Genomic DNA, 57,671 nt, shown 5'->3' with positions numbered 1-57,671 from the left:
ACTTCGCCCGTGCCGAGTCCCTGCAGTGCGGCAAGCCGCTGAAGCTGACCCGCGAGTTCGACGTCCCGGGCACCGTGGACAACATCGCCTTCTTCGCCGGTGCCGCCCGTCATCTCCAGGGCCAGTCCGCCGGTGAGTACTCCGGCGACCACACCTCCTACGTCCGCCGTGAACCCATCGGCGTCGTCGGCTCCATCGCCCCCTGGAACTACCCCCTCCAGATGGCCGCCTGGAAGATCCTCCCGGCGGTCGCCGCGGGCAACACCATCGTGCTCAAGCCCGCCGAACTCACCCCCCTCACCTCACTCCTCTTCGCCCAGGCCGCCACCGACGCCGGGATCCCGGACGGTGTCATCAACATCGTCACCGGGACCGGGAAGGAGGCCGGGGAGCATCTCGTCGGCCATCCCGACGTGGCCATGACCTCCTTCACCGGCTCCACGGCCGTCGGCAGGCGGGTCGCCGAGATCGCCACCGCCACCGTCAAGCGGATCCATCTGGAACTCGGTGGCAAGGCTCCCTTCGTCGTCTTCGACGACGCCGATCTCGAAGCCGCCGCCAACGGCGCCGTAGCGGGCGCGCTCATCAACACCGGGCAGGACTGCACGGCCGCCACGCGCGCGTATGTGCAGCGATCGCTCTATGAGGCGTTCGTGGAGCGGACCGCCGCCCTCATGGACGGCGTCCGGCTGGGCGACCCCTTCGCCCCGGGGACCGACCTGGGCCCGCTGATCTCCCATGTCCAGCGCGACCGGGTCGCCGGGTTCGTCGAGCGTGCGCGTGCCTACGCGCGCGTGGTGGCCGGCGGCGAGGTGCCGCAGGGAGAGCTGAAGAACGGCGCCTACTATCGCCCCACCCTGGTCGCGGACGCCGCCCAGGACAGCGAGATCGTCCAGTCGGAGATCTTCGGTCCGGTCCTGGTCGTACTGCCGTTCGACAGTGACGACGAGGGGATCCGGCTGGCCAACGACACCCCGTACGGGCTCGCCGCCTCCGCCTGGAGCCGTGACGTCTACCGGGCGAACCGGGCCACCCGCGAGATCAAGGCGGGCTGTGTGTGGGTCAACGACCACATCCCGATCATCAGCGAGATGCCGCACGGCGGCTACAAGGCATCCGGCTTCGGCAAGGACATGTCAACGTACTCCTTCGAGGAGTACACCCAGATCAAGCACGTCATGTTCGACAACACCGCGGTCGCCAGGAAGGACTGGCACCGCACCGTCTTCGGGGACCGCTAGCCGGACCAGAAACCGGATCAGAAAGGGGCGGCCGACCGCCCGACCAGCGACCGGCCTCCTCTCCCTCCCGATCTCCCGAAAGGGCACCAAGCGCATGGAGCAGTACGAGCCCGACCCTCTTTCCCCGGCCCAGGTGGCCGCCATGCGGCGCAGCCTGCGCAACGGCCGGGCCGCCATGACCCGCCGTTCCCTGCTGCGCGCCTCCACCGGCGGGGCGCTGGCACTGGGCGGACTGGGGACGCTCAGTGCCTGCGGGATTCCCGCGGCCGGCAAGACCGAGGGCGGCGCGTCCGCCGAGGACCACTCGGCCGAGGAGAAGCAGGTCAGCTTCTCCAACTGGACCGAGTACATGGACGTGGACGACAGCGAGAAGCACCACCCCACGCTCGACCGGTTCACCGAGCGGACCGGCATCAAGGTCAAGTACACCGAGGACATCAACGACAACGTCGAGTTCTTCGGAAAGATCAAGCCGCAGCTGGCGGCAGGCCAGGACACCGGCCGCGACATCATCGTCCTCACCGACTGGCTTGCGGCTCGCCTGATCCGCCTCGGCTGGGTCCAGAAACTGGACCCGTCGAACCTCCCGCATGCCTTCGCCAACCTGTCGGCGCAGTTCCGCGACCCCGACTGGGACCCGGGCCGCGCCCATTCGTACGTCTTCCAGGGCATCTCGACCGTCATCGCCTACAACAAGAAGGCACTCGACGGTGTCGAGGTGAAGTCGGTCTCCGACCTGCTCGACAACCCCAAGCTCAAGGGGCGTGTCGGATTCCTGTCGGAGATGCGCGACAGCATCGGCATGACGCTGCTCGACCTGGGCAAGGACCCGGCGAACTTCACCGCGGACGACTACGACGCGGCCGTCGCCCGCCTCCAGAAAGCCGTCGACAAGGGCCAGATCCGCCGCTTCACCGGCAACGACTACACCTCCGACCTGACCAGTGGCGACTTCGCGGCCTGTATCGCCTGGGCCGGTGACGTCGTACAGCTGAAGGCCGACAGTCCGGACATCGACTTCCTGATCCCGGACAGTGGGTACATCACGTCGACGGACAACTTCCTGATCCCCAACAAGGCACGTCACAAGGCGAACGCCGAGCGGCTCATCGACTACTACTACGAGCCGAAGCCGGCCGCCGAACTCGCCGCGTACATCAACTACGTGACCCCCGTCGACGGCGTGAAGGCGGAGCTGGAGAAGATCGACAAGGATGCGGCGAACAACCCGCTGATCATCCCCGACAAGGCCATGGCCGCGAAGTCCCACGCCTTCCGCTCGCTGAGTTCGAAGGAAGAGACGGCCTTTGAAGAGAAGTTCGCGAAGCTGACTGGGGCGTGATCACCGTGAAGAAGAACAACACAGACCATGGCGGCGACGTCCGCCTCTCGGGCGTCAGCAAGACGTACGACAACGGCTTCACCGCCGTGCACCCGCTCGACCTGACCGTGCCCCAGGGATCCTTCTTCGCCCTGCTCGGCGCTTCCGGCTGCGGCAAGACCACCACGCTGCGCATGATCGCGGGTCTGGAGGAACCTTCCGGCGGCACCGTCCACCTCGGCGAGCAGGACGTGACCGCGCTCCCGCCGTACAAGCGGCCGGTGAACACGGTCTTCCAGTCGTACGCCCTCTTCCCGCACCTCGACATCTTCGAGAACGTCGCCTTCGGCCTGCGCCGGCGCGGCATCAAGAGCGTGAAGAAGCAGGTCGAGGAGATGCTCGACCTCGTCCAGCTCGGCGAGCAGGCCCGCAAGAAGCCGCACCAGCTCTCCGGCGGCCAGCAGCAGCGCGTCGCCGTCGCCAGAGCGCTGATCAATCACCCCAAGGTGCTCCTCCTCGACGAGCCCCTCGGCGCCCTCGACCTGAAGCTGCGCCGCCAGATGCAGCTGGAGCTCAAGCGCATCCAGACCGAGGTCGGCATCACCTTCGTCCATGTCACGCACGACCAGGAGGAGGCCATGACGATGGCCGACACGGTCGCCGTGATGAACGCGGGCCGCGTCGAGCAGCTCGGCTCCCCGACCGACCTGTACGAGAACCCGCGCACGACGTTCGTCGCCAACTTCCTCGGCACCTCCAACTTCATCGAGGCCGAGGTCGACTCCAAGAGCGGCGACGACATCGTGCTGAAGGCGGGCGGCGGCAAGCTGGTCCTCCCCGAGGCGCGGTGCGGCGCGCCGGCTTCGGTCGGCGGCAAGGTGCTGGCCGGCGTACGCCCCGAGAAGATCTCCCTCACGCACGCGGACGAGGCCGGCGAGATACCCGAGGGCCGCAATCGCATCACCGGCAGGATCGCGGACTCCTCGTTCATCGGCGTCTCCACCCAGTACGTCGTGGACAGCCCCGTCTGCCCCGAGTTCGAGGTCTACGCCCAGAACATCGACCGCGACCCCCGGCTCGTGCCCGGCGCCGAGGTCGTCCTGCACTGGAACCCGGCGCACACCTTCGGCCTGGACGCGGCCCAGGACATCGACGCGGGCATCCAGGAAGAGGCGGCGGTCTGATGGCGACCCTCACCGAGGCGCCACCGCCTCTGGCCCCGACGGCTCCCGAGAAGAAGCCGCCCCGCAAGCGCGGCCGCCTGGTGCCGTACTGGCTCCTGCTCCCCGGCATCCTCTGGCTGGTCGTCTTCTTCGCGCTGCCGATGATCTACCAGGCCTCCACGTCCGTGCAGACGGGCTCCCTGGAGGAGGGCTACCAGGTCACCTGGCACTTCGCGACCTACTGGGACGCCCTGTCCGAGTACTACCCGCAGTTCCTGCGCTCGGTGCTCTACGCCGGCTCGGCGACCGTCCTGTGTCTGATCCTCGGCTACCCGCTCGCGTATCTGATCGCCTTCCGCGCGGGCCGCTGGAAGAACCTGATCATGATCCTGGTGATCGCGCCGTTCTTCACCAGCTTCCTGATCCGCACCCTCGCCTGGAAGACGATCCTCGCGGACGGCGGCCCGGTCGTCGGCGCCCTCAACACGCTGCACGTCCTGGACGTCACCAGCTGGCTCGGCATGACCCAGGGCGACCGCGTGCTGGCCACGCCGCTCGCGGTGGTCTGCGGTCTGACGTACAACTTCCTGCCGTTCATGGTCCTGCCGCTCTACACCTCGCTGGAGCGCATCGACCCGCGGCTGCACGAGGCGGCGAACGACCTGTACGCCAAGCCGGTCACCACCTTCCGGAAGGTCACCTTCCCGCTGTCGATGCCGGGCGTAGTCTCCGGCACGCTGCTGACCTTCATCCCGGCGGCCGGTGACTATGTCAACGCGGACCTGCTGGGCTCCACCGACACCCGCATGGTCGGAAACGTCATCCAGACGCAGTTCCTGCGGATCCTGGACTATCCGACGGCCGCGGCGCTGTCCTTCATTCTCATGGCCGCCATCCTCGTCATGGTGACGCTCTACATCCGCAGGTCCGGCACGGAGGATCTGGTTTAAATGACCGTCGTCAACTGGCTCAAGCGCAATCTCGTCGTCATCGCGGGACTGCTGACGCTCGCTTATCTACTGCTGCCCAACGTCATTGTGACGATCTTCTCCTTCAACAAACCGAAGGGGCGTTTCAACTACCAATGGCAGGAGTTCTCCACGGCCGCCTGGCAGGACCCGTGCGGAGTCTCCGACCTGTGCGGCTCGCTGTCGGTCAGCCTCCAGATCGCGTTCTGGGCGACCCTCGGCGCCACGATCCTCGGCACGATGATCGCCTTCGCGCTGGTCCGCTACCGCTTCCGCGCACGCGGCGCCGTGAACTCGCTGATCTTCCTGCCGATGGCGATGCCCGAGGTCGTCATGGCGGCCTCGCTGCTCACCCTGTTCCTCAACATGGGAGCCCAGCTCGGCTTCTGGACGATCCTGATCGCCCACATCATGTTCTGCCTGAGCTTCGTCGTGACGGCGGTCAAGGCACGGGTGATGTCGATGGACCCGAGGCTGGAGCAGGCCGCGCAGGACCTGTACGCCGGACCGTTCCAGACGTTCGTCCGGGTCACCCTGCCGATCGCCGCCCCCGGAATCGCGGCGGGCGCGATGCTCGCCTTCGCGCTCTCCTTCGACGATTTCATCATCACCAATTTCAACGCGGGCTCCACCGTCACCTTCCCGATGTTCGTATGGGGCTCGGCCCAGCGCGGAACGCCCGTTCAGATCAATGTCATCGGTACGGCCATGTTCGTCATCGCCGTACTGTTCGTCCTGGCCTCCATGGTCATCAGTAATCGCCGCACCAAGCAAAAGGCATAAGCCAAGGGGAAATCCCCTGTAGGGAGTTGAAATCATGGCCCCAAGCGCCATGAGCCGTGGCAACAACTGGACGCGATCCCTCTCCGAAGCCCAGCCGGTCCCGTACTGGCTGGAAGACCCCGGCAAGCCCCACCCCGAGCCCGCTCTCACCACCGCCGAGACCTGCGACCTGCTCGTCGTCGGCGGCGGCTACAGCGGACTGTGGACCGCGCTCATCGCCAAGGAGCGCGATCCGCAGCGGGACGTGGTCCTGCTCGAAGGCCGCGAGGTGGGCTGGGCCGCCTCGGGCCGCAACGGCGGCTTCTGCGCCGCCTCCCTCACCCACGGTCTGCCCAACGGGCTCGCCCGCTGGCCGGACGAGATCCATGAACTGGAGAAGCTGGGCGCACGCAATCTCGACGAGATCGAGAAGGCGGTCGCCCGCTACTCCCTGGACTGCGACTTCGAGCGCACCGGCGAGATCGACGTCGCCACCGAGACCTACCAGGCACGGGAACTGCGCGACTGGTACGAGGAGCTGCGGGAGAAGGGCCTCGCCGAGGGCATCGAGTTCCTGGACGCCGACGCGGTGCGGGCACAGGTCGACTCGCCGACCTTCCAGGCCGGTCTCCACGACCGCCGGGGCGTCGCCATGCTCCACCCGGCCAAGCTGGCGTGGGGCCTGAAGCGGGCGTGCCTGGAACTCGGCGTCCGCGTCTACGAGCACACGCCCGCCCTCACCCTGAAGCCGTACGGCGCCGGCATGGCCGTAAGCACCCCGTACGGCTCGGTCCGCGCCCGCAAGGTCGCCCTCGGCACCAACATCTTCCCGAACCTGGTCAAGCGCGTCCGCTCCTACACCGTCCCGGTCTACGACTACGCCCTGATGACCGAGCCGCTCAGCGCGGAGCAACTGGCCGCGATCGGCTGGAAGAACCGCCAGGGCCTCGGCGACTCGGCGAACCAGTTCCACTACTTCCGCCTCTCCGCCGACAACCGCATCCTGTGGGGCGGCTACGACGCCGTCTACCAGTACGGCGGCCGGGTGCGCGCCGAGTACGACGACCGCCCGGAGACATACGCCAAGCTCGCCGGGCACTTCTTCACCTGCTTCCCGCAGCTGGAGGGCATCCGCTTCACACACGCGTGGGGCGGCGCCATCGACACCTGCTCGCGTTTCTCGGCCTTCTTCGGCACGGCCCATCAGGGCAAGGTGGCGTACGCGGCGGGTTTCACGGGACTCGGCGTCGGCGCGACCCGGTTCGGCGCGGACGTGATGCTGGACCTGCTGGCGGGGGAGAGCACGGAGCGGACGCGGCTGGAGATGGTCCGCCGGAAGCCGCTGCCCTTCCCGCCCGAGCCCTTCGCCTGGACCGGCATCGCGCTCACCAAGTGGTCGCTGGCCCGCGCCGACGCGCACGGTGGGCGGCGGAACCTGTGGCTGAGGGCGATGGACCGACTGGGCCTCGGCTTCGACAGCTGAAGACGCCTCAGCCGAATGTGACTCAGCTCACTTCAAACTGGTCGCCAAAACCCGCGTAATGCTGCCGACTGACCTCCCTCTCTCCCGTGACGCGACCAGCGTCCACGACAGAAAGGGAGGTCACCGTCATGACAGGGGCGAAGACGGCGGTCGAGTGGCTGGCATCCGTTGCGCCGAATCCCGAAGCCTGTCGCTGGGAGTGGGAGCGCAACCCCCTCGGGGTCGCCCTGCTCCCGGCCGGCAAGGCCTGGGACGTACTCATCCTGCCGGGCGAGCTCGGCTATCCGACCCTCGATGTCCTCACCCGCATCCTCGATCAACTCGGCCCGGTCCTGGTCGACTTCGGCGACTCCCGCATGGGCTTCTTCGTGCCGCCCGGCACGGCCGCCCGCTGGCTCGGCACCGGCATCCGTACGGCCGGGGCCGGCACCTGGATCGTCGTCCCCTACCCGGGCCGCGCCACCGGCGGCGTCCGCTGGCTGGTCCCGCCGGACGGCAGCGGCACCCTCACCGACCCGGCCCTTCTCGAACTGGCCATGCACGAGGCGGCGGCGGGCCTGGCAGCGGAGGAGGAACGCTAGTCGCGATCACGCTTGAGCTGCGAGAACTCTTGACAAGGCAGATTGGTCTGGACCAAGTTGTGGAGCGGTGCCACGGCTCCACCTCCAATTCCCCCATGCCTGGAGGCACTTGTGGAACGCTTCAGACCTCTCGCCCTCCTCACAGCCGCGGCCCTGACCCTGCCCGGCCTCACCGCACTCTCGTCGGCCGCCCGTGCGGCCGACGCGGACCTCGCCCGCAACGGCGGCTTCGAGTCAGGCCTGGACGGCTGGACCTGCACGGCGGGTGCGACCGTGAACTCACCCGTACGCAGCGGCAGTTCCGCACTTCAGGCGACCCCGGCAGGCGCCGACAACGCCCGGTGCGCGCAGACGGTGACCGTGAAACCGGACTCCCAGTACACGCTGTCCGGCTACGTCCGCGGCTCCTACGTCTACCTCGGTGCCGACGGCACCGGCACCACCGACGTCTCCACCTGGACCCAGTCGGCCCCCACCTGGCAGCAGCTCACGACGACCTTCCGCACCGGCCCCGCCACCACCCGCGTCACCCTCTACACCCACGGCTGGTACGGCACGGGCGCCTATTACGCCGACGACATCTCGCTCGTCGGACCCGGCGTGGAAACAGGCCGGCCGCCAGCGGCTCCGACCGGCCTGAAGACGGGCACGGTCACCTCGTCCAGCGTCGCCCTGTCCTGGTCACCGGTCCCCGGCGCGACGAGCTACGCCGTCTACCGCGACGGCACCAAAGCCCAGAGCCCGACCGGCACTTCGGCGACGGTCAGCGGCCTCTCGCCCTCCACCGCGTACAGCTTCCAGGTCGCCGCGGTGAACGACGCGGGCGAGTCCGCGAAGTCGGCCACGGTGACGGCCACGACCACCGCACGACCGGGCGGCGGAGGCACGGACCTCCCGGCACACGCCCTGGTCGGCTACCTCCACGCGAGCTTCGCCAACGGATCCGGCTACACCCGCATGGCCGACGTCCCCGACAGCTGGGACGTCATCGACCTGGCCTTCGGTGAACCCACCTCGGTCACCTCCGGCGACATCCGCTTCAACCGCTGCCCGGCCACCGAGTGCCCGAACGTCGAGAGCGACGCCGACTTCAAGGCCGCCATCAAGGCCAAACAGGCGGCCGGCAAGAAGGTACTGATCTCCATCGGCGGCCAGAACGGCCAGGTCCAGCTGACGACCACCGCTGCGCGGGACGCCTTCGTGACGTCCGTGTCGAAGATCATCGACCAGTACGGCCTCGACGGCCTGGACATCGACTTCGAGGGCCACTCGCTCTCCCTGAACGCCGACGACACCGACTTCAAGAACCCCAAGACCCCGGTGATCGTCAACCTGATCTCGGCCGTGAAGACCCTCAAGGCCAAGTACGGCGCCGACTTCGTGCTGACGATGGCCCCGGAGACCTTCTTCGTCCAGCTCGGCTACCAGTACTACGGCACCGGCCAGTGGGGCGGCCAGGACCCGAGGGCGGGGGCGTACCTCCCGGTCATCCACGCCCTGCGCGACGACCTCACGCTGCTGCACGTCCAGGACTACAACTCGGGCCCGATCATGGGCCTCGACAATCAGTACCACTCCATGGGCGGCGCCGACTTCCACATCGCCATGACGGACATGCTGCTGACCGGCTTCCCGGTCGCGGGCAACGCGAGCAACGTCTTCCCGCCGCTGCGCCCCGACCAGGTGGCGATCGGCATGCCCGCCTCGACCAACGCGGGCAACGGCCACGTCCCTCCGGCCGAGGTCACCAAGACCCTCGACTGCCTGACGAAGAAGACGAACTGCGGCTCGTACGCCACCCATGGCACCTGGCCCGCACTGCGCGGCCTGATGACCTGGTCGATCAACTGGGACCGGTACGGCGGCTGGGAGTTCCAGCGGACGTTCGACGGCTACTTCGGCTGAGGAACAGCCACAGCAGGCCGAGCAGCACCGCGCACAGGCACCAACTGGCCACGACGTCCAGTGGCCAGTGGTAGCCGCGCCGGACCAGACCGAAGCCGACGCCGAGGTTGAGGACGGCGCACCCGACGAGCACCGCCCGACGGGCGTACGTCGAGCTCAGCCGGGGGAGGAGCAGCAGGGTCGCGGCGCCGTAGGCGATGGCGGCCGTGGCGGTGTGGCCGGACGGGTAGTAGCCGGTGGCGGGCGGTACGGCCGGGGTGCCGGGGCGGTCGGTCAGTTCCTTGAGGGGGACGATCAGGGCTGGGACCAGCGCCATGAGGACGGCGGCCGCGGTGGCCGGCAGCCACCAGTGGTCTGTACCGGCGCCGCGGCGGGTCCGCCACGCTGCGTACACCAGGGCGACGGCCAGGACCGGCACGGCGACCTGCACATTGCCCAGGTCGGCGAGGAGTTCGGCGAAGCGGTCCGGGTGGATCAGGGCCCGGCTGGCCGCCTCGTCGAGGTCGACCAGCGGGCCGTCGGCCATCACCTGCCAGGTGATGAGCGCGAAGAGAAGGGCGGGAAGCCCGAGAAGGAGAGAGAGGGAGGTCGGCCGCCCCGGAACAGGGGGGGTGGTTCCGAGGCGGCCGTCCGGACCGGATGGTCGCGCGCCCCGGGGGGTTTGGGGCGGGCGACTGTCCGATCGGTGAGGAGATCCGGAGCCGGAGGCTCCGGTTGTGTGCGCGAGGGCACGACCAGGTCGAAGCTGGGGAGGCCTCGCCCTGATGTCACCCAGAGTCCCCTCTGGGCGGGGTGTATCTCTCATCTGGTTAGAACCTACGACAGGGCGAGGGTGTTAGACAGACGGAATCGCGTCCTGACATCCACCTCGCACACCTTCTTCACACGCTCTGACGGTAGCCGCCCCAGCCCCGGAATCACGGTAGGTGTCAGGGCCGGGGCGGATGGGGTCCCCGGGACCGGGACCCCGTCGCTCACCAGTGGTTTTGCTGTGGCCTCAGATGCGGGCGAAGGCCTGCTCGATGATGTCGAGACCCTCGTTCAGCAGGTCGTCGCCGATCACCAGCGGGGGCAGGAAGCGCAGCACGTTGCCGTAGGTGCCACAGGTCAGGACCAGCAGGCCCTCCTGGTGGCAGGCCTTGGCGAGCGCGGCGGTCGCCTCCGCGTTCGGCTCCTTCGTCGAACGGTCCTTGACCAGCTCGATCGCGATCATCGCGCCACGCCCACGGACATCGCCGATGATGTCGAACTTCTCGGCCATGGCGGTGAGGCGGGCCTTCATGGTGGCCTCGATGTTCTTCGCCCTGGCGTTGAGGTCGAGCTCCTTCATCGTCTCGATCGAGCCGAGCGCACCGGCGCAGGCGACCGGGTTGCCGCCGTAGGTGCCGCCCAGGCCGCCCGCGTGCGCGGCGTCCATGATCTCGGCGCGGCCGGTCACGGCGGCGAGCGGAAGGCCGCCGGCGATGCCCTTCGCGGTGGTGATCAGGTCGGGGACGATGCCCTCGTCCTCGCACGCGAACCACTGACCCGTACGGCAGAACCCGGACTGGATCTCGTCCGCGACGAAGACGATGCCGTTGTCGGCGGCGAACTGACGGACCGCCGGCAGGAAGCCCTTGGCCGGCTCGATGAAGCCGCCCTCGCCGAGCACCGGCTCAATGATGATCGCGGCGACGTTCTCCGCACCGACCTGCTTGCTGATCTGGTCGATGGCCTGCGCGGCGGCCTCGGGGCCCGCGTTCTCCGGACCGGTCGGCCAGCGGTAGCCGTAGGCCACCGGCACCCGGTAGACCTCCGGCGCGAACGGACCGAAGCCGTGCTTGTACGGCATGTTCTTCGCGGTCAGCGCCATCGTGAGGTTGGTGCGGCCGTGGTAGCCGTGGTCGAAGACGACGACGGCCTGGCGCTTGGTGTACGACCGGGCGATCTTGACGGCGTTCTCGACGGCCTCGGCGCCGGAGTTGAACAGCGCCGACTTCTTGGCGTGGTCACCCGGGGTGAGCTCGGCCAGCGCCTCGGCGACGGCGACGTAGCCCTCGTAGGGCGTGACCATGAAACAGGTGTGGGTGAAGTCGGCGAGCTGCGCGGTGGCGCGGCGTACGACCGCCTCGGCGGATGCGCCGACGGACGTCACGGCGATGCCCGAGCCGAAGTCGATGAGCCGGTTGCCGTCGACGTCCTCGATGATGCCGCCGCCCGCACGCGCGGTGAACACGGGCAGCACGGAGCCCACGCCCTGGGCGACCGCGGCGGTACGGCGGGCCTGCAGCTCCTGCGACTTCGGACCGGGGATGGCGGTGACGACGCGGCGCTCCTGGGGAAGTGCGCTCATAAGGGGCTCCTGGGGTGTTGCGGACGCTTGTCTTCTGTCTTCCTCTTTTCTCGCAGGCTAGGGGCGGGAGTGGGGGGTGGGCATGCTCCATGTGGGCGTTGTCAGGAGCGCCGGTTGTCCGTGGTGGACATAGCGACCCTGACCGGTCTGGCGCCGCCGGGGGCGGAGACGACGCAGGACCCCTGCGGACCGCCCGCCATCCACAGGCCGGTCGCCCGCTCGCGACGGTCGGCGGGGAGTCTCCGTCTCCTGGTCCATGGGTGCGGGGCAGGCCACGACGGTATCCGGAGCATCTCAGTCCGCTGCGTCGGCCGCGTAAGCGGTGAACTCCCCAGGAGAGGGCGTTAGATTGGCTCGCTGATGGTGGATGCCACGGATGGAACGGCTGGTCAGGGGGCAACGGCGATGGACAGCGACGGGACGCAGGACGCGCGGGGCACACACGCGACGCCTGTGCCGCGATCACGCTCCGCCGTGCCGCCGATGCCTTCGGCGCCGCCCGGCCTGGACGGATCGGCGTTTCTGGGCTGGCTGCGGGCGGCGCGGCCCGAGGCACAGCCGGGCGTGTGGCGGTTCGGGCATGTGCCCCGGCCGGACGAGGAGCCGGAGCAGATCCCGGCGCGGCAGCTGGTGAGCGGGGCGCTGATCGCCTTCCTGGTCGGGTGGCTGATCTGGTCGCTGCTGGAGAACGGCTACCTCGGCGGCTGGTGGATCCTGCCGCTGCAACTCCTCGCCCCCGATGCCTGGCTGCACAGTGAGAGCAACGTCGTCAGGGGTCTCGTCTACAACGGCTACACCCTGCTCGTCATTCTGGCGATCATGGTGGGGGTGGGCCGGCTCGGCCGCTGGGGCGAGGTGTGGCGCCGTCTCGTCACCCCCCGCTTCCGTCGCCGCGAGCCCGAACAGGCGGCTCCCACGCCTCAGGAGGACCCCGCCCAGTGGAACCAGCTGCGTGCCGCCGGGGCCCATGAAGCCGCCGAGCGGCTCGGGGCCGACGCGCGGTCCGGGCGGATGCGGGACGTCGACTACGCGCGGATCGTCCGGGCCTGGCAGGGCGTGCGCAGCGGGCGGCACGATCTCGGCACGTTCAGCGGTGCCGTGCTCAGGGACGGTGCCGCAGCCTGTCTGCATCCGTCGGGGGAGCGCGACCTGCCCGCCCGGGTCGCCCGGCACGACCTCGTCAGCGGTCAGGTGCGGCTCGGCACCACCGCCGACGACCCGCGCAACCCGTACGCCTATCGCGGCACCGGACTCGGTCTCGGACCCGATCTGCTCGGCACCTCCCTGCTGGCCGTCGGTCCCGCCGGGTCCGGGAAGACGGGAACCGTCGTGCGGCCGCTCGCCGAGTCGCTGTGCCTGCAGGCCCTCGCCGGACGGGCCGCCGTGGTGGTGGTCGGCGCGGCGGGCTCGGGGCTCGGACCGGCCGACGCGTACGACGTCGTCGTACAGATCGGGAATCCGGACTCGGTCTACGACCTGGACCTGTACGGCGGCGCCGACGACCCCGACGAGGCCGCGGCCGTGCTCGCCGAGGCGCTCGTCGGGGACCTCGCCGACCCGCACCCCGGCAGCGACAGCCGCCGCTCCACGACCGTGCTGGCCCAGCTCCTCGGACCGTTCCGGGCGGTCCACGACCGCTTCCCGTCCGTGCCGGAGCTGCGGCAGCTGCTGGACGGCGCGCCAGGGGCGCTCGACGCGCTGCGTACCGGGCTGGAGGGTTCCGGGCAGGAGTCGCTCATTCGCGAACTGGACGCCCGGGAGCGGCAGTTGGGGCACCCCGGCGATGTGTCGGCGATCCTCGCGGACCGGGTGGCGTTGCTGGACCGGCCGGTGTTCGCGGGCTTCTTCGACACCTCCGGGCAGTCGCGGCCGTTCTCGCTGAAGGCCCTCGACCACCCCGTCCGGGTCCGCATCGACCTGCCCGCGCGCGGCCACGCCGAGGCCTCGCGGATGCTGGCGCGGCTGGTGCTGGCCCAGTTCACGGCGAGTGTCGCGGTACGGGAGGACCGGTCGCTGTTCGCCTGCCTGGTGCTGGACGACGCGACCGGGGTCGTGACACCCGAGGCCGTACGCGGCATCCAGCGGCTGCGGTCGGGCAACGCGGGCGCCGTGCTCACGCTGCGCACCCTGGACGACGTACCTAGGCCGCTGCGCGGGCCGCTGCTGGGGTCCGCCGGGTGCCGGATGGCGCTGGCCGGGGTCACGCCCTGGGACGGGCAGGACTTCGCCGAGGTGTGGGGCAAGGAGTGGACCGAGGCGCGGGACGTCACCGACCGGCAGATCATCGCCGAGACCCCGGCCGGCAAGGCGCTGCACGCGGTGCGCCGGGTGATCACCGGCAAGGCGCCGACCGCGCGCGCGGTGACCGTCCGCCAGGTCGAGCGGGAACGGTGGTCGGCGTCCGAGCTGGCGCACGGGGTGCCGCCGGGGCATGCGGTGCTGTCCCTCACCAGCGTCCAGGGCGAGCACGCGCCGCCGCTGCTGGTGGATCTGCGGGGTTAGGTCAGGGCCGGACTTCAGGTGACCCCATGACCGTACGGTGAGGCAGAATCGGCACAGGCTGTTCATACGTGGCGGCCAAAAGATCATGACGATCACGCCGACCTGAAGGTCTCATGCCACTCACGCTCGCCTCGCTCGTCCACCACTCCGCGCTCAAGCTCACCGTGCGGGCGGGCGAGGACCGCCTGGACGCGCCCGTGCGCTGGGCGCATGCCAGCGAGCTCACCGATCCCGTGCCCTACATGGAGGGCGGGGAGCTGCTGCTGATCACCGCGCTCAAGCTGGACGCGGAGAACCCCGAGGCGATGCGGCGCTATGTGCGGCGCCTGGTGGGCGCGGGCGTGGTCGGGCTCGGCTTCGCGGTCGGCGTCAACTACGAGGACATCCCCGAGGCCCTGGTCGACGCGGCGACGGAGGAGGACCTGCCCCTGCTGGAGGTGCCGCGCCGCACGCCCTTCCTCGCCATCAGCAAGGCCGTGTCCGCGGCGATCGCGGCGGACCAGTACCGGGCGGTGACAGCGGGGTTCGCGGCCCAGCGGGAGCTGACGAAACAGGCGCTGACCGACGGGCCGGAGGGGCTGCTGGCCGCGCTGGCGTCCCAGGTCAACGGCTGGGCGGCGCTCTACGACGCCTCCGGTGCCGTCGTCGCGACCGCGCCCGAGTGGGCGGGGCGGCGCGCGGCGCGGCTCACCGCCGAGGTGGAGCGGCTGCGGGAGCGGCCCGCGCCGGCGTCCTCGGTGGTCGGCGGGCCGGAGCACGAGGACCGGGTCGAGCTGCACACCCTGGGCACGGGACGCCGGCCGCGGGCCGCCCTGGCCGTGGGGACGGCGGCCGCGCCGGGCACGGCCGAGCGGTACGCGGTGCACTCGGCGATCGCGCTGCTGACCCTGACGACCGAGCGGTCCCGGTCGCTGCACGCGGCCGAGCAGCGGGTCGGCACGGCGGTGCTGCGCATGCTGCTCGCCGGGGAGCCGGACCATGCGCGGGCCGTGGCGGGGGACCTGTACGGCGACCTGCTGGACGCGCCCTTCCGGGTGATCGTCGCCGAGGCGGCGCCGGTCTCGGCGGCCCGGGTGGTGGACTCCGGGGCGCGGGTGGCGCTGACCAAGGCGTCGGCCGCGGTGCTGGTCGCCGCGTCAGGGGTGAACGGCGATCCGCTGGGCGCCCTCACCGAGGTCGTGGAGTCGGCGGCGGCCCGGGCCGGGGAGGCCGTGCTCGTGGTGCCGGAGGGCGAGGGCGAGGCCGCACGGCTGGTCGTGCTCGCCGCGGACGAGGGCGCCGCGGTCGCCGCGTGCACGGAGTACGCGGCGGCACTGGAGGCGACGCGGGCAGACGCCGGGTCGGAGACGCGCGGGGGAGCCGACGAGGACGAGCTGGTCGTGGGCCTCTCGGCACCGGCCGGGCCCATCGCCGCGGCGGCGGCCTACAAGCAGGCCGAGCAGGCCCTGTCGGTGGCCCGGCGGCGGGGGCGGGTGTGCGTGGAGCACGAGCAGCTGGCCGCGGGGTCCGTGCTGCCGCTGCTCGCGGACGACGCGGTGAAGGCGTTCGCGGACGGGTTGCTGCGGGCGCTGCACGAGCATGACGCGACGGGGCGGGGGGATCTGGTCGCCTCGCTGCGGGCGTGGCTGTCGCGGCACGGTCAGTGGGACGCGGCGGCCGCGGATCTGGGGGTGCACCGGCACACGTTGCGGTACCGGATGCGGCGGGTCGAGGAGATCCTCGGGCGGTCGCTGGACGACGCGGATGTGCGCATGGAGCTGTGGCTGGCGTTGAAGGCGACGTCGGCCGAGTAGGCAGACAGGCAGCAGGCAGACAGGGAGTAGGCAAGCAGGCAGTAGGCACGCAGGACCGCCCGCAGTCCGCGTACGCCAAATCGTAGCGACCGCGACTCCCACCACTACACCCCGGACAAACACCCCTCGGCCCGCGCGCCCCTACCGTGGACCACGACACACCAGGAGCAGCACACCCCAACGCGGAAGGGCCGGTAAATCGACTATGGCTTCCACCCACGCCTTCTGGCTCGCCGGCCGCCAGGTCAGCGGCGAGGACACCTGTGACGTCACCTCCCCGTGGGACGGGCGCGTCGTCGGCAAGGTGAGCGTGCCGACGGACGCGCAGATCGAGGAGGCCGTGGCCGCCGCGTACGCCGTCCGCGACGACTTCGCCGCGACCCCGGCCCATGTGCGGGCCGCCGCGCTCGACCACGTCAGCCGGCGCCTCGTCGAGCGCACCGAGGAGATCGCCCGGCTGATCTCCGCCGAGAACGGCAAGCCCATGAAGTGGGCCCGGGGCGAGGTCGGCCGTGCCGTCTCCGTGTTCCGGTTCGCGGCCGAGGAGGCCCGGCGGTTCAACGGCGGAGAGGCCCAGCGGCTCGACACCGACCTCGGCGGCCAGGGGCGGCTCGCCTTCACCCGCCGCTTCCCCAAGGGCGTCGTCCTCGGCATCGCGCCGTTCAACTTCCCGCTGAACCTGTGCGCCCACAAGATCGCCCCGGCCATCGCCGCCGGCGCCCCGATCATCCTGAAGCCCGCCCCGGCCACCCCGCTGTCCGGCCTGATCATCGGCGACCTGCTCGCCGAGACCGAGCTCCCGGCCGGCTCCTGGAGCATCCTGCCGGTGCCGAACGACAAGATGCCCGCCCTGGTCCAGGACGAGCGCCTGCCGGTCATCTCCTTCACCGGCTCCGAGAAGGTCGGCTACGCGATCATGGACTCGGTGCCGCGCAAGCACTGCACCCTGGAGCTGGGCGGCAACGGCGCGGCGGTCGTGCTCGCCGACTTCGCCTCCGACGAGGACCTGGACTGGGCGGCCTCGCGCATCGCGACCTTCTCCAACTACCAGGGCGGCCAGTCCTGCATCTCCGTGCAGCGGGTGATCGCGGACGCCTCCGTGTACGACCGTCTGCTGCCGCGCATCGTCGCCGCCGTGGAGACCCAGGTCACCGGCGACCCGAACGACGACGCGACCGACGTCGGCCCGCTGGTCAGCGAGGACGCCGCCAAGCGCGTCGAGACCTGGGTGGACGAGGCGGTCGCCGCCGGGGCCGCCCTCCTCACCGGCGGCAAGCGCGACGGCGCCTCCTACGCGCCGACCGTCCTCACCGACGTACCGGCCGACGTCACCCTCGCCTGCGAGGAGGTCTTCGGACCCGTCCTCACCGTGCAGAAGGTGGACGGGGAGGCCGCGGCCTTCGCCGCCGTGAACGAGTCCAAGTACGGCCTCCAGGCGGGCGTGTTCACCCGCGACCTGCAGACCGCCTTCCGCGCCCACCGCGCCCTGGAGGTCGGCGGCGTCGTCATCGGCGACGTGCCCTCCTACCGCGCCGACCAGATGCCGTACGGCGGCGCCAAGCAGTCCGGTGTCGGGCGCGAGGGCGTGAAGTTCGCGATGGACGACTACACCTACGAGCGCGTCATGGTCCTCACCGGCCTCGCGCTCTGAGCGATCCCGCACCTCTGGCTAATGGGAACCATTTTCAGGTAGGCTCCCCGAAGGGGCCCGGCACCGATGCCTTCCGGTGCCGGGCCCCTTCTATGCGTCGGCCTCGTCCGGACCCTCAACCGGAGAAGCCGACGTGCGCGAGCCGCAGTGGGCCGCGCAGTCTGAGGTGGACGTCGCGGACGCCCTCGGCGATGATCCCGGCCCGCAGGGTCGAGTAGGCGTACGGGCTCGCGTCCGGCGCGTTCGACGTCAGTACGGCGAGCACCGCGCCCCCGTCGAGCGAGATCTCCACCGCGCCGTCGCCGCAGACGCTCGCCGTCACCTCCGTGACGCCGTCCGCGAAGTCGCAGTCCCGGTAGACCAGTTCACCCGACGTGCCCTGCGCCGCCGTCACCGCGTCGCCCGACGTCTTCGTGCGGTCGACGATCGCGATGCCGCTCTGCTCGTCGAAGTCGGCCGCGTCCAGGCCGCGCAGCAGGACCGGGCGCGGGGCGGACGCCTCGCCGTCCAGCAGCACGGTCGTGCGCAGCCGGACGTCCTCGCTGGAGGCACCGGCCAGCAGCTCGTACGGGCCCGGCTCGCGGCGCCATCCGCCCCGGGCCACATCCCAGAAGTCGAAGGAGCGCAAGGGGACTTCGAAGCTCAGCTCCCGCCGCTCGCCCGGTTCCAGGCGCACCCGCTCGTGTGCCGCCAGCTCGCGGCGGGGCCGCGGCACCGTCGGGTCCACGGCGCGCGTGTAGAGCTGGGCGACCTCGGCGGCCGTCACATCGCCGGTGTTGGTGACCGTGAAGGAGACCTGCAGTGAGCCGTCCGTCGTACGGGTCCGGAGATCGGCGTAGGAGAAGGTCGCGTACGACAGGCCGTGCCCGAACGGGAACAGCGGGGTCCCCTCGAAGTACAGATAGGTCTGGCGGGCGCCGATCACGTCGTAGTCGAGGAGGTCGGGCAGGTCGGCGTCGTCGGCGTACCAGGTCTGCGGGAGGCGGCCGGCGGGGGAGACGTCACCGGCCAGGACACGGGCCAGGGCGGTGCCGGCCGCCTGGCCCGCGTGGGACGTCCAGAGCAGCGCCGGGAGCGCAGCGTGGTCGACGGCGTACGGGTACGCCGAGATCAGCGCCAGCACGGTGTTCGGATTCGCCGCGCGGGCCGCGCGCAGCAGGCGTTCCTGGTGGGCGGGGAGGGCCAGCGTCGTACGGTCCTCGGTCTCGCGGCCGTTGATGTGCGGGTCGTTGCCCGCGACCACCAGGACCACGTCCGCCTGGGAGGTGATCCGCGTTACCGCGTCTTCGCCGCGTTCCACGACGACGAGTTCGAAGATTTCCGGATTCGCTTCGGCAACCCGGACGCCGTCGGCGGCGACTGAGACATGGCGACCTGTACCGATGTGCCGAAGGAGGAATCCGTTCTCATGCGGTTCCAGGCGGAATGTCTCCTGTACGACCCAGCCGCCGGGCTGGTCGGCGGAGGCACGGACCCTGCCGTCCTCGGCGACCGAGAGATAGCGGCCGTCGGGGGCGCGCAGGGTCAGCACGCCCTCGCCCCAGTCGACGAGGGCGAGTTCGGTGCCGGTGGCGTCCACGGTGAGCGCCGGCAGGTCCGTACGGCCCGCGAGCAGCGCCGGGTCGAGGGCGCCCTCGGCACCGCGCACCTCGTCGGAGGAGTCCGCCTCGGGAACGTGCAGGAAGGCTCCGGCCCGGGTCTTCAGCAGGACGCGGTCCACGCCCTCCGCGAACTCCACGCGCTCCGCGCCGAACCGCTCGTACAGACCCTCCAGCGGGGTCGAGCGATGGATGAGGGTGCCGCTGTACCAGTCGCGCTTGCACTCGTCGGCGAGCAGACCGACCACCGCGAGCCGGGTGTCGGGCGCGAGCGGCAGCAGGCCCCCGCTGTTCTTGAGCAGGACCACCGACTGCTCGGCGGCCTCCAGCGCGAGGGCGCGGTGGGCCGGGGTGTCGAAGTCCCTGGTGAGCGCGTACGGGTCGTACTCCGGGTCGAACTCGCCGAGCCGGAAGCGGACCGAGAGCTGGCGGCGCACCGCCGTGTCGAGGTCCGCCTCGGTGAGCAGGCCCCGGTCCAGGGCCCCGCGCACCCGGGCCGTGATCTTCGAACTGTCGGTGCCGTGGTCGGTGAAGCTGTCGACGCCGGCCAGCAGCGCGGCGGCCGTCGCCTCCTCGTGGGTGTCGAAGTAGTGCTCGGAGTCGACCAGGTTGGACGGCGCGCCCGCGTCCGAACAGACCAGCAGATCGTCGTCGGTCCAGGTGCGCAGCTGATCGCGCAGATACGGCGACACGTGGTTGGGGCGGCCGTTGACCAGGTTGTACGCCGGCATCACACCCGCCGTCGCGCCCGCCTCGACCGTCTCGCGGAAGGCGCGCAGGTCGTACTCGTGCAGGACGCGCGGACGGACCGAGGAGGACGTGACATCACGGCCCGTCTCGTTGTTGTGCGCCAGCCAGTGCTTGAGGACGGGCGCGGTGCGCCAGTACGTCGGATGGTCGCCGCGCAGACCACGGGTGTAGGCGGTGGCGATCGCCGAGGTGAGCTTCGGGTCCTCGGAGTAGCCCTCCTCGTTGCGGCCCCACAGGGGGTGGCGCAGGAGATTGACAGTGGGGGCCCAGACGTTCAGCCCCACGCGCTCGTCGCGGGCGCGCATCGCGCGGGTCTCCTTCGAGACGGCCTCACCGACCCGGCGTACGAGATCCGTGTTCCAGGTCGCGCCGAGGCCGACCGCCTGCGGGAAGACGGTGGCCGGACCCATCCACGCCACCCCGTGCAGGGCTTCCTGGCCGGTACGGAACGCGGCGATGCCCAGACGCTCGATCTCCGGCGTGAACTGGTGCAGGAATCCGATCTTTTCGTCGAGGGTGAGCCGCGACAGAAGGTCGTCGATGCGCTTCGCGAACGGCAGACGCCGATCGCGGAAAGGCGGTGTGTACGGGGTGTGTGCGGTCACGTGGGGATCCCCTTGCGATGGATCGGTTCGGTGCTTTCGAAGCGCTTCGATGCTCATTGGACTCCGGGGTGGGTGTCAAGAGACCAGCGCCGTTACTTCAAGCAGTGCATAAGGAAGGGTCGCTTCTTACACCTCGGAGGAATCTTGGGAACGACCCTTGTGCACCCATGGGTGTTCACTTAACCTCACTGCAACATCGAAGCGCTTCGACTATAGATCTCGTCAGATCTCGTCGCAGTGGTCGGAGGACCGCTTCAGCTCAGCGAAGGGTTGACGCAATGACGCCGAACGCCGCCTCCGCCTCCTCCGGACCCAGCCGGAGAAGCTTCCTCGCCTCCACGGCGGTCGCCACCGCGGCCGTGGCCGGCGGGATGCCGCTGCTCGCCGCGTGCGGCGGGTCGGACAGCGGGTCGCGCGACGGTACGACCTCGGGCAAGGACGCGAAGAAGATCCTCCCGGCGTATGTGGCCGGCAATGTGGTGACGCCGGACATCCCGGCCAAGAACGGCTCGGCGATCGGCTTCACCGGCAAGCTGGAACTCGCCGAGCTGAAGACCTCCGTGGAGAAGAAGCTCGGCAAGGGCGGCAAGGTGACCGTCATGTCGCCGTTCTGGGGGTCGCCGCCCAAGAGCGGCAACGCCTACTACAAGGGCATGAACGACCTCATCGGTGTCGATGTGGTCTGGCAGAACCAGGACGGCAACACCTACGACCAGAAGCTCGGCGCGGTCCTCGCCTCCAGCGACATCCCCGATGTGGTGGTGATCCCCGGCTGGAACATGGGCGGCAAGATACCCAGCGCCATCATCAGCAAGTTCGCCGACCTCGGCCCCTATCTGTCCGGGGACAAGGTCAAGGAGTACCCCAACCTCGCGGCGATCCCGACGGACGCCTGGCGGCGCTCCATATTCGGCGGCAAGCTGCGCGGCCTGCCGCAGCCGACGCCCTGGGCCCCCAGCATCGTGCCCCTGTACCGCCAGGACATCTTCGAGAAGGAGGGCTACGAAGTCCCCAGGTCCTGCGACGAGTTCATGGCCCTGGCCAAGGAGATCACCAACGCCAAGGCCAAGCGCTGGGCCTGCCTGGACATGAAGTGGACCGCCTTCCAGGCCTTCGGTGTGCTCTCCGGCAGCGAGAAGCCGCTCGGCTGGAACATGGCCGACGGCAAGCTGGTCTACCGCATCGAGACCGAGGAGTACCTCGAAGCGCTGGAGTGGTCCCGCAAGCTCTTCGAGGCCGGGGTCGTCCACCCCGACTCCAAGATGGGCAAGAACGCCCCTGACGCGGGCCCCAAGTTCGCCAAGGGCGAGTTCCTGATCTATCCCAACAACATCACGCAGTGGTGGGGCCGCACCGCCGAACAGGCCGCCCAGAACCCGGACTTCAAGATCTGGGGCATGGACGTCTGGGGCCACGACGGCGGTAACCCCACCATGTGGGCCGAACAGCCCGCCGGCATCTTCGCCTTCGTCAACAAGAAGGCCTCCGAGTCGGTCATCCACGACGTGCTCGCCGTCGCGAACGTCACCGCGGCGCCGTACGGCACCAAGGAGTACATGATGACCAACTACGGCGTGGAGGGCACCCACTACACCGTCAAGGACGGCGTCCCCACCAAGACCGACCAGGGCAACACCGAGGTGCTGAACGCCTACGTCATGGTCGCGAGCCCCGCCGCGACCATCGCCCACCCCGACTTCCCCCAGGTCGCCAAGGGCCAGGTCGAGTGGCAGCAGCGGATGGGCGCCTTCACCAGGAAGAGCTCCTTCTACGGCATGCAGATCACCGAGCCCGCCCGCTACACCAACCTCTCCAACGACTTCGAGCAGCTGGAGGACGACATCGTCCGCGGCCGCAAGAAGATCAGCGACATGCAGCAGGCCGTCTCCGACTGGAAGAGCAAGGGCGGCGACAAGCTGCGCGACTGGTACAAGCAGATCCTCGACGAGAACGGTTCCGCGGCCAACTGACCGGGCATCGAGGCAAGGAGAACGGCCGTGTCCCACAGCACGGTGCCTCGGAGCAGGGCCGAGGCCGACACGACGGCGAAGACTCCGGTGGACTCCGGGGCCACCGGCTCCGGTGAGAAGCGACGGTCGGGGAAACCGAGTCTGCGGCTCAGACTCCGACGCGACCGCGTCCTGCTCCTGATGACGCTGCCGGCCGTCGCCCTGGTCCTGCTCTTCAACTACGTGCCGATCCTCGGCAACGTGGTGGCCTTCCAGGACTACGACCCCTACATCAGCGACAACGGCGTCGTGTCCATGTTGAACAGCCCCTGGGTCGGGCTGGAGAACTTCCAGCGGATCTTCGCCGACTCCGCGTTCTGGCAGGCGGTCCAGAACACCCTGGTGCTGTTCTTCCTCCAGCTCCTGCTGTTCTTCCCGATCCCGATCCTGCTCGCCCTGCTCATCAACAGCGTGGTCAGGCCGCGGGTGCGGGCGATCGCGCAGGCCGTTCTCTATCTGCCGCACTTCTTCTCGTGGGTGCTGGTGATCTCGGTCTTCCAGCAACTGCTCGGCGGCGCCGGTCTGCTCTCACAGCTGCTGCGCGAGCACGGGTACGACGGTCTCGACCTCATGACCGACCCGAGCACCTTCAAGTTCCTGGTCACCGCGCAGGCGGTGTGGAAGGACGCGGGCTGGGGGATCATCGTCTTCCTCGCCGCGCTCGCCGCCGTCAGCCCCGACCTGTACGAGGCCGCCGCGATGGACGGCGCCGGACGCCGGCGGCGGATGTGGCACGTCACCCTGCCCGCGCTGCGTCCGGTGATCGCGCTGCTGCTGGTGCTGCGCGTCGGCGACGCGCTGACCGTCGGCTTCGAGCAGATCCTGCTGCAACGCGATGCCGTGGGGCCGGGAGCCGCGGAAGTGCTCGACACCTTCGTGTGGTGGAACGGCGTCCGCAACCAGGACTTCGGCTATGCGGCCGCCGCCGGACTCGTCAAGGGCGTCATCAGCATCGGTCTCGTGCTGGCCGCGAACAAGGTGGCCCATCTGATGGGCGAGCAGGGGGTGTACAAGAAGTGACCGCCGTGATCGGCAAGTCCGTACGCAAGCCGTGGGCCGCGCCGCCCCAGCCCGTATGGGAGGAGCAGCCCACGAAGGTGGGGCTGGCGGGCAAGGGGCTCGTGCTCGGCATCGCCTGTCTGGCGATCCTGTTTCCGCTGTGGATCGTCGTCGTCACCAGCCTCTCCACGCGCAAGACCATCGATGAGGCCGGCGGTCTGGTGATGGTGCCGAAGGACATCACGTTCGTCGCCTACCAGGAGCTGCTGAGCGGCGGCCAGGTGACCCGCGCGGCGATCATCAGCGTCCTGGTCACCCTGGTCGGTACGGCGTTCTCCATGACGGTGTCCGTGCTGTGCGCCTACGGCCTCTCCCGAACCGGCTCGGTGGGGCATCGCTGGCTCCTGATGCTGCTGCTGGCGACCATGTTCTTCAGCGCCGGGCTCATTCCCACCTATCTTCTGGTGCAGACCCTCGGGCTGACGGACAGCTATCTCGCCCTGATCCTGCCGAGTGCGATCAGTGTCTTCAACATCCTGGTGCTGCGCGGATTCTTCATGGGAATCTCCCAGGAACTCATCGACAGCGCGCGCATCGACGGCGCCGGGGATTTCCGGATTCTCCGGCAGATCGTCATCCCTTTGTCGCGGGCCGTCATCGCGGTGATCACGCTGTTCTACGCGGTCGGGTACTGGAGCGCGTGGTTCAACGCGTCGCTGTATCTGAACGACCAGGACATGATGCCGTTGCAGAACGTCATGATTCAGCTGGTGCAGAAGCAGGAGGCCCCGGTCGGGCTGGGGCAGGCCATCAAGACGGGGCAACTGTCGGGGCTGGCCGTTCAGATGGCGGTCATGGTGATGGCTCTGCTGCCGGTGGCTGTGCTTTCTCCCTTTGTCCAGAGGCATTTCAAGAAGGGCATGCTCACGGGCGCCGTCAAGGGCTGATTTGGCTGGTCGCGCCCACGCGGCGGAGCCCCATGTCGATACAGCCCTGCGCCCCTCTGTTTTCCAGTTCCCCTGCTGCAAAGACGAGGTATGTCCATGCTCTTCCACGCGTACGACACCGACACAGGAATCACCGGCGCCCCGCGCGTGTACGGCCGTGTCCACCTCGCCACCAACGGGCGGGGCGTGCAGTACGGGGAGCCCGCATGATGCCGGAGCGAAACGGGCCTTCACTGAGCGACGCCACCCGTGGCCGTCTCCTCTTCGGCGGCGACTACAACCCCGAGCAGTGGCCCGAGGAGACCTGGCACGAGGACGTCCGGCTGATGAAGGAGGCCGGGGTCAACTCGGTCACCCTCGGCGTCTTCTCCTGGGCGAGGCTCGAACCCCGGCCGGGTGTAAGGGAGTTCGGCTGGCTGGACCGGCTGATGGACCTGATGCACGAGAACGGCATCGGTGTCGTGCTCGCCACCCCCACCTCGTCGCCGCCCCCGTGGCTGGGGCGCCTGCACCCCGACACCCTCCCGCGCGACGAGAACGGACAGACCGAGTGGTGGGGCTCCCGCCAGCACTTCTCCCACTCCAGCGCCACCTACCGGCGCTACGCCGCCGCCATCACCGAGGACCTCGCCGCCCGCTACGGCGGCCACCCGGCCCTGCGCATGTGGCACATCAACAACGAGTACTGCACCTATGACTGGGGCGACGAGGCCGAGGCCGCCTTCCGCGGCTGGCTCAAGGCCGGGTACGGCACGCTCGACGCCCTCAACGAGGCCTGGGGCACCGCCTTCTGGAGCCAGGGCTACGGCGACTGGTCCGAGGTGCTGCCGCCGCGCCGGGCGCACTACATGAAGAACCCCACGCAGGTGCTGGACTTCAAGCGGTTCACCTCCGACGCGCTGCTGGAGTGCTACCTCGCCGAGCGGGACATCGTCGCCCGGCACAGCCCCGGCATCCCGGTGACCACCAACTTCATGGCCGTGTGGCAGGGGCTGGACGCCTGGCGGTGGGCCGAGCAGGAGGACGTCGTCTCCGTCGACGTCTATCCGGATCCGCGCGATCCGCTCGGCGGGCAGTACGGGGCGCTCGTCCATGACATGACGCGGTCGCAGGCCCGTGGCGGTCCCTGGACGGTGATGGAGCAGGCCGCCGGGCCGGTCAACTGGCGTGGGGTCAACCACCCCAAACCGGCCGGCCTCAACCGGCTCTGGTCCCTCCAGGCCGTGGCCCGCGGCGCCGACGCCGTCTGCTACTTCCAGTGGCGGCAGTCCCGGCAGGGCTCGGAGAAGTTCCACTCGGGGATGGTCAGCCACGCGGGGGAGCGGGGCCGTACCTTCCAGGAGGTCAAGCGGATCGGCGCCGAACTCGCCCTGCTGAGCGGGAAGGTGGCGGACAGCCGGGTCGAGGCCGCCGAGGTGGCCGTACTCCTCGACTGGAATGCCTGGTGGGCCGGTCAGCAGGACGGGCGGCTGTCCAGCGAGGTCGACCTCCCACAGGTCGTCCGTGCCTGGCATCGCGCCCTGTGGGAGGCGCACACGGTCGCGGACTTCGCGCACCCCGAGCACGACCTGTCCGCGTACAAGCTGGTCGTCGTCCCCCAGCTGTATCTGATGACGAACGCGGCGATCGACAACCTCGTCACCCACGTCGCGAACGGCGGCACCCTGGTCGCCGGCTTCCAGACCGGCGTCGCCGACCAGGACGACCGGGTGCGCGAGGGCGGTATGGACGCCCGGCTGCGCGAACTGTTCGGCATCCGCGTCCTGCACGAGTGGTGGCCGCTGGACGCGGGCGAGAGAGCCGACGCCGAGGGCTTCCACGGCACCCTCTGGTCCGAGGAGATCGAGGCCGCGGACGACGTGGACTCCGTGACCCCGTACAAGGGCGGCGAGCTGGACGGGCTCCCGGCCCTCCTGCGCAAGGGCCGGGCCTGGTACGTCTCGACCCTCCCCGAGCCGCACGCCCTGCGCACCCTGCTGGCCGACATCGCCACCGGCGCGGGCGTACGGCCGACCCTCGCCGGGCTGCCCGCCGGAGTGGAGGCCGTACGCCGGGGCGGACTGCTGTTCCTGCTCAACCACGGGCGCGACGGGGTCACCGTCCAGGTGCCCGGCCGCCATCGCGACCTGCTGACCGGCGCGGCCGTCACCGAACGGGTCCAGCTGGAGCGGTACGGCGTGGCCGTGCTGGAGGCCGCCCCATGAGCGGACCCGTGCACGGCACCTGGGAAGCCGCCCCCGCCGGCCGCTGGGAGGACGCCTTCCTGAGCGGGAACGGCCGGCACGGCATCATGGTGTTCGGTGATCCGAACATCGACCGGGTCATCGTCAACCATCACACCCTGGTCCGCCCCAACGGCGCCGAACACCCCCGTCCCCCCGCCCTCGCCGCCGAACTCCCGCAACTCCAGGACCGGTTGCTCGCCGGGGAAGTCACCGCCGCCGAGCACTTCACCGACGGCCGCGAGCTGCAGTGGGTGCAGCCCTTCCATCCCGCCTTCCAGATACGGCTGCGCCGCCCGGCCCCCGCCGAGGACCCCGGCGACTACCGCCGCGAGGTCGACTTCACCACCGGCGTCGTCACCGCCCGCTGCGACGGCCGGCGCAGCGAGGCCTTCGTCTCCCGCGCCGACGACGGCATCGTCCAGTGCGTCACCGAGCCCGGCCCCACCGTCGACGTGACCCTCGACCACCAACTGCCTGGCTCCCCCTACGACTTGGCCGTCGGCCACAGCACCGTCCTCACCCCCGAGGGCGCCCTCCTCACCCTCCGCGTCCGCTACCCCGGCAGCGACCGGGCGTACACGGGCGTCACGCTCGCCGTCGTCACCGGCGGCACCACCCGCACCTCCCTGCCCGGCCTGCGCGTCGACGGCGCCCGGTCACTGCTCCTGCTCACCCGGGTACGACGGCACACCGGCGAGATGGACGCCCTCGCCGAGGCACACGCCCTGCGCGCCCTCCTCCCCGACGGCGACGGCGACGGCGACGGCGACGGTGGCAACGACGCCCCGTACGACCGCCTCCTCGCCCGCCACACCGAACTGCACCGCCCGGCCTACCTCCGCGTCGGCCTGGACCTCGATGCCGACGACGGTGAACGGGCCCTTGCGGGCTCGGAGCTGCTGAGCCGTCCGAAGAGCCCCGCCCTGCTGGAACGCCTCTTCGCGGCCGGCCGCTACCACCTCCTGTCCGCCTCCGGCATGCTCCCGCCCCGCCTGACCGGCCTGTGGACCGGCGACTGGAACACGGCCTGGGCGGGCGCGTTCACCACCGACGCCAACCTCAACCTCCAGACCGCCTCGGCCGCGGCAGGCGCGCTCCCGGAGGTCACCGAGGCCCACGCCGCCCTGATCCACGGCCAGCGGGAGCACTGGCGCGCCAACGCCCGCGCGATCTTCGGCGCCCGCGGCGTGGTGGCCCCCGCCCACACCGACGGCGAGTCCGGGCACATCTACCACTTCAGCCGCGAATACCCGCTCCACCTGTGGACCGCGGGCGCCGACTGGCTCCTCAAGCCGCTCGTCGACCACGACGAGACCAGCGGCGAACGCGACCCGCGCACGGCCGCCGCCCTCGCCGAAGTCGCCCGTTTCTACGAGGACTTCCTCACCCGCACCGACGACGCGGGCAACCTCGTCGTCGTCCCGTCCTACTCACCCGAGAACCGCCCGGCGAACGCGAGCTGGGGCACGGTCAACGCCGCCATGGACCTCTCGGCGGCCCGGCACGCCCTGCACACGGCCGCCGACTACCACCCGGACACCCCGGACGCCGACCGCTGGCGCACCCTCGCCGACCGCCTCCCCCCACACCGCGTCAACGAGGACGGCGCCCTCGCCGAATGGGCCTGGCCCGGTCTGACGGACACCTACGACCACCGCCACCTCAGCCACCTCTACGGCGTCTGGCCGCTGGACGAGATCACCCCGTACGACACCCCCGGCCTCGCGGCCGCCGCCCACCGAGCCCTCGAACTCCGGGGCGCCGAGAACGACTCCGCGCACGGCCATCTCCACCACGCCCTGATCGCGGCCCGCCTCAGGGACGGCGGCCGGGTCGCCCACGCCCTCGACCAGGTCCTGGACGGCGACTTCTTCCACGGCTCCCTGATGAGCGCCCACTACCCGCGCCGCGACGTCTACAACGCGGACGCCGCGCACACCCTGCCCGCCGTACTGATCGAGATGCTCGTGCAGTCGACCCCGGACCGGCTGGTCCTGCTGCCCGCGGTCCCGGAGACCTGCCCGCAGGGGCGGCTGCGGGGCGTACGGACGCGGTTCGGCGCGGAGGTCGACCTGACCTGGACGCCGAGCGGGGCGACGGCGGTCCTGCGGCCGTCCCGCACCGTCCGCATCGAACTCCGGACTTCCTCCGGCAACGGCGACGGCGGCGGCGACGCACAGCCGCTCGACCTCGTCGCCGGAGAAGACCACGTCCTCACCCTTGGGGCGTGGTAGCCCCCGCAACTCCCCCCCACCCATGGAAAGGGACACCATGGCAAAGAGCGCACTGCGCAAGATCACCATGGCCGTGCTGGCCCCGGCGATGGCCCTCGGCGCCACCGTCGGCCTCGCCTCCGCCCCCGCCTCGGCCGCGGTCTGGAACTCCTGCGACCAGTGGGGCAACACCAGCCTCAACGGCTACACGCTCTACAACAACATCTGGGGCTCCGGCGCCGGCAGCCAGTGCATATGGGCCAACTCGGGCACCAACTGGGGTGTCTGGGCGAACCACCCCAACACCGGCGGCATCAAGTCCTACCCCAACTCCAAGAAGGTGATCAACAAGACGATCGCTTCTCTCGGCTCGCTGACCAGCAGCTACAACGTCACCGTTCCGTCGTCCGGCGCGTACAACACGTCGTACGACATCTGGGACACCGACTACGACTACGAGATCATGCTCTGGGTCAACTACAACGGCGCCGTCGGCCCGCTCGGCACCTCGCAGGGCAACGTCACCCTCGGCGGCCACACCTGGACCGTCTACAAGGGCAGCAACGGCGCGAACGAGGTGTTCTCGTTCCTGCGGACGTCCGACTCCAGCTCCGGCACCGTGAACATCAAGCCGATCCTCAGCTGGATCTCGGGCACCAAGGGCTGGATGTCCAGCAGCGAGACCATCGGTGACGTCCAGTTCGGCTACGAGGTCACCTCGTCGTCCGGCGGCCTCGACTTCGTCACCAACAACCTGACGGTCAGCAGCAGCTGACCCGCCATCAGGGGGCGACCGGAAGACCTCCATCGTCCGGTCGCCCCCCAGAGCCTGCCTGACAGGCCCTCGACACGGCTACTCCGCTACAGGCAGCCGTGCCCCGTCCCGCAGGAACAGCGGGATGCGGTCCAGTGGGGCGTCGACCGTCACGGTCGTACCACCCTCGTACGTCTCCCCGGTCCACGCGTCCGTCCAGCGCGCGCCCGCCGGAAGGTACGTCGTCCGGGCCGTCGCGCCCGCCGTCAGCACCGGGGCGACCAGCAGATCGCGGCCGAAGAGGTAGGCGTCGTCGACCGACCAGGCCGTCTGGTCGTCGGGGAACTCCAGGAACAGCGCCCGCATCACCGGCAGGCCCTCCTCATGGGCCTCGCGCATGACGTCCAGGACGTACGGCTTCAGGCGCTCGCGCAGTCGCAGGTACTTCTCCAGGATCGCGCCGGCCTCCTCGCCGTACGACCACACCTCGTTCGGGCCGCCCGTCATCTCCGGGCCGAGCGGCATGCCCGGGTCGCGGAAGCCGTGCAGGCGCATCAGCGGGGACAGGGCGCCGAACTGGAACCAGCGGACCATCACCTCGCGGTACGCCGGGTCGTCCGGGTCGCCGCCGTGGAAGCCGCCGATGTCCGTGTTCCACCAGGGGATGCCGGAGAGCGCGGTGTTGAGGCCGGCCGCGATCTGGCGGCGCAGGGTCGGGAAGTCGGTGCCGATGTCGCCGGACCACAGGGCGGCGCCGTAGCGCTGGCTGCCCGCCCAGGCCGAGCGGTTGAGCGTCACCACCTCGGTCTCGCCGGAGGCGTGCAGGCCCTCGTAGAAGGTGCGGGAGTTCTCGGCGGGGTAGCTGTTGCCGACCTCCAGGCCGGGGCCCGTCCAGTAGCGCAGGTTCTCCTGGAAGCCCGGCTTCAGCTCCGGCTCGCAGGCGTCCAGCCAGAAGGCGGTGATGCCGTACGGGTCGAGGTAGTTCTGCTTCACCCTCGACCACAGGAACTCACGGGCCTGCGGGTTCGTGGCGTCGTAGAACGCCACCTGGACGGTCGAGGCCACCTCCTTGTCGGGCCAGTCGGCGTGCGCCATCGGGCCGTACTGGGTGCCGATGAAGTAGCCGCGCTGCTCCATGAGGGCGTGGTTCTCGCTCAGCGGGGACACGGAGGGCCACACGCTCACCACCAGCTTGATGCCGAGCTCGTCCAGCTCGCGCACCATCGCCGCCGGGTCCGGCCACTCGGCCGGGTCGAACCTCCACTCGCCGAGGTGCGTCCAGTGGAAGAAGTCGCAGACGATCGCGGATATGGGCAGGCCCCGGCGCTTGTACTCCCGTGCCACGGCGAGGAGTTCGTCCTGGGTGCGGTAGCGCAGCTTGCACTGCCAGAAGCCCGCCGCCCACTCCGGCAGCATCGGCGTACGGCCCGTCACCGCGCTGTAGCGGCGCTGGCCGTCGGCCGGGGTGCCCGCGGTGATCCAGTAGTCGATCTGGCGGGCGGAGTCGGCCACCCAGCGGGTGCCGTTGTGCGCGAGCTCCACGCGGCCGATCGCCGGGTTGTTCCACAGCAGGGTGTAGCCGCGGCTGGACGACAGCACCGGGATGCCGACCTCGGCGTTGCGCTGGACCAGGTCGAGGACCAGGCCCTTCTGGTCGAACCGGCCGTGCTGGTGCTGGCCGAGGCCGTACAGCTTCTCGTCGTCGTGGGCGGCGAAGCGCTGTTCGAGGCGGTGGTGGCCGTTGCCGACGGCGGTGTAGAGGCGGGGGCCGGGCCACCAGAAGTGGGCGCGCTCCTCGACGAGGACCTCCGTGCCGTCCTCGGTGCGCAGGAAGCGGATCAGCCCTTCGGTGTCGACCCGCACGGTCAGCGCGCCGACCGTCACGACCCCGAGCCCGTCCTCGATCTTCACGGTCGACTCGGTCGCCGGCGCGGACTCCAGCAGCGCGCCCGGCAGCCCGTCGAGGACCGGGCCGCCGAGCCGGGCACGCACCCGGACCGCGTCCGGACCCCACGGCTCCACACGCACCGTCTCCTGACGGCCGCTCCACTCCAGCGCGCCGTCCCGCTCACGGAACGTGCCGACGGTCGGGGACGACTGCGCCAGGCTCACCTGGGGCTGGGTTTCAGCAGGCAGATTCACGGGGGCCGCTCCTGGAGGAGTTCGGACATGGGGGTGCCCTGGTCGGGGCCGGCGGTGCGGGAGGGACGGAGACGGGTGAAGGGACGGAGACGGGTGAAGGGACCGAGACGGGGTGAGGGGACCGAGACGGGTGAAGGGCCTACGAGTGGCTGGGCGCCGGGCCCGTGCTCGCCCGGACCGTCAACTCGGGTGCGATCAGGACGACTTCGTCGCTGCCGCGGTCGTCCAGCTTGGCGACGAGCTGCTCCACGGCATGACGGCCCATCTCCTGCGCGGGAATGGAGACCGACGTCAGCCGCACCGACGCCTGGGTGGCGACCTGGTCGGGGCAGATGCCGACCACCGACACGTCCTCGGGCACGGCACGGCCCTGCTGGCGCAGCAGGGCGAGCAGCGGCTCGACCGCCGACTCGTTCTGCACGACGAATCCGGTGGTGCTCGGCCGTTCGTCGAGGATCCGGGCGAGGGTGACGGCCATCGCGTCGTACCCGCCCTCGCACGGCCGGTGCAGCAGCCGCATCCCCAGCTCCTGGGAACGCGTCCGGAGCCCGTCGAGCGTGCGCTCGGCGAAACCGGTGTGCCGCTCGTAGACGGCCGGGGCCTCGCCGATGACGGCGATGTCGCGGTGCCCCAGCATCGCCAGATGTTCCACACACAATGCGCCCGTCGCCCTGAAGTCGAGGTCGACGCAGGTCAGCCCGGTGGTGTCGGCCGGCAGTCCGATCAGCACGGACGGCTGGTCGGTGCCGCGCAGCAGCGGCAGCCGCTCGTCGTCCAGCTGGACGTCCATCAGGATCATCGCGTCGGCGAGCCCGCTGCCGGTGACCCGGCGCACGGCGTCGGGGCCCTCCTCGCCGGTCAGCAGCAGGACGTCGTAGCCGTGGGTGCGGGCGGTGGTGGCCACCGCGATGGCGATCTCCATCATCACCGGCACATACATGTCGGTGCGCAGCGGGATCATCAGCGCGATGATGTTCGACCTGCTGCTGGCCAGGGCGCGGGCACCCGCGTTCGGGTGGTAGCCGAGCTCGCGGATGCTCTGCTCGACCCGGGTCCGGGTGGTCGCGGAGATGGACCGCTTGCCGCTGAGGACATAGCTCACCGTGCTCGCCGAGACTCCGGCGTGCTGGGCGACCTCGGCGAGGGTGACCATCCAGCTCTCCAAGCTTTGTGAAGCGCTTCGACAGTGCGCAGTGGAAACATGGGCGGGTGTGAGGGTGGTTCGACAGTAGCTCTGGCGCGCTTGGGTGTCCATAGGTTGTCGAAGCGCTTCGACAGTTTTTCTCCTACGGGCTTGTCAGGACGAGCCGGGCCGTGGGGGCAACCTACAGTGCGTCTGGGACACCTCCCGGTCCGGCTCCACGATCTCCTGGGGACGGTGACATCGGCTGAACGGTTGCACGCGGGGTGGTGGGCTCGCCCCTAATCGGGTACATACGATCGAGTAGCACCCGTCGGTAACCAAACGGCCCATGATCCCGATTCGCGGCGAGGTGAGCCTCATGTCCGCAGCACCCCCGAAACCCACCGTCACCGAACGTGAGGCCCGCCAAGTGGCGGAGGCAGCCCGCGAACAGGACTGGCGCAAGCCCAGCTTCGCCAAGGAACTGTTCCTCGGCCGCTTCCGCCTCGACCTCATCCACCCGCACCCGATGCCCACCGACGAGGCCGCCCAGCGCGGCGAGGAGTTTCTCGCCAAACTGCGTGACTTCATCGAGACCAAGGTCGACGGCGCCCTCATCGAGCGCGAGTCCCGCATCCCCGACGAGGTGATCGCCGGGCTGAAGGAACTCGGCGCCTTCGGCATGAAGATCGACACCAAGTACGGCGGGCTCGGCCTCACCCAGGTCTACTACAACAAGGCCCTCACCCTGGCCGGCTCGGCCTCCGCGGCGATCGGCGTCCTGCTGTCGGCCCACCAGTCGATCGGCGTACCGCAGCCGCTCAAGCTGTTCGGCACACCCGAGCAGAAGGAACTGTTCCTGCCGCGCTGCGCCCGCACCGACATCAGCGCCTTTCTGCTGACCGAGCCCGACGTCGGCTCCGACCCGGCCCGCCTCGCCACCTCCGCCGTACCGGACGGGGACGACTACATCCTCGACGGGGTCAAGCTGTGGACGACCAACGGTGTCGTCGCCGACCTCCTCGTCGTCATGGCGCGGGTGCCCAGGTCCGAGGGCCACAAGGGCGGCATCACGGCCTTCGTCGTGGAGACCAACTCGCCCGGCGTCACCGTGGAGAACCGCAACGCCTTCATGGGCCTGCGCGGCATCGAGAACGGCGTCACCCGCTTCCACCAGGTCCGCGTCCCCGCCGCCAACCGCATCGGCCCCGAGGGGGCCGGCCTGAAGATCGCGCTGACGACACTGAACACCGGGCGGCTCTCGCTGCCCGCGTCCTGCGTCGCGGCCGGCAAGTGGTGTCTGAAGATCGCTCGCGAGTGGTCGGCGGCGCGTGAGCAGTGGGGCAAGCCGCTCGCCCACCACGAGGCCGTCGGCTCGAAGATCTCCTTCATCGCGGCCACCACCTTCGCCCTGGAGGCCGTCACCGACCTCGCCTCGCAGATGGCCGACGAGGACCGCAACGACATCCGCATCGAAGGCGCCCTCGCCAAGCTGTACGCCTCCGAGATGGCCTGGCTCATCGCCGACGAGCTCGTCCAGATCCGCGGCGGCCGCGGCTTCGAGACCGCCGACTCGCTCCGCGCGCGCGGCGAGCGCGGCGTCCCCGCCGAACAGGTCCTGCGCGACCTGCGCATCAACCGCATCTTCGAGGGCTCGACGGAGATCATGCACCTCCTGATCGCCCGCGAGGCCGTCGACGCCCACCTCTCGGTCGCCGGCGATCTCATCGACCCCGAGAAGTCCCTCCAGGACAAGGCGAAGGCGGGCGCGAACGCCGGTGTCTTCTACGCCAAGTGGCTGCCGAAACTGGTCGCGGGCCAGGGCCAACTGCCGTATTCGTACGGCGAGTTCAAGCAAGGCGTGGACCTCTCTCCGCATTTGCGCTACGTCGAACGCACGTCGCGCAAGCTGGCCCGCTCCACCTTCTACGGCATGTCCCGCTGGCAGGGCCGGATGGAGACCAAGCAGGGCTTCCTCGGCCGGGTCGTCGACATCGGCGCCGAACTGTTCGCCATGAGCGCGGCCTGCGTCCGCGCCGAGCACCTGCGCGCCCGGGACGAGCACGGCCGCGAGGCCTACCAGCTGGCCGACGCCTTCTGCCGCCAGGCACGCCTGCGCGTGGAGGAGTTGTTCGGCCGGCTGTGGTCCAACACCGACGACCTCGACGGCAAGGTGGTCAAGGGCGTGATGTCGGGCACGTACGAGTGGCTGGAGCAGGGCATCGTCGACCCCTCGGACGACGGCGGCGTGTGGATCGCGGACGCGACCCCGGGCCCGAGCGAGCGGGAGAACGTGCACCGTCCGATCGGCTGACGGACATCCCGAGGGGTCACTGCCCGCAGTGACCCCTCACCATCCTGTTACCCGCCGATGGGGACGCCCTGTCCTTCCCGTCGGCCGTAGCGGCCACAATGGGGGGATGAGCGACAGTCCAGCCCCTCTCGCCGACCCGCATCTCGTCTACGACCCCGTCGCGGGCGACGGCCCCAAGGACGTGGTGATCCTCGGCTCCACCGGCTCGATCGGCACCCAGGCCATCGATCTCGTGCTGCGCAACCCCGACCGGTTCCGGGTCACCGCCCTGTCCGCCAACGGCGGCCGGGTCGCCCTCCTCGCCGAGCAGGCGTACCGGCTGAAGGCACGGACCGTCGCGGTCGCCCGCGAGGACGTCGTACCGGCGCTGCGGGAAGCTCTCCAGGCCCAGTACGGCACCGGGGAGCCGCTCCCCCAGATCCTGGCCGGCCCCGACGCGGCCACCCAGGTCGCCGCCTCCGAGTGCCACACCGTCCTCAACGGCATCACCGGCTCCATCGGCCTCGCGCCCACCCTCGCCGCCCTGGAGGCGGGCCGCACCCTCGCGCTCGCCAACAAGGAGTCCCTGATCGTCGGCGGCCCGCTGGTCAAGGCGCTCGCCAAGCCCGGGCAGATCATCCCGGTCGACTCCGAGCACGCCGCCCTGTTCCAGGCGCTGGCGTCCGGCTCGCGCGCGGACGTGCGCAAGATCGTGGTCACCGCCTCCGGCGGCCCCTTCCGCGGCCGTACGAAGGCCGAGCTGGCGAACGTCACCGTCGAGGACGCCCTCGCGCACCCCACCTGGGCCATGGGCCCGGTCATCACGATCAACTCCGCGACCCTCGTCAACAAGGGTCTGGAGGTCATCGAGGCGCATCTGCTCTACGACATTTCCTTCGACCGCATTGAGGTGGTCGTGCATCCCCAGTCGTATGTTCACTCGATGGTTGAGTTCACCGACGGATCCACGATCGCCCAGGCGACGCCCCCGGACATGCGCGGGCCCATCGCCATCGGCCTCGGCTGGCCGGAGCGCATCCCCGACGCCGCGCCCACCTTCGACTGGAGCAAGGCGTCGACCTGGGAGTTCTTCCCGCTCGACAACGACGCGTTCCCGTCGGTCGACCTGGCCCGTCGGGTGGGCGAGCTCGCGGGCACGGCACCCGCGGTGTTCAATGCGGCCAACGAGGAGTGCGTCGAGGCCTTCCGGGCCGGCGCGCTGCCCTTCAACGGGATCATGGAGACCGTGACACGGGTGGTGGAGGAGCACGGCACGCCCCGTGCGGGAACTTCCCTGACCGTGGCGGACGTACTCGAAGCGGAGACCTGGGCCCGCAGGCGGGCCCGGGAACTGGCTGCACACACGGCGGAGGCCCGTGCATGACGACCCTGATGTTCATCCTCGGCATAGTGCTGTTCGCGGTCGGGCTGCTCGCCTCGATCGCATGGCACGAGCTGGGCCATCTGTCCACGGCCAAGATGTTCGGCATCCGCGTGCCGCAGTACATGGTCGGCTTCGGCCCGACCATCTGGTCGCGGAAGAAGGGCGACACCGAGTACGGCGTCAAGGCGATCCCGTTCGGCGGCTACATCCGCATGATCGGCATGTTCCCGCCCGGCCCCGACGGCAAGCTGGAGGCCCGCTCCACCTCGCCCTGGCGCGGCATGATCGAGGACGCCCGCTCAGCCGCGTTCGAGGAGCTCAAGCCGGGTGACGAGACCCGCCTCTTCTACACGCGCAAGCCCTGGAAGCGCGTGATCGTGATGTTCGCGGGCCCCTTCATGAACCTGGTCCTCGCCTTCGGTCTGTTCCTCACCGTGCTGATGGGCTTCGGCATACAGCAGCAGACCACCACCGTGAGCTCGGTCTCCCCGTGCGTCATCGCCCAGACCGAGAACCGCGACGAGTGCAAGGCCAGCGACCCCCAGTCCCCGGCCGCCGCCGCGGGCATGAAGGCCGGCGACAAGATCGTCTCCTTCGCCGGGGTCCGGACCGACGACTGGAACACCCTGTCCGACCTCATCCGCGACAGCGCCGGCAAGGAGGTGCCGATCGTCGTCGACCGCAAGGGTGAGCAGGTGACCCTGGAAGCGAAGATCGCCACCAACCGGGTCGTGAAGAAGGACGCGGGCGGGGCCTATGTCGAGGGCGAGTACGTCAAGGCCGGCTTCCTCGGCTTCAGCTCGGCCACCGGCGTCGTCAAACAGGACTTCGGCGACTCGGTGACCTGGATGGGCGACCGGGTCGGCGACGCCGTCGACTCCCTGGTGGCCCTGCCCTCCAAGATCCCCGCCCTGTGGGACGCGGCGTTCGGCGACGGCCCGCGCGAGCCGGACTCCCCGATGGGCATCGTCGGCGCGGCGAGGGTCAGCGGCGAGATCGCGACGCTGGACATCCCGGCGTCCCAGCAGCTGGCGACGTTCGTCTTCCTGCTGGCGGGCTTCAACCTCTCGCTCTTCCTCTTCAACATGCTCCCGCTGCTGCCGCTCGACGGCGGCCATATCGCGGGCGCCCTGTGGGAGTCGCTGCGCCGCAACCTGGCCAAGGTGCTGCGCCGCCCGGACCCGGGTCCGTTCGACGTGGCGAAGCTCATGCCGGTGGCCTACGTCGTCGCCGGGATCTTCATCTGCTTCACGCTGCTCGTGCTCGTCGCGGACGTCGTTAACCCGGTCAGAATCTCCTAGTCACACGGTGTTCGAGGCGGCCCGGGATCGTATGTCCCGGGCCGCCTTCCATTGGGTGGGTTTACAAGGCGTGATGTGCTGGGGTGAGGACCTGTGCCGTAATCTCGAAGCCTGGAGCCCGCTGCTGACGGGACCGGATCTTGATCCACGACTTGGGGTTGCACAGCAGATGACTGCGATTTCTCTCGGCATGCCGTCCGTTCCGACCAAGCTCGCCGAGCGCCGGCAAAGCCGGCAGATCCAGGTCGGATCCGTGGCGGTCGGCGGGGACGCGCCGGTCTCGGTCCAGTCCATGACGACGACGCGTACGTCGGACATCGGCGCCACCCTCCAGCAGATCGCCGAGCTCACGGCCTCCGGCTGCCAGATCGTGCGGGTGGCGTGCCCGACGCAGGACGACGCCGACGCCCTGGCGACGATCGCCCGCAAGTCCCAGATCCCGGTGATCGCGGACATCCACTTCCAGCCGAAGTACGTCTTCGCGGCCATCGAGGCCGGCTGCGCCGCGGTCCGGGTCAACCCGGGCAACATCAAGCAGTTCGACGACAAGGTCAAGGAGATCGCGCGGGCCGCCAAGGACCACGGCACCCCGATCCGCATCGGCGTCAACGCGGGTTCGCTGGACCGGCGCCTGCTCCAGAAGTACGGCAAGGCGACGCCCGAGGCGCTGGTCGAGTCGGCCCTGTGGGAGGCGTCGCTCTTCGAGGAGCACGACTTCCGGGACATCAAGATCTCCGTGAAGCACAACGACCCGGTCGTGATGGTCAGGGCCTACCAGCTGCTGGCCGAGCAGTGCGACTACCCCCTCCACCTCGGCGTGACCGAGGCGGGCCCGGCGTTCCAGGGCACCATCAAGAGCGCGGTGGCCTTCGGCGCCCTCCTCTCGCAGGGCATCGGCGACACGATCCGCGTATCGCTCTCGGCCCCGCCCGCCGAGGAGGTCAAGGTCGGCATCCAGATCCTGGAGTCCCTGAACCTCAAGCAGCGCGGCCTGGAGATCGTCTCCTGCCCGTCCTGCGGCCGTGCCCAGGTCGACGTCTACAAGCTGGCCGAGGAGGTCACGGCGGGCCTGACCGGCATGGAGGTCCCGCTCCGCGTCGCCGTCATGGGCTGCGTGGTGAACGGCCCCGGCGAGGCCCGCGAGGCCGACCTCGGCGTCGCCTCCGGCAACGGCAAGGGCCAGATCTTCGTCAAGGGCGAGGTCATCAAGACCGTCCCCGAGTCCAAGATCGTCGAGACCCTCATCGAGGAAGCGATGAAGATCGCCGAGCAGATGGAGGCCGACGGCGTGGAGAGCGGCGAGCCGTCGATCTCCGTGGCGGGCTGACGGAGGGTACGGATCGCGCCCCTCAGGGGCGCGGGGCTGTATCGATGTGCGGCTCCGCCGCGTGGGCGCGACGAGCCACACGCAACCCGCACTCGCGCTACCGGGGAAGCCCCCGAGCTCTCGGGCGCCCGGCATCCGACGGCCACCCCTCGAAGGGCGGCCACCTTCGCAGGGCGGCGTGCCTCAGCTTCCGCAGGTACAGTGCGGAGACCAGCAGTTCCCCCGGAGGGCCCCCGCACTTGTTGACCCAGACCACCTCACGGGTGCTCGAACCGAGCGACCTGGACGCCGCGCTCGCCGTCCTCGACCGCGAGCCGGTCGCGAACGCCTTCGTGACGTCCCGGGTCCAGATCGCCGGTCTCGACCCCTGGCGCCTCGGCGGCGAGATGTGGGGCTGGTACGAGGGCGGCATGCTGACGTCCCTGTGCTACGCGGGCGCCAACCTCGTCCCGATCTGCGCGACCCCGCGAGCGGTACGGGCCTTCGCCGACCGGGCCCGGCGCGCGGGCCGCCGCTGCTCCTCCATCGTCGGCCCCGCCGAATCCACCGCCCAGCTGTGGCGCCTGCTGGAGCCGGGCTGGGGCCCGGCCCGCGAGGTCCGCGCCCACCAGCCCCTCATGGTCACCGACCGGATGCCGGCCGACATCACCCCGGATCCGTACGTCCGCCGCATCCGCAAGGACGAGATGGACACGATCATGCCGGCCTGCGTGGCGATGTTCACCGAAGAGGTCGGCGTATCGCCCATGGCCGGCGACGGCGGCCTCCTCTACCAGGCCCGCGTCGCCGAACTCGTCGGATCCGGCCGCTCCTTCGCCCGCCTCGACCACGACGGCAAGGTCGCCTTCAAGGCCGAGATCGGCGCCGCCACCGACCGCGCCTGCCAGATCCAGGGCGTCTGGGTGGCCCCCGAATACCGCGGCCAGGGCCTGGCCGTCCCCGGCATGGCAGCCGTCCTGCGCTACGCCCTGGCGGACGTGGCCCCGGTGGTGAGCCTGTACGTCAACGACTTCAACACGGCGGCGAGAAGGACGTACACCAGGGTGGGCTTCCAGGAGGTCGGCGCCTTCATGAGCATCCTGTTCTGACCCGAACCCCCCTGTAGGCTCCCCACATGCGCCTTCCCGGTCACGCACACCGCCTCCGGCCAGACGACATCGTGATCGGCCGCCTTGACCTCTCGGCTCGCGTGGACGAGGCCCTGGCCGTCCAGGCCGTGGCATTCGGCCTCGGTCCCGACGAGGTAGCCGTACGCCGCCAGATCGTCCTGCGCCACATGACCTACCCGGGAGCGCGAGCCCTCGGCGCGACCACCGGCGGCATGCTCGTCGGATTCGTCTACGGCATGCCCAACGACCGCGCCCACTGGTGGTCCACCGTCGTCGAGCCGTATCTGCGGGCCCAGGGCCACGACGCCTGGCTCGACGACTCCTTCGTCATCACCGAACTCCACGTCCACCCCGGCTACCAGAACCGGGGCCTCGGCCGCTCCCTGATCACCACGATCACCGACAGCGCCGCCCAACCCCGCTCGATCCTCTCGGCGATCGACGTCGACAGCCCGGCCCGCGGCCTCTACCGCTCCCTCGGCTACCAGGACCTCGCCCGCCAGGTCCTGTTCCCCAGTGCCCCGAAGCCGTACGCCGTGATGGGCGCACCACTCCCGCTGCGCCGCGGATAGGCGCCGCACGGCCGCCGATCGATTTCCGCCGCCCCCTGCCACCCGGCTAACCTCCTGCCATAACCCAAACCCGGCAGGAGTACGAGAACGATGGCGAACGCACCGGTCCAGCGCATGTCCCAGTTGATGGCCAAGACGCTGCGCGATGACCCGGCGGACGCCGAGGTCCTCAGTCACAAACTGCTGGTCCGGGCCGGCTACGTCCGCCGCACGGCGGCCGGCATCTGGTCCTGGCTGCCCCTCGGCAAGCGGGTCCTCGCCAACGTGGAGCGCATCGTCCGCGAGGAGATGGACGCCATCGGCGCCCAGGAGGTGCTGCTCCCCGCACTGCTGCCGCGCGAGCCGTACGACGCGACCGGCCGCTGGGACGAGTACGGCGCCGAGCTGTTCCGCCTCCAGGACCGCAAGGGCGGCGACTACCTGCTCGGCCCGACCCACGAGGAGATCTTCACCCTGCTGGTGAAGGACCAGGCGTCCTCCTACAAGGACCTGCCGGTCATCCTCTACCAGATCCAGCACAAGTACCGCGACGAGGCCCGCCCCCGGGCCGGCATCCTGCGCGGCCGCGAGTTCCTGATGAAGGACTCGTACTCCTTCGACACCGAGGACGAGGGCCTCGCCCAGTCCTACGCCCTGCACCGCCAGGCCTACCAGCGCGTCTTCGAGCGCCTCGGCCTCGACTACCGCATCTGCGCCGCGACCGCCGGTGCGATGGGCGGCTCCAAGTCGGAGGAGTTCCTCGCCCCGGCCGGCGCCGGCGAGGACACCTTCGCGGACTGCCCGAACTGCGACTTCGCGGCCAACACCGAGGCGATCTCCTACGAGCTCAAGGCCGTGGACGCGGCGGACGTACCCGCCCTCGAAGAGATCCCGACCCCCGACACCCCGACCATCGAGACCCTCGCCGCCCACCTCGGCGTCCAGGCCTCCGACACCCTGAAGAACCTCCTCGTCAAGGTCGACGGCGAGATCGTCGCCGTCGGTGTCCCCGGTCACCGCGAGGTCGACATGGACAAGGTCGAGGCGCACTTCGCCCCGGCCGTCGTCGAGATGGTCACCGAGGCGGACTTCGCGGGGAACCGGGAGCTGGTGCGGGGGTACGTCGGCCCGCAGGGCCTGGGGGAGAAGGTCAAGTACCTCGCCGACCCGCGGGTGGCCCCCGGCACCTCCTGGATCACCGGTGCCAACAAGGAGGGCATGCACGCCAAGTACGTCGTCGCGGGCCGTGACTTCGAGGTCGACGAGTACGTCGACGTCGTGGTCGTGCAGGAGGGCGACCCCTGCCCGAACTGCGGCACCGGCCTCAAGCTGGACCGCGCCATCGAGATCGGCCACATCTTCCAGCTGGGCCGCAAGTACGCGGACGCCCTCAAGCTCGACGTCCTCGGCCAGAACGGCAAGCCGGTCCGCGTCACCATGGGCTCCTACGGCATCGGCGTCTCCCGCGCCGTCGCGGCCCTCGCCGAGCAGACCGCCGACGACAAGGGCCTGTGCTGGCCCGCCGAGGTCGCCCCGGCCGACGTGCACGTGGTCGCCGCCGGCAAGGCGCTGCAGACCGAACTCGCCCTCGACGTCTCCGAGAAGCTGTCGGCCGCCGGTCTGCGCGTCCTGTGCGACGACCGGGCGGGCGTCTCGCCGGGCGTGAAGTTCACCGACTCCGAGCTGATCGGCGTACCGCAGATCCTGGTGGCCGGGCGGCGCGCGGCCGAGGGTGTCGTCGAGCTCAAGGACCGCAGGACCGGTGAGCGCGAGGAGCTCACCGTGGACGAGGCGATCGCGCGCCTGACCGCGTAACGGAACCCTTCAGGAAGTTCTCCGACCGCTCCCCGACTGTAGGACGTGACACGGCGTCACTACGGAGGGGAGCGGTCCTCAGAGCCACCCGGCGAACTCCAACAGCAACTCGGCATCGTTGGGCCGCCCGACCCGCAGCGCGCGAACGCCCGACTCGACCGCCCGGAACAACGTCCACCCCCGCAACCGCTCCTGATCCACATCCAGCGACTCCGCAAGCCGCTTCACCCGCCGCCGCGTGGTCGCCGCCCCCGAAGGCGACGCGATCAGGTCCTCCACCCGGTCCCGCACCAACCGCGCCAGATCGAACGCACACTCCCCGACGACCGGATCCGGCCCCACCGCCAACCACGGCACCCGCTCGCCCGCCAGCACCTTGCTCTGCCGAAAGGTGCCGTGCAGCAGCCGCTCCTCGGGCGGCGCGGCCAGCAACTCCTCGCGCGCACCGAGCGCGGCATCGACCAACGCCGCCACATCGCCGAAGGCGTCCACGGTCGCCCGCATCGCCTCCGCCTGCCGCCCCGTCCGCTCGGCCACCGTCTCGAAGACATGCGCACCGTCACCACCTGGCGGCTCCACCCACAGCCGCCGCAACGTCCCCGCCGCCTCCAGCAAGGCCTTCGCCTCCGGCAACGACCGGACCGACAGGTCCGGATGCAGCCGCTCCAGCAGCAGCACACCCTCGGTCACCAACGGTTCGAGAAGCTGTACGGCGCCCAGTCCACCCCAGTGCGCGAGCGCGGCCCGCTCGCTCTCCGGGCGGAACCGGGGCGGGGCCAGCTTGAGCACGGCGGGCGTACCGTCCGCGCGCCGCACCAGCACCACGAGGCTGCTGCGCCCGCCGGGCACCTGCACCCGCTGGGCGGTCAACTCGCGTAGCGCGACGGCCTGGTGAGCCGCCTCCGGCAGCTTCTCCAGCCAGTCGTCACCGTCCGGTGCCGTCTCACCGAGCGCCCTGACCAGACGCTGCGGCGGTTCGAATGCCATGCGCGAGTCCGTTCCCTTCCCGTACTGCCCGTACTGCCCGTACGTGCTCTGCGGCCGGTGTCACGCGCTGGGCGCCACCGATGCCGACGCGGTGCCCGCCCGCTCGACGAGCCCAGGGAAGGCTACGCTCTCGCCCCGCCAGCGCACCGCCCGCACCGCCGCCTCCCGCACCGCCCCGGCGGCCCGGCCCCGCAGCTCACCCTCGGCTGCCCGCACCAGGTCGGAGTACACCCCGGCCACCCGGTCCTCCAGTTCGGCGGCGAGCAGGACGGCCGTGTCCGAGTCCGGCACCGGGAACGGCAGCGCGTACGCGGCGCTCGCGGCGACCGGCTCGGCGCCCAGGTCGCGCACCTCGCGCGCCAGCGCGTCCCGCCGCGCCCGGTGCGCGTCGTACGCCGCGCGTGCTTCCGAACGCCGCTCCTGAAGGATCCGGCCGCCGACGACGCCGTACCCGTACACCGCCGCGTGCTCGGCGGCGAGCGCCGCCTGGAGAGCCGTCAGCCGCTGCTTCCTCGCCTCGCTCACTTGGCCCCCTCCGTCAACAGGTACGCGTGCGCCGCCCCGGCCGCCGCCACGGAGGCCAGCAGCCGCGCCAGTTCGCCCGGCACGTCGAGCAGCGCCTTCGCCCGCCGGTCCGCGAGCGCCCGCTCGGCGGCGGCGAGTTCGGCCACGGCGTCGCGCTCGTTCGAGGGAACGGAGACCGCGGACGACGGGGAGGGCGACGGCGACGACTTCGCGGCATCCGGCGTCTGCGAAGACGTGGAGGCGCCGGTGGTGGACCCGGTGGAAGAGTCGGTGGACGCGCCGGCGCTTCCGGGGGTGCCGGGGGTTCCCGAAGATCCTCCGCCGAATGCCTCCGCATGGCGTACGGCCTCCGCCCGCAACGGCCCCACCAGTGCCGCCAGCGCCGGATGGGCGGCGAGCACCGCGTCGTACCGCTCGACCAGGCCCTCGCTGTCCCGGGCCGCACGCGCGCGTGCCCGCTCGGTGAGTGACAAACTGCCGCTCGTGCCGCCGTCCGAGTCCTCGGACCCGGCGGAGCAGCCCACCAGCAGGGCGGCCCCGGCAGCCGAGGCGAGCAGGGTTCTTCTGCGCGGCCCCGAGGGGGAGCGCGGCGGCGGGGGGTACGGCACGGCAGACGTCCTCGGGGAACTCGTACGAAAGCAGTCACGAAAGCAGCCGTGGAACAGCTGCGGAACTCAGCGGGTCGCAGGCCCGTGATCACGGTACCCGCGCAACCGGACGGCACCACTCATCGGCGCCGTACGTATGCAGGTGGACGGCAACACACTCTGCGACCGGATACCCTTTGACCAGACACGCGACCCATCCCACAACAGCACACGCGGCCGAGGAGTCACCCGGATGAGCACCACCCAGAGCGAGAGGCTGCGAGAACTACTGGAACCGCTCGTCAGCTCACAGGGCCTCGATCTCGAAGAGATCGCAGTGGACTCCGTCGGACGCAAGCGCGTGCTGCGTGTCGTCGTCGACTCCGACACCGGGGCGGACCTGGACCAGATCGCCGATGTGAGCCGTGCGCTCTCGGCGAAGCTCGACGAGACGGACGCGATGGGCGAGGGCGAGTACACCCTTGAGGTCGGCACCCCGGGCGCCGAGCGCCCCCTCACGGAGCACCGGCACTATGTGCGCGCCGTCGACCGGCTGGTGAAGTTCCAGCTGGCCGAGGGCGGCGAACTGGTGGCCCGGATCCTGAAGGTCGACGACGACGGCCTCGACCTCGAAGTGCCGGGAGTGAAGGGCCGAAAGGCCACCTCCCGCAGACTCGGGTTCACGGACATCGACAAGGCGCGCGTGCAGGTCGAGTTCAACCGCAAGGACAGCAAGAACGAGAAGGAAGAGGAGGCGTAGCCGTGGACATCGACATGAGTGCCCTGCGGGGCTTGGTACGGGAGAAGGAGATCTCCTTCGACCTGTTGGTCGAGGCGATCGAGTCGGCCCTCCTCATCGCCTACCACCGCACCGAGGGAAGCCACCGCCACGCGCGCGTGAAGCTCGACCGGGACTCCGGGCACGTGGTCGTGTGGGCGAAGGAAGACCCCGAGGACCTCGAAGAGGGCCAGGAGCCCCGGGAGTTCGACGACACCCCGTCCGACTTCGGCCGTATCGCCGCCACCACCGCCAAGCAGGTCATCCTGCAGCGGCTGCGCGACGCCGAGGACGACGCGACGCTCGGCGAGTACGCGGGACGCGAGGGCGACATCGTCACCGGCGTGGTCCAGCAGGGCCGCGACCCGAAGAACGTCCTGGTGGACATCGGCAAGCTGGAGGCCATCCTGCCGGTGCAGGAGCAGGTCCCGGGCGAGACGTACCCGCACGGCATGCGGCTTCGGTCGTACGTCGTCCGAGTGGCGAAGGGCGTCCGCGGCCCGTCCGTCACCCTGTCGCGCACGCACCCCAATCTGGTGAAGAAGCTCTTCGCGCTGGAGGTGCCGGAGATCGCCGACGGGTCCGTCGAGATCGCCGCCATCGCCCGCGAGGCCGGCCACCGCACCAAGATCGCCGTACGGTCCACCCGCTCCGGTCTGAACGCCAAGGGTGCCTGCATCGGCCCCATGGGCGGCCGGGTGCGCAATGTCATGGGCGAGCTGAACGGCGAGAAGATCGACATCGTCGACTGGTCGGACGACCCGGCCGAGATGGTGGCGAACGCGCTGTCCCCGGCCCGGGTCTCCAAGGTGGAGGTCGTGGACATGGCGGCCCGCTCCGCGCGGGTGACCGTGCCCGACTACCAGCTGTCACTGGCGATCGGCAAGGAAGGGCAGAATGCCCGGCTTGCGGCCCGGCTGACCGGCTGGCGGATCGACATCCGCCCCGACACCGAGCAGGCCGGGGAATAGATCCAAGCCGCGAGCCGCTTAGATCACGTCAGGTTATCGCCCGGCAACTGTTCGAATCCTGCCCCAAAGGGGTGAGGTCGCTACGGGGAGGTAGACTTAAGAGTGTCTGGCCGGACACGCGCCCGCGCATGCCCTGAACGCACCTGTGTGGGGTGTCGTGAGCGAGCGGCCAAGGCTGATCTGCTGCGGATCGTGGCGATCAAGGACGAGTGCGTCCCTGATCCAAGCGGTACGCTGCCCGGCCGGGGTGCGTATGTACACCCCGCCCTGGTCTGTCTCGACCAGGCGGTACGCCGACGGGCGTTCACGCGGGCGTTGCGCGCCCCGGGAGCGCTCGACACAAAGGCGTTGCGCCGGTACGTCGAGCAGAGAACAGTTGCTGAGCAGGCAACACCGTAAGAAGCGTCGCGCGGAACCCCCGCGCGGCCCTGGTACCCCGCGAGTTGGAAGTAGGTCGAGATTGCGATGAGCACTCGATGAGCACGCGATGAGTACGCCCATGAAGTAGCGACGGTCCGGACGCAACCGGACCTAAAAGGAGCGAAGTGGCTAAGGTCCGGGTATACGAACTCGCCAAGGAGTTCGGGGTTGAGAGCAAGGTCGTCATGGCCAAGCTCCAAGAACTCGGTGAATTCGTCCGTTCGGCGTCTTCGACCATCGAAGCGCCCGTCGTCCGTAAGCTGACGGACGCCCTCCAGCAGGGCAGCGGAGGCGGCAAGCCCGCCCCCGCACGCAAGGCTGCCCCGGCAAGGCCGGCAGCCCCCTCTCCGGCGCAGGCTGCCCGTCCGGCCGCCCCGCGCCCGCCGGCCCCCAAGCCGGCCTCCGCCGAGAAGCCCGCGGCTCCCGCCGCGCCGGCCGCTCCCGGCCCCCGTCCCACCCCGGGCCCGAAGCCCGCGCCGCGGCCCGCCCCGGCGTCCCCGGCCCCGACCGCGCCCGAGTTCACGGCACCCCCGGCACCTCCGGCGGCTCCCGCCGCCCCGGCCGCCTCTCAGGGGCAGGGCTCCGGCCCGCGTCCGGGCGCTCCGCGTCCCGGTGGCCAGGCGCCGCGTCCGGGTGCTCCGCGTCCGGGTGGCACCGGTCAGGGTGGTCAGGGCCGTGGTGACCGTGGCGACCGTCCCGGCGCTCAGCGTCCGGGTGGCGGCGCCCCGCGTCCCGGTGCCCGTCCGGCCGGTCCCCGTCCGGGCAACAACCCCTTCACCTCCGGTGGCTCCACCGGGATGGCGCGCCCGCAGGCGCCCCGTCCGGGCGGTGCCCCGCGTCCCGGCGGCCCGGGTGGCCCCGGTGAGCGTCCCGGCGGCGCCCCGCGTCCGCAGGGCCAGGGCGGTCCCCGTCCCCAGGGCGCCTCGGGCGGTCCTCGTCCGCAGGCTCCGGGCGGTGCCCGTCCCACCCCGGGCGGCATGCCCCGCCCGCAGGGCGGCGGTCCCCGTCCCGGCGGCGGTCCCCGTCCGAACCCCGGCATGATGCCGCAGCGTCCCGCTGCCGGTCCCCGCCCCGGTGGCGGCGGTCCCGGCGGTCGTGGGCCCGGTGGCGGCGGTCGCGGCCCCGGTGGCGGCGGTGGTCGTCCGGGTGGCGGCGGCGGCTTCGCCGGTCGTCCCGGTGGCGGCGGTGGCGGCGGCTTCGCCGGTCGTCCCGGCGGTCCCGGTGGCGGTGGCGGCGGTTTCGCCGGTCGTCCGGGTGGTCCCGGCGGTGGCGGCGGTGGCCGTCCCGGCTTCGGTGGCCGTCCCGGCGGTCCCGGTGGCCGTGGTGGCACGCAGGGTGCGTTCGGCCGTCCCGGCGGTCCCGCGCGTCGTGGCCGCAAGTCGAAGCGGCAGAGGCGCCAGGAGTACGAGGCCATGCAGGCCCCGTCGGTCGGCGGCGTGATGCTGCCTCGCGGCAACGGCGAGTCCATTCGCCTGTCGCGCGGTGCGTCGCTCACCGACTTCGCGGAGAAGATCAACGCCAACCCGGCGTCGCTCGTCGCGGTCATGATGAACCTCGGCGAGATGGTCACCGCGACCCAGTCCGTCTCCGACGAGACGCTGGAGCTCCTGGCCGGCGAGATGAACTACACGGTTCAGATCGTCAGCCCCGAGGAGGAGGACCGCGAGCTTCTTGAGTCCTTCGACATCGAGTTCGGCGAGGACGAGGGCGACGAGGAGGACCTGGTGGTCCGCCCGCCGGTCGTCACCGTCATGGGTCACGTCGACCACGGTAAGACCCGACTGCTCGACGCCATCCGCAAGACGAACGTCATCGCGGGCGAGGCCGGCGGCATCACCCAGCACATCGGTGCCTACCAGGTCTCGACCCAGGTCAACGACGAGGACCGCGCGATCACCTTCATCGACACCCCGGGTCACGAGGCGTTCACCGCCATGCGTGCCCGTGGTGCCCGGTCGACGGACATCGCGATCCTGGTCGTCGCGGCCAACGACGGCGTCATGCCGCAGACGGTCGAGGCGCTCAACCACGCCAAGGCGGCCGACGTCCCGATCGTCGTCGCGGTCAACAAGATCGACGTCGAGGGCGCCGACCCGACCAAGGTGCGCGGTCAGCTCACCGAGTACGGGCTGGTGGCCGAGGAGTACGGCGGCGAGACGATGTTCGTCGACATCTCCGCCAAGCAGGGTCTGAACATCGACTCCCTGCTGGAGGCCGTGGTCCTCACGGCCGACGCCTCGCTCGACCTGCGGGCCAACCCGAACCAGGACGCGCAGGGTATTTCCATCGAGTCCCGCCTCGACCGCGGCCGCGGTGCCGTGGCGACGGTCCTCGTCCAGCGAGGCACCCTGCGGGTCGGCGACACGATGGTCGTGGGCGACGCCTACGGTCGTGTGCGCGCCATGCTCGACGACAACGGCAACAACGTCGCCGAGGCCGGCCCCTCGACGCCGGTGCAGGTCCTGGGCCTCACCAACGTCCCGGGTGCGGGCGACAACTTCCTCGTGGTCGAGGAGGACCGTACGGCCCGCCAGATCGCGGAGAAGCGTGCCGCTCGCGAGCGCAACGCCGCCTTCGCGAAGCGCACGCGCCGCGTGTCGCTGGAGGACCTGGACAAGGTGCTCAAGGCCGGCGAGATCCAGCAGCTGAACCTGATCATCAAGGGTGACGCTTCCGGTTCCGTCGAGGCCCTTGAGTCCTCGCTGCTCCAGCTGGACGTCGGCGAAGAGGTCGACATCCGCGTCCTGCACCGCGGCGTCGGTGCGGTCACGGAGTCCGACATCGACCTGGCCATGGGCTCCGACGCCATCGTCATCGGCTTCAACGTGCGCGCCGCCGGGCGTGCGCAGCAGATGGCCGAGCGCGAGGGCGTGGACGTCCGGTACTACTCGGTCATCTACCAGGCGATCGAGGAGATCGAGGCGGCCCTCAAGGGCATGCTCAAGCCGGAGTACGAAGAGGTCGAGCTCGGCACGGCGGAGATCCGCGAGGTCTTCAAGTCGTCCAAGCTGGGCAACATCGCGGGTGTTCTCATCCGCTCCGGCGAGGTCAAGCGCAACACCAAGGCGCGCCTCGTCCGCGACGGCAAGGTGGTCGCGGAGAACCTCAACATCGAGGGTCTGCGTCGCTTCAAGGACGACGTCACCGAGATCCGCGAAGGGTTCGAGGGCGGTATCAACCTCGGCAACTTCAACGACATCAAGGTCGACGACGTCATCGCGACGTACGAGATGCGTGAGAAGCCGCGGGCGTAACAGCCGACGGTCTGTGCCGGCCGGCGGGACTTCGGTCCCGTCGGCCGGTGCGCCGTTTGCCCACCGGCACCCGAAGGCGGGCGCGAGGGTCTACGGAGCGTAATATCCGTCGATCGTCCCGCCCCCTTCGTTGTACGGTTTCTGATGTCCCGCTCACGCAGACAGGCGGGGCCATCGATCCCGTACCGGCGGGTGAACCGGCTACACATGTATGTGGGGACTCTGTCCTTCGACCTGCTCCTCGGCGACGTACGGTCGCTGAAGGAGAAGCGCTCCGTCGTCCGCCCGATCGTCGCCGAGCTTCAGCGCAAGTACGCGGTGAGCGCGGCCGAGGTGGACCACATGGACCTCTACCGGCGGGCCGAGATCGGCATCGCCGTGGTGTCCGGCGACGCCGGTCACCTCACCGACGTACTGGACCGGTGCGAACGGCTGGTCGCCGGTCGTCCCGAAGTGGAACTGCTGTCGGTACGGCGGCGCCTCCACGGTGATCACGACGACTGACGACCAACAGCCAAGAACGAGAAGAAGAAAGAACGGGAGACGGACCAGTGGCCGACAACGCGCGGGCGAAAAGGCTGGCGGACCTCATCCGAGAGGTGGTGGCCCAGAAGCTGCAGCGCGGGATCAAGGACCCGCGGCTCGGCTCGCACGTCACCATCACGGACACCCGCGTCACGGGTGACCTGCGGGAGGCGACCGTCTTCTACACGGTGTACGGGGACGACGAGGAGCGGGCCGCCGCCGCTGCCGGACTGGAGAGCGCCAAGGGCGTGCTCCGCTCGGCCGTCGGGGCGGCCGCGGGCGTGAAGTTCACGCCGACCCTCACCTTCGTCGCCGACGCCCTGCCGGACACGGCACGCACCATCGAGGACCTCCTCGACAAGGCGCGCCAGTCCGACGAGAAGGTGCGTGAGGCGTCCGCGGGCGCGAAGTTCGCCGGTGAGGCGGACCCGTACCGCAAGCCGGGCTCCGAGGACGAGACGGACGGCGACACCGCGGAATGACGCAGAAGCACACCACGCCCGACGGCCTTGTCATCGTCGACAAGCCGTCGGGCTTCACTTCGCACGACGTGGTCGCCAAGATGCGCGGCATCGCACGCACCCGCCGCGTCGGGCACGCCGGCACCCTCGACCCCATGGCGACGGGCGTGCTCGTCCTCGGCGTCGAGAAGGCGACCAAGCTCCTCGGTCATCTGGCCCTGACCGAGAAGGAGTACCTGGGCACCGTCCGCCTGGGCCAGACCACCCTCACCGATGACGCCGAGGGCGAGATCACGGGGTCCACCGACGCCTCGAAGGTCGCCCGCGACGCCATCGACGCCGGGATCGCCCAGCTGACCGGCCGCATCATGCAGGTGCCGTCCAAGGTCAGCGCCATCAAGATCAACGGCGTGCGCTCCTACAAGCGGGCCAGGGACGGCGAGGAGTTCGAGATTCCGGCTCGGCCCGTCACCGTCTCCTCCTTCACCGTGTACGACATCCGGGACGCCGTCGCCGACGACGGCACCGCGGTCCTCGACCTGGTCGTGTCGGTGGTCTGCTCCTCCGGCACCTACATCCGTGCCCTGGCCCGTGACCTCGGTGCCGGCCTGGGCGTCGGCGGCCACCTCACGGCGCTGCGCCGCACCCGCGTCGGGCCGTACAAGCTGGACTCCGCCAAGACGCTGGACCAGCATCAGCAGGAGCTGACCGTCATGCCGATCGCCGAGGCCGCCACGGCCGCGTTCCCGCGCTGGAACGTGGACGCGAGGCGCGCCCGGCTGCTGACGAACGGCGTCCGCCTCGACATGCCCGACGAGTACGCGGGTTCCGGCCCCGTCGCCGTCTTCGACCCCGAGGGCGGCTTCCTCGCGCTCGTCGAGGAGCACAAGGGCAAGGCGAAGAGCCTGGCCGTCTTCGGCTGAGCTGCCTGCCCGTGGAGCGGCGGTCACGGGGTAGTCCTCTGCCCGCCGCTCCACGGTCCCCCCTCGGTTCCCCCACCCCTAGGGTGTATCCAACGACCCCCCTCTGTTCACCCGTCCGTGCGGGCGCTCGGAGTGAACCGAGGGAGCGGAAGGGGGCGCGTTCGCCGGGCGATCTGCCCCGCTGATCACTTCGCACCTACCGTCGAAAAAACAGGGCGCGGGCGTATGGGCGTCTGGGTGCACGGCGGGGAGGTTCGACGATGGCGGGACGGGGCCCGCGAGGTGCGCAGGGTGCGCGGGGTGTGTGGGATACGGCGGATGACGCGGACAACGCGGAAGACGCGGATGGTAGTCACCGGTCCGGTGCGGATGCCTGCGCACGGGAGACGCGGGAGCCACGGGAGTCATGCCGTTCCCACTCCCACTCCGACTCCCACGACGGGCCGGGTGCCCGCGTCCGTGACGATGCCCTGGTCCGGATCCATGACCTGGCGGGCCGGCCCCGTGGTCTCGGCTTCGTGGCCGACCACCACGGCACCGTCGTCACCAGCCACGAGGTCGTCGACGGGCTGCCCCGGCTCGTCCTGTACGCCGCCGAGAGCGGCCGGAGCTGTGTGGTTCCGGCAAGTGCGGTGACCGAGCTGCCCACGCTGGACCTGGCCCTCGTACGCACCGAGGGCCTGGGCGTCGACCCGCTGCCGGTGACCGTGCGGGACCGGGTCGAGACCGGTGCCTATGTGCGGATCGCGGCCGGTGGCTGGCGGGAAGCGCGGGTGCTGGGTGCGGCATCCGTGACGTACGCGGCGACGGACCGTTTCCATCCCCTCGACAACGCCCTGGAGTTGGCGATCGGCACGGCCGGCCGGGACGCGCTGCGGCTGGGCGGAGGGGCGGCCGGGGGACCCGTGCTCGACGCCGGGTCCGGCGCGGTGCTCGGCGTCCTCGGCACGGCCCTGCAGTGCGGCGGCCGTGACGCCGGGTTCGCCGTGCCACTGCTGCCGCCGGGCGACGGCCCGCTCGCCGAGCTGCTCGCCGAGAACGCGGCGACCGTACCGGCGTACGGAGCCGACCTGAATCTGGCGGGCGTACTGGAACTCACGGCCACCTCGGTCGGGCAGGACGGGCCGCCGGGGACGCTGGCGGGGTGTGTGGGCCGGGCGGAGGCCGGGGGAGCGGGGGAGGTGACCTCGGTCGAACGGGCCTCGGCGGCAAGGGAGTTCAAGGCCTTCGCCGAGAGCGGGGCCGCTGTCCTGGCCCTGGTCGGGGCACCGGGCAGCGGCCGTACGACCGAACTCGCGGCCCTGGCCGCACGCCGCCACCGCGGCCCGGCACCGGCGCCCACGCTGTGGCTGCGCGGCGCCGACCTCAAGGACGACGACGACTCGGTGGCCGACGCCGCACGCCGGGCACTGACCCGGGCGGTCCGCATCGTGGCGGCGTCGGCCTCGTCCGACCCCACCACCCTGGGCGACACCAGCCCCGAACGCCTGGCCCACCTCTCCCGGACCACCGGCCGCCCCCTTCTGCTCCTCCTCGACGGCCCCGAGGAGATGCCCCCGCTCCTGGCCCACCGCCTCACGGACTGGACGAAGGGCACGGCCGGGTGGCTGCGGGAGACGGGGGCACGGCTGGTGGTGGCGTGCAGGGCGGAGTACTGGGAGGGGGCGGGGGCGGAGTTTCCGGAGGAGCTGCTGTACGGGGGGAGCGGGGCCGACGGGGCAGCGCCCCTGGAGGACGGGACGGGCAGGAGTGGCGGGGGCTGCGGGGGCGACGACTCCCGGCGCCTCCCGCGCTGCGTCCGACTCGGCGACCTCACCCCCGACGAGGCCCGCCACGCCCGCATCCGCTACGGCATCCCCGAAGCCGCCCTCGCCGCCCCGGACGCCCGCCACCCGCTCACCCTCCGCCTCCTCTCCGAGGTCCGCGCCGCCCTCCCCGACACCCCGCACCCCCCACTCGACCGCGACGACGTCCTCTCCGCCCACCTCGACCTCATGTGCCTGCGTATCGCCGTACGCCTCGCCGCCGAGAACGGCCTGCGCGCCACAGCCGTACGCCGCCTCGCCGCCAAGGTCTCCGGCCAGGTCCACGAGGCCGCGCGCCGCAGCCTCGGCCCGGGCCAGGGAGAGCTGGACCGTACGTCCTTCGAGGCCGTGTTCCCCTGGGGCCCCGCCCCGGCCAGGCTCGGCGGCGGCACCGGCTGGGCCTCCGCCGTGCTCACCGAGGGCCTCCTCGTCCCCGCCGGACACGGCTACCGCTTCGCCCACGAGGAACTCGCCGACTGGATCCAGGGCATGCACCTCGATCTGGACGAGGCCCTGCAAGCCCTGGTGCACCGCCGCACCGACCCCGACGCCGCGCACCCCTGCCCGGTACCGCACCACCGCATCGGCCCCGTGGTGCAGGCCCTGCTCCTCCTCGCCCGCCAGCACGGCACCGCCCAACTCGCCTGCCGTCTTGAGGAGTTGACGCACGCCCTCGATGCCGACCGGCACTCCTGGTGGGCCGCCCGCCTCCTCGCCGAGACCCTGCTGCGCGTCCCGGACGCGACGCCCTACCTCGACGTACTGCGCCTGCTCGCCGACCGCATCGTGGCCTTGCGGCACCGGGCACGCCCCGCACCCCCGGACTTCCACCCCGGCTTCTGGACCGGCCTGCGCCTCCCGGACACCGACCGCTTCGACCTCCTGCGCGACCTGGTCCGCGCCGACGGCCCACCGCACGAGGCCGACGGCGTCCACGGTGACGCCTTCCCGAGCCACCCCTTCCGGCCCACCACCGGCGCTCGCGCGCAGGACCCGCCGTACTCCGCCGCCCGGGACGCCTCCTTCTCCGACACCTCCTTCTCCTACACCTCGGTCTCCTACACCTCGGTCTCCGGCACCTCCGTCTCCGACGCTTCCTTCTCCCGCGACGCCACCCCGCCACCCCCGCCCTCCCACACCCCCCGCTACCTCGACGCCACCGCCCACCTGCTCGCCGCCGCCCCCACGGCCGTACAACGCCACCTCACCCGCTGGTTCGACGACGACCGCCCGCTCCCCGCCACCCCGCACGCGACCGTCGCCCGCGCCGCCCAGGCCCTGCTCTACGCCCATCGCAACGGCGCCCTCGACGACCTCACCGAGACGCTCGTCGACAGTGCGCACCGCAAGGCCGACGAGCTCCTCGCCGTGCTGGCCGAGGAGGAGACGTCCGCCGTCTGCCGGGCCGTCGACCGCTGGGCGCACGACGAGCGGCCCGCGCGGCGGGTCGCGGCGGTGGCGTACGGAGTGCGCGCCGCGCCCCACGTCCACACCGAGGCCGACCGCGAACTCCTGCGCTACGCCGCCCTCGCGCTGCTCGCCCGCCCCGACGACTGCACGCTGCACAGCGGTGCGGTCGCCCTGCTCGTCCGGGACCCGCGCACCCGCGCCCGCCACCTCCCGCAGGCGCTGGCGCTCTTCGAGGCAGCCGACCCGCAGTTCCCGCCCGGCGCCCTGGTCGCCGCCCTGGCCACCCACCCCGAACCGGTCCTGGACGCCTTCCGGGCACGCCTGAACCGACCGGACGCCGGGCCGGCGCTGCGCACCCTCGCCGACGTCACCACGCCCGGCCTCGCCCTCCGCGTCGGTGCCCTCGTACGCGAGGCGGTGGGGCGGCACCCCGAGATCGCCGACGACGTGGCCACGTACGTCGACCGGCGTCTCGACCACGGCATCACCGCGCGCACCGTACTCTTCCCGCTGGTCACCGGCCTGCTCGACAGCGGCACCGAACAGGTGCGGGCCGCCCTCGCCGCCGTACTCGCCACGCCCGGCACCCCCGAGTCACGCCCACTGCGCCGCGAACTGCGCGCGTTCCTGCTCGCCCACGAACGCGCCCCCGCCGTCCTGGACGCCTTCCTGCAGGCCACCGTCCAGCGCGGCGGAGACCGGGGCGATGACCGGGGTGACGACCGGGGCGACGACCGGGGTGACCACAGGGGCGACGACGACCTCCGCGGCCTCGTCCATCACACCGGTCTGCTTCTGGTCCGCACCCCGGACGGCGCGGCCCGTTTCGACCGGGGCCTGGTCGACCTCGGCCGCCGGGTCCCCGGCTTCGCCGCGCAGGTCGCCGGCTGGCTCACCGACGCCCCGCAGGAGTGGTCGGCGATGGTCGGACCGAGCTCCCGCAGGATGATCGAGAACCTGGCCGGCGTACGAGTTCCCGCATGACCGGCGTGTCCGTACGTGCACCCGGTCACAGCCACCATGCCGATGCGGGCCCGAGGCGTCCGGCATGGCACCCTTAGACCTGCGTAAGAGCGTGTGAGGCAAAGACGGACACGGGTTCGACGGGTTCGACGAATTTGCGACAAGGAGCAGGCACAGTGCAGCGCTGGCGTGGCTTGGAGGACATCCCCCAGGACTGGGGGCGCAGCGTCGTCACCATCGGCTCCTACGACGGAGTCCACCGCGGACACCAGCTGATCATCCGGCATGCCGTGGACAGAGCCCGTGAGCTGGGCGTCCCCGCCGTGGTCGTCACCTTCGACCCGCACCCCAGCGAGGTGGTCCGCCCCGGCAGCCACCCGCCCCTGCTCGCCCCGCACCACCGCCGCGCCGACCTCATGGCCGAGCTGGGCGTGGACGCGGTGCTGATCCTGCCCTTCACCACCGAGTTCTCGAAGCTGTCGCCGGCCGACTTCGTCGTCAAGGTCCTGGTCGACAAGCTGCACGCCAAGGCGGTCGTCGAGGGCCCGAACTTCCGCTTCGGACACCGCGCCGCGGGCAATGTCGAGTTCCTCGTCGAGCAGGGCAAGGTCTACGACTTCGAGGTCGAGGTCGTGGACCTCTACGTGACCGGTGAGGCGGGCGGCGGTCAGCCCTTCTCCTCCACCCTGACCCGGCGCCTGGTCGGCGAGGGCGACGTCGAGGGCGCGGCCGAGATCCTGGGCCGTCCGCACCGGGTGGAGGGCGTCGTCGTACGAGGCGCCCAGCGGGGGCGTGAGCTCGGGTTCCCGACCGCCAACGTCGAGACCCTGCCGCACACCGCCATCCCCGCCGACGGCGTCTACGCCGGCTGGCTGCACGCCCAGGGCGAGGTGATGCCGGCCGCGATCTCCGTCGGCACCAACCCGCAGTTCGACGGCACGGAGCGCACGGTGGAGGCGTACGCGATCGACCGCGTGGGGCTGGACCTGTACGGCCTGCACGTCGCCGTCGACTTCCTCGCCTTCGTCCGCGGCCAGGCGAAGTTCGAGTCGCTGGAGGCCCTGCTGGAGCAGATGGCCGAGGACGTGAAGCGCTGCCGGGAGCTGGTGGCGGCCGCGGAGTAGCGGTTACCGCGACGGGCCGTCGACCGGACGAGGGCGGGTCTTCGACCTGCCGGTCCTACGACGCCGAAGGGCGGCCGGTGCTTTCAGGCAC

41 protein-coding genes (1 of these 41 running past the window's edge) are annotated in these 57,671 nt (G+C 70.7%); 33 read left to right on the top strand and 8 right to left on the bottom strand.

Going from position 1 to position 57,671, the window contains the following annotated elements; translation table 11 throughout:
- The 8 genes from ACFWYS_RS02390 to ACFWYS_RS02355 all read left to right on the top strand — a co-directional run.
- A protein-coding gene (locus ACFWYS_RS02390; RefSeq protein WP_384762314.1) for a gamma-aminobutyraldehyde dehydrogenase crosses the window boundary here: on the top strand, positions 1–1,241 show its 3' portion. The gene continues 310 nt to the left of window position 1, outside the view; 1,241 of the gene's 1,551 nt are visible here — the last part of the coding sequence; its start codon lies off the left edge, out of view; it ends in the stop codon at positions 1,239–1,241.
- Positions 1,242–1,335: 94 nt separating this feature from the next.
- Positions 1,336–2,583, top strand: a complete 1,248-nt coding sequence (locus tag ACFWYS_RS02385) for a spermidine/putrescine ABC transporter substrate-binding protein (protein WP_384762312.1) — start codon at positions 1,336–1,338, stop codon at positions 2,581–2,583.
- The gene (locus ACFWYS_RS02380; RefSeq protein WP_384762310.1) at positions 2,580–3,746 is read left to right on the top strand and encodes an ABC transporter ATP-binding protein; all 1,167 of its coding nucleotides are present in this window, start codon (positions 2,580–2,582) and stop codon (positions 3,744–3,746) included. Before ACFWYS_RS02385 ends, ACFWYS_RS02380 begins: the two co-directional genes overlap by 4 nt.
- On the top strand, positions 3,746–4,675 hold the full coding sequence (locus ACFWYS_RS02375; protein WP_384762308.1) for an ABC transporter permease: 930 nt from the start codon (positions 3,746–3,748) through the stop codon (positions 4,673–4,675). The genes ACFWYS_RS02380 and ACFWYS_RS02375 overlap by 1 nt, the downstream gene beginning before the upstream one ends.
- A complete protein-coding gene (locus tag ACFWYS_RS02370; RefSeq protein ID WP_384762307.1) occupies positions 4,676–5,476 on the top strand; it encodes an ABC transporter permease in 801 nt (266 codons plus the stop codon).
- Between the two features lie 34 nt (positions 5,477–5,510).
- Positions 5,511–6,938, top strand: a complete 1,428-nt coding sequence (locus ACFWYS_RS02365) for an NAD(P)/FAD-dependent oxidoreductase (RefSeq protein ID WP_384762305.1) — start codon at positions 5,511–5,513, stop codon at positions 6,936–6,938.
- Between the two features lie 128 nt (positions 6,939–7,066).
- Positions 7,067–7,519, top strand: coding sequence for a hypothetical protein (locus ACFWYS_RS02360; protein ID WP_384762303.1), 453 nt, complete (start codon positions 7,067–7,069; stop codon positions 7,517–7,519).
- A gap of 111 nt (positions 7,520–7,630) precedes the next feature.
- Positions 7,631–9,424 carry a chitinase gene (locus tag ACFWYS_RS02355; RefSeq protein WP_384762301.1) on the top strand — a complete coding sequence of 598 codons (1,794 nt, stop codon included), beginning with the start codon at positions 7,631–7,633 and terminating at the stop codon, positions 9,422–9,424.
- Here the strand turns inward: ACFWYS_RS02355 and ACFWYS_RS02350 are convergent.
- Entirely contained in the window at positions 9,363–10,199 is an 837-nt protein-coding gene (locus ACFWYS_RS02350; protein WP_384762809.1) for a phosphatase PAP2 family protein, read from the bottom strand. The two genes, ACFWYS_RS02355 and ACFWYS_RS02350, sit on opposite strands and share 62 nt — an antisense overlap.
- Positions 10,200–10,421: 222 nt before the next feature.
- Complete coding sequence (gabT, locus tag ACFWYS_RS02345; RefSeq protein WP_384762299.1) at positions 10,422–11,756, bottom strand: 4-aminobutyrate--2-oxoglutarate transaminase; 1,335 nt, start codon at positions 11,754–11,756, stop codon at positions 10,422–10,424.
- A gap of 405 nt (positions 11,757–12,161) precedes the next feature.
- Here gabT and ACFWYS_RS02340 point away from each other — a divergent pair, with 405 nt between their 5' ends.
- The 3 genes from ACFWYS_RS02340 (at position 12,162) to ACFWYS_RS02330 (ending at position 17,702) form a co-directional block, all read left to right on the top strand.
- A complete protein-coding gene (locus tag ACFWYS_RS02340; protein ID WP_384762297.1) occupies positions 12,162–14,258 on the top strand; it encodes an ATP-binding protein in 2,097 nt (698 codons plus the stop codon).
- 113 nt (positions 14,259–14,371) lie between these two features.
- Positions 14,372–16,051, top strand: coding sequence for a PucR family transcriptional regulator (locus ACFWYS_RS02335; protein WP_384762295.1), 1,680 nt, complete (start codon positions 14,372–14,374; stop codon positions 16,049–16,051).
- A 205-nt stretch (positions 16,052–16,256) separates the two neighbouring features.
- Positions 16,257–17,702 (top strand): aldehyde dehydrogenase family protein, encoded by a 1,446-nt coding sequence (locus tag ACFWYS_RS02330; RefSeq protein WP_384762293.1) that lies wholly within the window; start codon positions 16,257–16,259, stop codon positions 17,700–17,702.
- Positions 17,703–17,817: 115 nt separating this feature from the next.
- Here the strand turns inward: ACFWYS_RS02330 and ACFWYS_RS02325 are convergent, their stop codons facing one another.
- On the bottom strand, positions 17,818–20,655 hold the full coding sequence (locus ACFWYS_RS02325) for a glycoside hydrolase family 3 C-terminal domain-containing protein (protein WP_384762291.1): 2,838 nt from the start codon (positions 20,653–20,655) through the stop codon (positions 17,818–17,820).
- A gap of 278 nt (positions 20,656–20,933) precedes the next feature.
- Here ACFWYS_RS02325 and ACFWYS_RS02320 point away from each other — a divergent pair, with 278 nt between their 5' ends.
- The 6 genes from ACFWYS_RS02320 (at position 20,934) to ACFWYS_RS02295 (ending at position 29,823) form a co-directional block, all read left to right on the top strand.
- Positions 20,934–22,625 (top strand): extracellular solute-binding protein, encoded by a 1,692-nt coding sequence (locus ACFWYS_RS02320; RefSeq protein ID WP_384762290.1) that lies wholly within the window; start codon positions 20,934–20,936, stop codon positions 22,623–22,625.
- A gap of 27 nt (positions 22,626–22,652) precedes the next feature.
- On the top strand, positions 22,653–23,684 hold the full coding sequence (locus tag ACFWYS_RS02315) for an ABC transporter permease (RefSeq protein WP_384762288.1): 1,032 nt from the start codon (positions 22,653–22,655) through the stop codon (positions 23,682–23,684).
- Positions 23,681–24,610 carry a carbohydrate ABC transporter permease gene (locus ACFWYS_RS02310; RefSeq protein ID WP_384762286.1) on the top strand — a complete coding sequence of 310 codons (930 nt, stop codon included), beginning with the start codon at positions 23,681–23,683 and terminating at the stop codon, positions 24,608–24,610. The genes ACFWYS_RS02315 and ACFWYS_RS02310 overlap by 4 nt, the downstream gene beginning before the upstream one ends.
- 209 nt (positions 24,611–24,819) lie before the next feature.
- Entirely contained in the window at positions 24,820–26,814 is a 1,995-nt protein-coding gene (locus tag ACFWYS_RS02305) for a beta-galactosidase (protein WP_384762806.1), read from the top strand.
- Positions 26,811–29,069 (top strand): glycoside hydrolase N-terminal domain-containing protein, encoded by a 2,259-nt coding sequence (locus ACFWYS_RS02300; RefSeq protein WP_384762284.1) that lies wholly within the window; start codon positions 26,811–26,813, stop codon positions 29,067–29,069. Before ACFWYS_RS02305 ends, ACFWYS_RS02300 begins: the two co-directional genes overlap by 4 nt.
- Before the next feature lie 37 nt (positions 29,070–29,106).
- Entirely contained in the window at positions 29,107–29,823 is a 717-nt protein-coding gene (locus ACFWYS_RS02295; protein WP_384762283.1) for a hypothetical protein, read from the top strand.
- A 78-nt stretch (positions 29,824–29,901) separates the two neighbouring features.
- Here ACFWYS_RS02295 and ACFWYS_RS02290 read toward each other — a convergent pair whose 3' ends face one another.
- Complete coding sequence (locus ACFWYS_RS02290; RefSeq protein WP_384762281.1) at positions 29,902–31,944, bottom strand: TIM-barrel domain-containing protein; 2,043 nt, start codon at positions 31,942–31,944, stop codon at positions 29,902–29,904.
- Positions 31,945–32,083: 139 nt separating this feature from the next.
- On the bottom strand, positions 32,084–33,097 hold the full coding sequence (locus ACFWYS_RS02285; RefSeq protein ID WP_384762279.1) for a LacI family DNA-binding transcriptional regulator: 1,014 nt from the start codon (positions 33,095–33,097) through the stop codon (positions 32,084–32,086).
- Between the two features lie 349 nt (positions 33,098–33,446).
- Between ACFWYS_RS02285 and ACFWYS_RS02280 the strand changes: the two genes are divergently transcribed.
- The 7 genes from ACFWYS_RS02280 to ACFWYS_RS02250 all read left to right on the top strand — a co-directional run bounded on the left by ACFWYS_RS02280 (position 33,447) and on the right by ACFWYS_RS02250 (position 42,847).
- The gene (locus ACFWYS_RS02280) at positions 33,447–35,381 is read left to right on the top strand and encodes an acyl-CoA dehydrogenase family protein (protein WP_384762277.1); all 1,935 of its coding nucleotides are present in this window, start codon (positions 33,447–33,449) and stop codon (positions 35,379–35,381) included.
- Between the two features lie 106 nt (positions 35,382–35,487).
- Complete coding sequence (dxr, locus tag ACFWYS_RS02275; RefSeq protein ID WP_384762274.1) at positions 35,488–36,744, top strand: 1-deoxy-D-xylulose-5-phosphate reductoisomerase; 1,257 nt, start codon at positions 35,488–35,490, stop codon at positions 36,742–36,744.
- Positions 36,745–36,752: 8 nt separating this feature from the next.
- The gene (locus ACFWYS_RS02270) at positions 36,753–38,045 is read left to right on the top strand and encodes a M50 family metallopeptidase (protein WP_384762802.1); all 1,293 of its coding nucleotides are present in this window, start codon (positions 36,753–36,755) and stop codon (positions 38,043–38,045) included.
- A 169-nt stretch (positions 38,046–38,214) separates the two neighbouring features.
- Entirely contained in the window at positions 38,215–39,372 is a 1,158-nt protein-coding gene (gene ispG, locus ACFWYS_RS02265; protein ID WP_384762272.1) for a flavodoxin-dependent (E)-4-hydroxy-3-methylbut-2-enyl-diphosphate synthase, read from the top strand.
- Between the two features lie 239 nt (positions 39,373–39,611).
- Positions 39,612–40,460 carry a GNAT family N-acetyltransferase gene (locus ACFWYS_RS02260; protein WP_384762270.1) on the top strand — a complete coding sequence of 283 codons (849 nt, stop codon included), beginning with the start codon at positions 39,612–39,614 and terminating at the stop codon, positions 40,458–40,460.
- 26 nt (positions 40,461–40,486) lie between these two features.
- Entirely contained in the window at positions 40,487–41,053 is a 567-nt protein-coding gene (locus ACFWYS_RS02255; protein ID WP_384762268.1) for a GNAT family N-acetyltransferase, read from the top strand.
- A gap of 90 nt (positions 41,054–41,143) precedes the next feature.
- Entirely contained in the window at positions 41,144–42,847 is a 1,704-nt protein-coding gene (locus ACFWYS_RS02250; RefSeq protein WP_384762266.1) for a proline--tRNA ligase, read from the top strand.
- Positions 42,848–42,925: 78 nt separating this feature from the next.
- Here ACFWYS_RS02250 and ACFWYS_RS02245 read toward each other — a convergent pair whose 3' ends face one another.
- The 3 genes from ACFWYS_RS02245 to ACFWYS_RS02235 are packed head-to-tail and all read right to left on the bottom strand — an operon-like array spanning position 42,926 to position 44,967.
- Positions 42,926–43,834 carry an aminoglycoside phosphotransferase family protein gene (locus tag ACFWYS_RS02245; RefSeq protein WP_384762264.1) on the bottom strand — a complete coding sequence of 303 codons (909 nt, stop codon included), beginning with the start codon at positions 43,832–43,834 and terminating at the stop codon, positions 42,926–42,928.
- A 60-nt stretch (positions 43,835–43,894) separates the two neighbouring features.
- Positions 43,895–44,359 (bottom strand): ferritin-like domain-containing protein, encoded by a 465-nt coding sequence (locus tag ACFWYS_RS02240; protein WP_384762262.1) that lies wholly within the window; start codon positions 44,357–44,359, stop codon positions 43,895–43,897.
- Positions 44,356–44,967 (bottom strand): hypothetical protein, encoded by a 612-nt coding sequence (locus tag ACFWYS_RS02235; RefSeq protein ID WP_384762260.1) that lies wholly within the window; start codon positions 44,965–44,967, stop codon positions 44,356–44,358. The genes ACFWYS_RS02240 and ACFWYS_RS02235 overlap by 4 nt, the downstream gene beginning before the upstream one ends.
- Positions 44,968–45,199: 232 nt before the next feature.
- Here ACFWYS_RS02235 and rimP point away from each other — a divergent pair, with 232 nt between their 5' ends.
- From rimP to ACFWYS_RS02190, 9 genes are all read left to right on the top strand, one after another.
- Positions 45,200–45,706 (top strand): ribosome maturation factor RimP, encoded by a 507-nt coding sequence (gene rimP / locus ACFWYS_RS02230; protein ID WP_384762258.1) that lies wholly within the window; start codon positions 45,200–45,202, stop codon positions 45,704–45,706.
- Positions 45,707–45,708: 2 nt separating this feature from the next.
- Entirely contained in the window at positions 45,709–46,695 is a 987-nt protein-coding gene (gene nusA / locus ACFWYS_RS02225; RefSeq protein ID WP_384762256.1) for a transcription termination factor NusA, read from the top strand.
- A gap of 102 nt (positions 46,696–46,797) precedes the next feature.
- The gene (locus ACFWYS_RS02220) at positions 46,798–47,094 is read left to right on the top strand and encodes a YlxR family protein (RefSeq protein ID WP_190073083.1); all 297 of its coding nucleotides are present in this window, start codon (positions 46,798–46,800) and stop codon (positions 47,092–47,094) included.
- A 146-nt stretch (positions 47,095–47,240) separates the two neighbouring features.
- Positions 47,241–50,369 carry a translation initiation factor IF-2 gene (gene infB / locus ACFWYS_RS02215; RefSeq protein WP_384762254.1) on the top strand — a complete coding sequence of 1,043 codons (3,129 nt, stop codon included), beginning with the start codon at positions 47,241–47,243 and terminating at the stop codon, positions 50,367–50,369.
- Between the two features lie 207 nt (positions 50,370–50,576).
- Positions 50,577–50,873, top strand: coding sequence for a DUF503 domain-containing protein (locus tag ACFWYS_RS02210; RefSeq protein WP_384762253.1), 297 nt, complete (start codon positions 50,577–50,579; stop codon positions 50,871–50,873).
- A 47-nt stretch (positions 50,874–50,920) separates the two neighbouring features.
- Positions 50,921–51,376 (top strand): 30S ribosome-binding factor RbfA, encoded by a 456-nt coding sequence (rbfA, locus tag ACFWYS_RS02205; protein ID WP_384762251.1) that lies wholly within the window; start codon positions 50,921–50,923, stop codon positions 51,374–51,376.
- Positions 51,373–52,278, top strand: coding sequence for a tRNA pseudouridine(55) synthase TruB (truB, locus tag ACFWYS_RS02200; RefSeq protein ID WP_384762249.1), 906 nt, complete (start codon positions 51,373–51,375; stop codon positions 52,276–52,278). The genes rbfA and truB overlap by 4 nt, the downstream gene beginning before the upstream one ends.
- 260 nt (positions 52,279–52,538) lie before the next feature.
- A complete protein-coding gene (locus ACFWYS_RS02195) occupies positions 52,539–56,477 on the top strand; it encodes a trypsin-like peptidase domain-containing protein (RefSeq protein ID WP_384762247.1) in 3,939 nt (1,312 codons plus the stop codon).
- A 155-nt stretch (positions 56,478–56,632) separates the two neighbouring features.
- Complete coding sequence (locus ACFWYS_RS02190) at positions 56,633–57,580, top strand: bifunctional riboflavin kinase/FAD synthetase (RefSeq protein WP_384762245.1); 948 nt, start codon at positions 56,633–56,635, stop codon at positions 57,578–57,580.
- Positions 57,581–57,671 lie beyond the last annotated feature (91 nt).

It is taken from the genome of Streptomyces sp. NPDC059010, from assembly GCF_042740355.1.
GTDB lineage: Bacteria > Actinomycetota > Actinomycetes > Streptomycetales > Streptomycetaceae > Streptomyces.
This window is presented reverse-complemented; position numbering and strand designations above follow the sequence as displayed.

Coding starts and splice junctions, on each gene's coding strand:
- ACFWYS_RS02385 (WP_384762312.1), top strand. CDS start 1,336: ATGGAGCAGTACGAGCCCGACCCTCTTTCCCCGGCCCAGGTGGCCGCC.
- ACFWYS_RS02375 (WP_384762308.1), top strand. CDS start 3,746: ATGGCGACCCTCACCGAGGCGCCACCGCCTCTGGCCCCGACGGCTCCC.
- ACFWYS_RS02370 (WP_384762307.1), top strand. CDS start 4,676: ATGACCGTCGTCAACTGGCTCAAGCGCAATCTCGTCGTCATCGCGGGA.
- ACFWYS_RS02365 (WP_384762305.1), top strand. CDS start 5,511: ATGGCCCCAAGCGCCATGAGCCGTGGCAACAACTGGACGCGATCCCTC.
- ACFWYS_RS02360 (WP_384762303.1), top strand. CDS start 7,067: ATGACAGGGGCGAAGACGGCGGTCGAGTGGCTGGCATCCGTTGCGCCG.
- gabT (WP_384762299.1), bottom strand. CDS start 11,756: ATGAGCGCACTTCCCCAGGAGCGCCGCGTCGTCACCGCCATCCCCGGT.
- ACFWYS_RS02340 (WP_384762297.1), top strand. CDS start 12,162: ATGGACAGCGACGGGACGCAGGACGCGCGGGGCACACACGCGACGCCT.
- ACFWYS_RS02335 (WP_384762295.1), top strand. CDS start 14,372: ATGCCACTCACGCTCGCCTCGCTCGTCCACCACTCCGCGCTCAAGCTC.
- ACFWYS_RS02330 (WP_384762293.1), top strand. CDS start 16,257: ATGGCTTCCACCCACGCCTTCTGGCTCGCCGGCCGCCAGGTCAGCGGC.
- ACFWYS_RS02320 (WP_384762290.1), top strand. CDS start 20,934: ATGACGCCGAACGCCGCCTCCGCCTCCTCCGGACCCAGCCGGAGAAGC.
- ACFWYS_RS02305 (WP_384762806.1), top strand. CDS start 24,820: ATGCCGGAGCGAAACGGGCCTTCACTGAGCGACGCCACCCGTGGCCGT.
- ACFWYS_RS02300 (WP_384762284.1), top strand. CDS start 26,811: ATGAGCGGACCCGTGCACGGCACCTGGGAAGCCGCCCCCGCCGGCCGC.
- ACFWYS_RS02295 (WP_384762283.1), top strand. CDS start 29,107: ATGGCAAAGAGCGCACTGCGCAAGATCACCATGGCCGTGCTGGCCCCG.
- ACFWYS_RS02285 (WP_384762279.1), bottom strand. CDS start 33,097: ATGGTCACCCTCGCCGAGGTCGCCCAGCACGCCGGAGTCTCGGCGAGC.
- ACFWYS_RS02280 (WP_384762277.1), top strand. CDS start 33,447: ATGTCCGCAGCACCCCCGAAACCCACCGTCACCGAACGTGAGGCCCGC.
- dxr (WP_384762274.1), top strand. CDS start 35,488: ATGAGCGACAGTCCAGCCCCTCTCGCCGACCCGCATCTCGTCTACGAC.
- ACFWYS_RS02270 (WP_384762802.1), top strand. CDS start 36,753: ATGTTCATCCTCGGCATAGTGCTGTTCGCGGTCGGGCTGCTCGCCTCG.
- ispG (WP_384762272.1), top strand. CDS start 38,215: ATGACTGCGATTTCTCTCGGCATGCCGTCCGTTCCGACCAAGCTCGCC.
- ACFWYS_RS02255 (WP_384762268.1), top strand. CDS start 40,487: ATGCGCCTTCCCGGTCACGCACACCGCCTCCGGCCAGACGACATCGTG.
- ACFWYS_RS02250 (WP_384762266.1), top strand. CDS start 41,144: ATGGCGAACGCACCGGTCCAGCGCATGTCCCAGTTGATGGCCAAGACG.
- ACFWYS_RS02245 (WP_384762264.1), bottom strand. CDS start 43,834: ATGGCATTCGAACCGCCGCAGCGTCTGGTCAGGGCGCTCGGTGAGACG.
- rimP (WP_384762258.1), top strand. CDS start 45,200: ATGAGCACCACCCAGAGCGAGAGGCTGCGAGAACTACTGGAACCGCTC.
- ACFWYS_RS02210 (WP_384762253.1), top strand. CDS start 50,577: ATGTATGTGGGGACTCTGTCCTTCGACCTGCTCCTCGGCGACGTACGG.
- truB (WP_384762249.1), top strand. CDS start 51,373: ATGACGCAGAAGCACACCACGCCCGACGGCCTTGTCATCGTCGACAAG.
- ACFWYS_RS02195 (WP_384762247.1), top strand. CDS start 52,539: ATGGCGGGACGGGGCCCGCGAGGTGCGCAGGGTGCGCGGGGTGTGTGG.